This window comes from Domibacillus epiphyticus, assembly GCF_001975785.1.
GTDB lineage: Bacteria > Bacillota > Bacilli > Bacillales > Domibacillaceae > Domibacillus > Domibacillus epiphyticus.
Genome location: NZ_MSFI01000019.1, coordinates 114,276 through 171,946 on the forward strand (window position 1 = coordinate 114,276; position 57,671 = coordinate 171,946).

Genomic DNA, 57,671 nt, shown 5'->3' on the forward strand with positions numbered 1-57,671 from the left:
CAGAATATGCAAAAGCTATTTTTGATACGCGAAACACGACAATCAGTAATAAAGGATATAATAAATTATAAAATGGCAATAAAGGGGTTTTTAAAAAAGGCTTTTATTGGAAATGTATCTATTTTAATGTTAGGTACCTTTGTTTCACAATTGATACCCATTGCTAGTGCACCTATTTTAACTCGTTTATATACACCTGATGAATTTGGTGTGCTAGCACTTTTTTTATCTATAGGCTCTATTTTATCTGTATTTGCAAATTTTAAATTTGATGCTGCTATAATGTCTGCAAAAAATAAAAAAGAAGAATATCTTTTGAAACACCTTAGTTTAGTAACTACGTTGTTATTTTCAATCCTTCTTCTTTTGGTTACCATTTTGTTTCATGAAAGTATCGTAAATTTAGTTAAACTAGAAGATTTAAATTATTATATTTTCATTTTACCATTATTTGTATTGTTTGTAGGTTTATTTCAATTGTATACCTATACTGCAAATAAAGAAGGTAAATATAAATCCATTGCCTATAGTAAAATAAATAAAAACCTTAGCATGACGTTAATTCAACTTATCTTTGGTTTTTTTGCAAAAGGCTCATTTGGATTAATAATAGGTACTCTTAGTGGTTTTCTATTAGGTTTATTGAATATTGTACCTAGAAAAAGAGTTCTTGAAAATAAACATAAGTATGATTTTGATACTTACAAAGAAACAATAAAAGCATATAAAGAATTCCCTTTACTTTCAACAGGTAGTGCATTTATTGACAAACTTTCCGTGGAAATGCCGACTATTTTTCTTAGTAATTTTTATACTTCATTACAGGTGGGGTATTTTGATTTGATAAGAAGAACAATCGCCGGTCCACTATCAATTATTTCATACTCTATTTCTCAAGTTTATTTTAAGAAAGTTGTTGAATACAGAGATAGTAACCAGTCACCATTTAATTTAACTATAAAAATATTAATTGGATTGACCGCTACATCAAGCGTTGTTGCTACACTGTTCTTTTTTCAGGCTGAAAATATTTTTGCTTTTGTTTTTGGAGAAGAGTGGAGAACTGCAGGTCAATATGCAAAAATCTTAGTGTTTTCATTCTTGATTAGGTTTATTGTATCACCATTAAGCGTTGTTTTTTTAATACCCGGGAATGTCAAATACGGTACTATTTGGCAAATAATCTATTTTCTAGCTACATTATCAGTATGTTTATTTTATTTACCTAAAGGAATGGATATTTTTATAATAGCTTTTACTATTAATGAGGTCATACTATATCTAGCTTATCTAATAATGATATTTTATGCTCTAAGGAAATGATATGTTATTAATCACTTTACAATATTGTTAAGGGATTAGTGTTAAATAGGGAAAGATATGGGGGATAGGGAATGTGCGGGTTAGTAGGTTTTGTAGCTTTAAAAAATGAATACAATGTCGAAAATTTAAACAAAATGCTTTCTTTAATAAAACATAGAGGACCGGATTTTCAGAATACTTATAATGAAAAAAATGTCTTTCTAGGACATGCCAGACTATCGATTTTAGATTTATCTCATTTGGGTAATCAACCTATGAAATATAAAGGATATAATATTATTTTCAATGGTGAAATTTATAATTATCTTGAAATTAGAAATCAATTAGTTGAAAAAGGTCATCGGTTCAATTCAAATACAGACACCGAAGTTATATTACACGCATACGAAGAATGGGGGAGGAAATGTCTCTCGTTTTTTAGAGGAATGTGGTCATTTGTAATTTATGATTCGGAAAAAAATGAAATCTTTGGGTCTAGGGATCGCTTTGGTATTAAACCATTTTATTTTATAAATAATAATAACATATTCGCTTTTTCCTCAGAAATAAAGCCATTGTTATCATTACCAAAGATAAAGAGCAATGTGAATTTCTCTACATTATCGTCTTATTTAATGATCAATATAATTAATTCCGATAATGAAACATTTTTTGGAGATATCTACCAGTTGGAGCCGGGTAATTATTTTATATATGATCTCAATTCCAAGACTATGGATATTATTAAATACTATGACTTATTAAAAGAAAGTAATAAGCACGACAGAGTGTCGTATGAGGAATTCCAAGACACTTTAGATAGATCTTTTCAATTACATGTTAGAAGTGATGTCCCAATAGGAACATGTTTATCAGGAGGGCTAGATTCTTCAATTGTTACAGCTTCATCAACAAAATTGGTCAATAAATATCCGATAAGAGCAGTTACTGCCCAATCTGAATCCTCTAAAAACGATGAGTCTCAATTCGCTAAGATGGTTGTGGATTATCTTGGAATAGAAGGAAATAAAATAAAACCGACTTATAAAAATTTCGAAGAGGATATAGAGAAGTGTCTGTATATTCAAGAAGAGCCGGTTGGGGGCCCATCGGTGTTTATGCAATATAGTGTAATGCAAAAAGCTAAAGATTTAAATTTAAAGGTAATGTTAGATGGTCAGGGAGGAGATGAGGCATTTCTAGGCTATGAGCGATACTATGCGTTCTATTTAAGTGGCTTGATAAAAAAGGGTCATGTCCTAAGGAGTTTAAAAGAATATTCGTTGATGACCAGAAATTCTAAATTAGATTCTATTGCATTATTAAAATACTATTTGTATTTTAATAACTTGAATGTGAGAAAAAAACACCTATCATCACGTCATACAGATCTTAGACAAGAATATGTGGTAAAAGGTTTAAATAAGTTAGACGATTTGGGTTACAGTAGTAACAATTTGGAATCGATGCAAATAACTGAGTTAACAAAAACAAATTTGCCTAACCTTTTGAAGAATGAAGATAGGAACTCCATGGCTGCTTCCATTGAAGCTAGAGTACCCTTCGTTGATCACAAACTAATAGAACTAGCTTTAAAACTTCCAACAGAATCTAAAATTCAAAATGGATATACGAAATATAGCTTGCGCAAATATATTGATAGGAAGTTACCAGATGATATTGTTTGGAGAAAAAACAAAATAGGTTTTGAAGCACCGAGTGATTTGTGGCTAAAAGCACATAGTAAAATTATCGAAGACGAAATTAATAACTCTAAAGTTCTTAAGGAAATGTATAGTACACTTCCAAACTTAGAAACATTATCTCTAAAAGAGTTGTGGAAACTCTATAACATATCAATATGGGAAAAGCAGTATATACGTTAAATTTGCACTAATACGGAATGGGATTTTTTATACTATATAAGGGGTTACAGAATTTGTGAAATATTTTAAATGGATAATAAGCGGTGAATTTTTATTCGCATTGTTTTTGTCTGCTGGAACTTTTAAAACGGTTATTCCTATTCACTTTATTGATATTACCTTGTTATTACTGTTAATTACGGTTTTAATTGCTATTAAAAGGATAATAACAAAAAACTTTAAGTTTTATAAAGTTTCTATTGTTCCGATTTTCGTTTTCGTGTTTCTTGTGATGATTGCAGTATGTAGTATGTATTATAGTCCAAGTGGTTTATATGCAATAGATAAGATATTAAGACTTTCAGTTATAACTAGTTGGTGTTTTATAGGCCCCTTTTTTTTATTTAAAAATAATGATTCTATAAAAAAATTTCTCTTAGCTTTAATTTTGTTAGCATTGGTTATGGCATTTGATATAATCACGGGGCCAACCACCAGTGGAGATTTTAAAGGTTCTTTAGGATCATCCTATCTCGTTCTAGCACAAATAAACACTATGGGATTATTAATACTCTTAGGTATTTTTATTTTCTCTAAAAAGGAAAAAGTCATAAAAATCTTACTTATTACTTTGATGGTCATCGTTACTATACCTATAATCCAATCAGGAGCAAGAGGACCTGTATTAATTCTTTTTGTAATTATGACTATCTTGTTTTTTTCTATGTTTAAGTTTAGAAAACAAGAAGTTTTAATTAGTAAAAAAATAGTGCCAATGGTTTTAATTTTAACAATTTTTTTATTTTCAGTATTATACCTTATACAACAAGGTTATGCGGAAACGCTATTATATAGACTTGAGGTCATTGTTAATCAAGACGGAGGGGGGGAATCTGTAAACGGGAGAACAGATAGAATATCAGTGGCTATAACGATGGCTAAGGAAAGCTTTTTACTAGGGAAAGGCATAGGAAGTTTTCCTATTTATTATAACGGACTTGATATTGATGATTATCCACATAACACTTACCTAGAATTTTTATCAGAACTAGGGATGATAGGACTAATACTGTTTATAATTATAAATATAATATCGGTTCGAAATGGGTACAAAGATTATAAAAAAAATGGTTTAAATAATATCAATGCCCCGATATTTTTAGTATCTATTTTTTGGTTTTTTAACTCCAACATTTCAGGGAGCATAAATGGAGACAAATTCTTTTTTGCTTTTTTGGCGATATTGATTTTATTGCCGGTATTAAGTTCAATTAAGAGGCCTAAAACTGAAAGCATTTTAAAAGATGAAAATATTATAAATAGTTAACTAATCTACTCTAGTAGAGTGAATTTGAAAACTAATTGAAAGGATAAAACATGAAAATATGTCATTTAACGTCAGTTCATTCCCATACAGATACAAGAATCTTTCTTAAAGAATGCCGTTCACTGAAAAAAGCGGGATATGAAGTGCATTTTGTGGTTCCTGGTGTACAAGATACTATAATTGACGGCGTTCAAATACATGGATTAAGAAAAGAAAAAGGCAGTCGTTTGAAAAGAATGACAAAAACGGTTAACCAAGTATTAAAAATAGGACTAGAAATAGATGCTGATGTATATCATTTTCATGATCCGGAACTTATTCCCGTTGGTCTGAAATTGAAAAAACAAGGTAAGAAGGTCATTTATGATGTACATGAAGATGTCCCAAAACAAATAATGACAAAGAATTGGCTGCCTAAGAATCTTCGTAAAGTAATTTCAAAGACTTTCGAACAATACGAAAATCGAGCTGTGAAAAAATTTGATAAAATTATCACAGCTACGCCATATATTCGTGATCGATTTTTAAAGCTTGGGTGCGCTGTACAAGATGTCAACAATTATCCATTGTTAGAAGAACTAAAAATTGAAGACGGCAAATGGGCTGAGAAAGAAAATGTTGTATGTTATGTTGGAGGAATTTCTGTTACTCGTGGAATTAATGAAATGACAATGGCTCTCACATATACAGAAAATATTTCTCTGTTATTAGCAGGGAAGTTTACGTACAACACAGAAAAAGAGGCAGTAAAAAGTCTAGATGGCTGGTCAAAAGTGAAAGAGCTTGGCTTTTTAAATCGTGAACAAGTAAAAGATATATATAGAAAATCGAAAGCTGGCATGGTGGTGCTGCATCCAACACTTAATTATGTAGATGCTCTGCCTGTAAAGATGTTTGAGTATATGGCAGCTGGTATTCCGGTCATAGCTTCTAATTTTCCTTTATGGAAAAGTATTATTGAAGAAAATGACTCTGGTGTATGTGTCGATCCATTAAAACCAAAAGAAATTGGACATGCCATAAATTTTCTCATGGAAAACCCTAAGGAAGCTGAACGTATGGGCAAAAATGGTCGTATTGCAGTTGAAACTAAGTTTAACTGGGAATCGGAAAGTCAGAAATTAATCGATGTTTATGAAAACCTTTTACAGAATTAATATAGTTAAGGAGTTCAATATGAAAATTCAAATGCTCGACCTATCAGAACAATATTTATCAATGAAAGATGAGGTAATCGCAAAGCTTGATGAAGTTATGTCTTCTTCTCAGTTTATTTTAGGAAGCAATGTGAAACAGCTTGAATCAGATGTTGCAAAGTACAGCAATGTCGCTCATGGAATTGGTGTGGGAAATGGCAGTGACGCAATACATATTGCATTGCAGGCAGCAGGAGTAGAAACTGGTGATGAAGTAATCACAACGGCGTTTACATTCTTTGCAACTGGTGGAGCTATTGCACGCGCGGGTGCAACACCTGTATATGTTGACATTGATCCAGTAACATTTAATATCAATCCTTCTAAAATTGAAGAGGCGATTACCGAGAAGACAAAAGCGATTATCTCGGTCCATTTATATGGTCAAATGGCGGATATGGAAGCCATCAAATCAATTGCTGACAAACATAATCTTGTTGTGATAGAAGATGCGGCTCAAGCAATTGGTGCAAAACAAAAAGGTAAAAGTGTTGGTGAACTCGGAACGGCTGCTACATACAGCTTTTTCCCGACGAAAAACTTAGGTGCCTATGGTGATGGTGGAATGATCGTAACGGATGATTCGGATCTCGCCGAGAAAGCGAGCGTTATACGCGTTCACGGAAGTAAGCCGAAATACTATCACCATGTACTAGGATATAACAGCCGCCTGGATGAACTGCAAGCTGCGATCTTGAATGTAAAGTTCCCACATCTGGATAAATGGTCTAATTCAAGACGTGAGCGTGCTGCGTACTACACAGAAAAGCTGAATGAAAAATTGGGTGATGTGATTCAAACCCCGGTAGAAAAAGAAGGAAATCACCATGTGTTCCACCAGTATACGCTGCGTGTGCCAGACCGTGATGAGCTGCAAAACTATTTAAAAGTACAGGGTGTTGCGACAATGGTGTATTATCCAATGCCGCTTCATGTACAGCCTGTGTTTAAAGAGTTAGGATACAAAGAAGGCGATTTGCCGGAAACAGAGAAAGCGGCTGAAGAAGCGATCTCACTGCCAATGTATCCTGAATTGAAGAGGAAGGATCAGGATTTTGTTATAGAGAAAATAGTCGAATTCTATAGCAATTAATAAAAAACCGTCTGAATTAGCAGGCGGTTTTAAGGAGGTATGGTCGTGGAGAAGGGACAAAATGTTGTAATAGGTCCAAATGTAATTTTTGGTAAAGATATAACAATGGGTAATAATGTAGTTATTTATGATGGAACAATAATCGGCAGCAATGTTATTATTCAAGACAATGTTGTTATTGGAAAACAGCCAACTCGTGCCAAAGCATCAATTTTGCCGGAAACAAAACATTTACCGCCGACAGTAATTGGAAATGGCGTCACAATCGGAACATCGGCCATTATTTACGCGAATGCAAAGATTGCAGATGAAGTTTTTGTGGCGGATCTTGCAACGATTCGAGAACGGGTTACAATCGGAGAGCGAACTATAGTAGGACGCGGTGTGGCAGTTGAAAATGACTGTTCAGTAGGAAAACGATGTAAACTAGAGACAAATTGCTATATTACTGCTTATTCCGAAATTGGCGATCATGTTTTTATTGCACCATACGTAGTAACAACAAATGATAACTACATGGCTAGAAGCAAAGAACGTTATGATAAGTTTAAAGGTGTCACGATTAAAGATGGCGGCAGAGTGGGAGCAAATTCGACAATTTTGCCAGGGAAAGTAATTCATGAGGATGGAACAGTGGCAGCAGCAAGCGTTGTGACTAGGGACGTGCAAAAAGAAGAACTTGTTGTTGGTTCACCAGCGAAAAAACTAAGAGATGTTCCTGAAAATCAATTATTGAGAAATCAGGAGTGAAGTTTAACAGTGAATATTTGGATTTTTAACCATTATGCGATTGGACCGGGGTCAAGTGGTGGAACCCGACATTACGATTTGTCAAAACAATTAATAGCTAGAGGCCACAAAGTAACGATTTTTGCATCTTCGTTTAACCATTTTACACGTGAAGAAACAATTTTCAGTAATAAGGATGGGAACTACGTACTTGAATCAATAAATGGTGTGGATTTCATGTGGATCCGTACACCCGGCTATTCTAATTCTCTTCAAAGAGTTACTAATATACTTAGCTATACTATTAAAAGCTATAGCAAAGCAATTAAGTATGCGAAAATTGATAAACCTGATCTCATAATTGGTTCTAGTGTACACCCTTTAGCCGCACTTGTGGGCTATTATGTATCTAGAAATGAGAAATGTTTATTTTATTTTGAAGAAAGGGATTTGTGGCCGCAAACATTCGTGGATTTTGGAAAGATTTCTGAAAAAAATCCATTTGCAAAATTGCTGTATTTACTAGAGAAATTCTTTTATAAAAAAGCAAATCGAATTATTGTATTGTTTGACAAAGCGAAACAGTACGTTGTATCAAAAGGGATTGATAAATCAAAAATAATTTATTTACCTAATGGTGTCGATTTGTCAAATTATGAACAGAAAAAAGAGTTAGAGGAAATAGATTTAATGTTTGATGGTTTGGAAAATAAATTTGTTGTAATTTATCTAGGTTCACACGGACTTGCGAATCATTTAGATCCAGTTATTGATTTGTTTGAGAACTTAAACGGTTGCTCTGATATTCACTTGTTAATGGTTGGAAATGGAAATGAAAAAGACAGATTGAAACAGATAGTTAAGAAAAAACAATTATCTAATATCACATTCAAAGACGCTATTACTAAAAACAAAGTACCATCATTGTTAGCAAAAGCGGATTTAAGTATTATATCAATGCTAGATTCTCCCCTTTATAAATGGGGATTCAGTATGAATAAAATATATGATTATATGGCTGCAGGTCTTCCTATTTTAATGATCGCAACCCCTTCAATAGCAGGAGATTTTGGAGAAATTAGAGGGGTTACTGTGTCGCGAAATTTAAATGAGATTAAATCAAAAATTGAACATTATATGACACACGACATAAAAAAGCAAGAAGACAGTGAGAGTTTAAAAGAATATGTAAATGATCATTATTCATGGGAAAAGTTGGCGTTAGTTTTAGATGAATTTATAAAAAAGGACGCGGAGCAATTTAATTTTATATAGATATCGTATAAAAGAAAAAAGAATTTCGGCTCCCTATCTCTAAGGGATTGCTCGAGTATAGGAAGAGAGAATATGAAATGAAGCGTTTTTTTGATATTGTTTGTTCGCTTAGCGGTCTAATTATACTATCACCGGTTATTCTTGTGAGTGCTATACTGATCCGCTTCAAGCTTGGTTCACCGATCGTCTTTAAACAGCAGCGACCAGGCTTGCATGGAAAACCATTCTTTGTCTATAAGTTTCGAACAATGACGGATGAGAGGGATTCGAGTGGGGCGATGCTGCCAGACGCAGTGCGGTTAACGAAATTTGGACAGCTACTCCGGAAGTTAAGTCTGGATGAGCTGCCTCAGCTTTTTAACGTTCTAAAAGGGGATATCAGTGTAATCGGACCTCGTCCGCTTTTAATGGAGTACTTGGATCTTTATACACCAGAGCAAGCTCGTCGCCATGAAGTACGGCCAGGCATCACAGGATGGGCGCAGGTGAATGGACGCAATGCGATTTCGTGGGAAGAGAAATTTAAGCTGGATGTATGGTACGTTGATAACCGCTCTTTCTGGCTGGATATGAAGATTTTGTTCATGACCGTGCAGAAGGTGTTCCGTTCTGAGGGGATTAGTCAGACGGGGCATGTGACGATGGAAAAGTTTACGGGTACGAAAGGCGCTGAAAAGAAATGAAGCCGATTGTGGTGATTGGTGAAGGCGGTCACAGTAAAGCAGTACAAGATGTTATTTTAGCAGAGGGTCGTCATGAAGTGATTGCCATATTGGACGATAAAAATGTTGATGTATTCGAACGGGAGGGCGTTTTATTCGGACCAATCAGCTATGCAGAAAAGCTGACTGCAAAGACAGATGCAGCTTTTGTAGTGGCAATTGGGAATAATCATATCCGTGAGAAAATTGCGATGATGCTGCTTGAATTTGGGGCAGCGTTCGAAGCAGTTGTTCATCCTTTTTCCTCAGTTAGTCCTTCTGCCTGTATTGGTGAAGGGACGGTAATAATGGCGGGTAGTGTAATTAATGCAGATGCTGTGATTGGGAAGCATGTGATTATTAATTCAAGTTCTGTTGTGGAGCATGATAATCACATTGGCGATTTTGCTCATATATCGCCGGGTGCAGTATTGACGGGGAATGTACAGGTTGGGAAAGGCGCACATATTGGTGCATCCGCGACCGTGGTTCCCGGTCAGGCGATTGGAGATTGGTCTATTGTAGGAGCAGGTGCAGTTGTAATTGAAGAAGTTCCAGATGGTGTTACGGTTGTTGGAGTGCCTGCTAGATTGATAGGAAAAAAGGCGTAGAGAGAGGATCTTTGAGATTTTGTCTACGTCTTTTTTTGTTAGGTGTATAATAACTATATATACATAAGTCAGAGAGCAGAGGAGTGTCATAATGTCACAGCATCCGAGGATTTTCTTGTCTTCTCCTCATATGAGTGGGAAGGAACAACAATATATACATGATGCGTTTGAAACGAATTGGATAGCGCCTTTGGGTCCAAATGTGGATTCGTTTGAGCAAGAGCTCGCAGCATATACAGGTGTTCGCGATGCAGCGGCTGTGAGTTCAGGAACTGCAGCGATTCATCTGGCATTGCGTTTACTGGATGTTCGGGCAGGCGATACGGTATTTTGTTCGAGTTTGACGTTTATTGCAAGTGCAAATCCGATCCTATACCAGGGGGCTGAGCCTGTATTTATAGACTCTGAGCCAGAGACATGGAATATGTCACCGTATGCTTTGGAACGGGCTTTATCTGAAGCTGAGGTGATGCCGAAAGCGGTCATTGTAGTGAATTTGTATGGTCAGAGTGCAAAGATGGATGAGATTGTGGCGATTTGTGACCGCTATGGTGTGCCGGTCGTGGAGGATGCGGCTGAATCATTAGGAGCGGAGTACAAAGGCAAAAAGAGCGGTTCATTCGGGAAATTCGCGGTGTTCTCGTTTAATGGAAATAAGATTATTACGACTTCCGGAGGCGGAATGCTTGTGTCAAATGACGAGGAAGCATTGCGTAAGGCACGGTTTTTGGCAACCCAGGCGCGTGACCCAGCACAGCATTATCAGCATAGCGAATTAGGACATAATTACCGGATGAGCAACATTTTAGCCGGTGTTGGCCTTGCGCAATTGGAAGTGCTGGATGAGCGGGTAGCCGCAAGACGTGCTGTTTTTGATCGATACGTAGAAGCATTTGGTCACGTAGATGGAATTGATTTTATGCCGGAGATTGACGGAACATTACATAACCGCTGGCTGACAACATTAACGCTGGACCGTGAGAAAGTGGGATTTACGCCATTAGAATTAATTGATAGACTGGCAGAGGAAAATATTGAAGCCCGCCCTGTATGGAAGCCATTACACTTGCAGCCGCTGTTTGAAGGAGCGAAGTATTATGCGCATACGGATAACCGAAGTGTATCTAATGAACTGTTTGAGAATGGGATTTGCCTTCCTTCAGGATCGAATATGACGATAGAGCAGCAAGATCGTGTAATTCATTTTATTAATGGAATGTTAAAGGAGTAGATTCTTTTGCCAGCTAGTGCATACTAGCTGGCTTCTTTTGTATGCATTTTTTCTTATGTAATCTTATTTGTTAGTAACCTGATGTTTATCCAAATACGCAAACGGGTAATTAAAGTGAAGGCATGTCGAAATTTGTCTATCATTAATTATCAGAAAAGTTAAATTACAGATATATTTTCGACACATTTAAATTTAAGTAGATAGTCAGTCAATCTCTAAATCTAACAGATTCTTTGAGTAAGAAACCTTCTCCATCAAAGAATCTGTTTAGATATACATTAATCATTTGGAGGGGTATTGTGCATGGGAAATAATTCATCGGCTTATCGGAAGTTTGTTAGTACAGGTGTGACGACGGCGCTTGTGACGACGGCCGTGGCACCAGGGTTTGCGGCAACATTTACGGATGTGGCAGACAATTATAAGGAATCTGTCAATTATTTAGTGAATGAAAAAATCACATTAGGAAAGACGAGCACGAAATTCGGTACGCATGAGTCGATTAAGCGAGTGGATGCGGCAGTGATGCTGGCAAAGGCATTGAAGCTTGAAATAGCCAATGTACCTGATTCGGGCTTTACAGATGTACCGGAGCGGGCAAAAGCGTATGTAGATGCACTAAAGGCAGCTGGTATTGTGAATGGGAAATCAGCAAATTCATTCGCACCTCATCAAAACATTACACGTGGAGAAGTTGCCCTGCTCCTTGCGAATGCTTACGAACTGAAGGGGAACAGGCAGGACGTGGCGTTTACGGATGTTGCCTCACGGTATATGGACGCAGTGGCGGGGCTCGTCACTAATGGCATTACAACAGGGAAAACGGCAAGATCCTATGGCACGGACAATTTGCTGAAACGGGGCGAATTTGCTGTTTTTCTGCATAAATTAAGAACAATGAAGCCGGCATTGCTGATCGGTACGCCAATTGTTGCGGCGAAGTCGGACGGTACGGCGACGGTGACGGCAAGTGTGCAGGGTGCTGACGGTGCGGATGCAAAAGTGGAAATTATATCTGGCGGTACAGTCGTTGCGACGAAAACAGTAAAAGTTGTTGATACGAAAGTGACAGCTGACTTTACGGGTCTTAATCTTTCAGCAGGCTCGCACACAGCGAGAGTCACAGTAAATGGAAAGAGCGCCGAGACAGCCTTTACACTGGATAAGGTGACGATTACAAATATCAATGCATCGACCATAAATGGCACGACAACGGTGACGGCGCAAGTCGCGAACGCTCCAGCGAATGCCGACGCAAAAGTCGACATTTTTGCAAGCGGCAATACATCAACGCCTGCTGCTTCCAAAACAGTGAAAGTCGTTGATGGAAAAATAACTGCTGATTTTTCCGGTTTAGCCTCAGGAACCTATACGATTGAAATTTCAGTTGGAGACGTGAAAAACGGATGGGCCTATACGATAGAGCCATCCTCTCCTGGAGGTGGAGCTGGTGGTGGCGGAGGTGGAACTGCGGACACTGTAAACAATGCAGCGTTTATGGCAGCCACGTACGTTGCGAGTGCAGATACATTAACAATCACCGGTTTGACGGATGTGGAGGTAGACTCTTCCTTTGATCTAACGAAATTAACGTACAGTGATGGTGAAGCAACACCTGCAGCTGCTTCATTATCATCTGGCTATACAAACGCAACGGCAATCACAGGTCTTAGTACGCCAGGGACTTATTTTTATAATAACAGCACACTGACGATTCGGTTAAGCTCGCCAGATGCGTCAACAATTGAAGCACTGCCGGGATTTAGTGTGGCGGGCATTGCTAACGATCAACTAACGGCTGCATCGGGTTGGAATGTGGACGCCGCGGGAAATCTCTCCCCAGCCGATAGCGAAACAGTGAATGTAACGCCAGCTGATGCCGCTGCTTTAAATACAGCTGGAACCTATACTGGAATTTATGAGGTATCAAGTAATGCCACATATGGTCCTGGAACAACAGGCGATACAGCAACATTAAATGGCTCTCTGTTTGTCAATACAGAAGCTACTTTGCGAAACCTTGTTGTAAACGGAACGATATTCGTCAATCCAGGGGCGAACGGCATCGTAACATTGAACAATGTGAGAGCCGATAACGTTGTCATTTTATCTGGAACAACGAATTAATAGAAAGCAAACGATTCGGTATGATCTATATGTTTTTTAGAAAAACCCGGTGAGAAAGGTGGTTCTCACCGGGTTTTTTCGTTAACAAGATGGATTCAATACACCAATTCTTCGTCCACAAACTTTCCCTCAATTGTTTAACTGCGGATTGCTAAAATTACGCTCAAGCAAGTTCTTAATGGGATCTTCCTTCCGTCATCTGGCATCGCTCCGGTAAAGGCGGCCACTAGTGCGCTTTCTTTGTCAGATAATATGACAACTTTATGGAAAAGAGTGTTGTATTGCTATATTAATTGATTATGAAAGGGAGGAATGGAAGATGAAAATGTCGTGGAAGAAGATGTCGGGCGTTCTTGCAAGTGTAACGGTGGGGGCAGCGATCTTGTCTGCACCTGTCCAAGCTGAAAAAATAGCAGTTTTTCCAGATGTTAAAGGAGGATTATCATCAGAGGTTGAAGCTGCTTTTAATCTTGGTTTAGTTAGCGGGTATCCGGATGGAAAGTTTAAGCCGGCACAAGCGATAACTAGAGCAGAGTTTGCAAAATTGTTAGTTTCTACATACGAATTAGCGGCAAAAGAAGAATTGCCGGCAAATACAGCTGCAGCATTTAAAGATGTTTCAGCGAATCAGGTTTTAGGCAAGTATATCCTTAAAGCGGCTGAACAAGGCTGGATTAATGGTTTTGAAGATGGCACCTTCCGCCCAAATGAGCCTGTCAATCGAGAGCAGGCCGCAAAAATGCTGGCGGAAGCAGCAGATTTAGAGGAAATCTCAGAATCATATACAGATGTCGAGGATGACGGTTTTTTTGCTGGGTACATAGGAGCAGCACAAGGTGCCAGCCTGATGAATGGTCATACGAATGACATCTTCAAACCAAAGGCTGAGATTACGCGAGAACAATCTGCCGCAACGATTATTCGCTTATTTCGTTACTTAGAAGAAGAGTTATTTAAGGTCTTTGAGATTGAGGAGGCCACGATTTTAGAACTGCAAAAGGCAATGGAGAAAGGTGAATTAACATCAGAGGAGCTAGTGACATTCTATCTGGATCGTATTGAAAAGTTTGACGATCAAGGACCAAGTCTTCAATCAATGCTAGCGATTAATGAAGATGCGATTGAACTTGCAAAGGAGCTTGATCAGGAGCGTCAGTCAGGTGAACTGCGTGGAGCACTTCATGGTATACCAGTGATCGTCAAAGATAACTATGATACGTTTGATATGCCGACGACCGGCGGATCTCTTTCACTTGAAGGCTCGATGGCGCCTGATGATGCGTTTCAAGTTGCAAAGCTGCGCGAAGAGGGCGCGATTATTTTAGGAAAGTCAAATCTTCATGAATTTGCCTTTGGTTTTAATACGTTTAGCTCATTAGGCGGACAGACATTAAATCCATATGATGTAACACGCTATCCAGGTGGATCAAGCGGAGGGACTGGCGCCGCTGTTGCTGCTAACTTTGCGGCAGCTGGGCTTGGAACAGATACAGGCGGTTCAATTCGTGTTCCGTCTTCTTTTAACAGTTTAGTAGGGATTCGTCCAACAATGGGGCTTGCTAGCCGCGACGGCATTATTCCGCTCGCGTTGACACAAGACACTGGTGGTCCAATGACTCGTACAGTAGAGGATGCGGCGATTATGATGGATGCGATTGCTGGATATGACGCAGCTGATCCAGTAACAGCAAGCGGCAACGGTAAAATTCCTGAAAGCTATTCAGACTCTTTAGACGCGAATGGATTAGAAGGAGCGCGAATTGGCATTGTCAGAGAGCTTTTCGGTGAAGATGAGCAAGTGAATAAGGCGATGGAGCAAGCGATTGTCGATCTTGAGAAACTCGGAGCGGAAGTGGTCGAGGTGACTATTCCAAGGCTTGATGAAATCCTGGCATACCCAAGTCTAAGTAATTATGAATTCAAGTTTCAATTTAATGAATACCTAGCTTCTTTAGGACCGAATGCACCGGTTAAGTCGTTAACAGAAGTGATTGAAAGCGGTCAATATCACCCTGGCATTGAAGAGAGGCTGCTCCAAAGAAATGCACGAGAAACACTTGAAGATGAAGAATACAAAAAGATTATTGAAAATCGCACACAATTAGCGACTGGAAGTGTGATGGAAGTATTTGAGAAAGAGAATTTCGATGCGCTCATGTACCCGACTTCAACAAAATTGCCGGCGGTTATTGGTGAAACGCAGGACACTGGACTGAATAACAAATTAAGTCCGTTCTTAGGATACCCTGCAATCTCAGTGCCTGCTGGATTTAGTGATAATGACCTTCCGATTGGAATGGAATTACTTGGAGAAGAATTTAATGAAGAAACATTAATCAAACTGGCATACGCTTATCAAGAAGGCACTGAGCATCGCATTGCACCAGATTTTAAATAATAACTATGGTCAGTCCCCCACTCCCCATAGTTATGTGGTGAAGCCAGAGAGTCTTATAGGCTCTCTGTTTTTTTAACAGATGTTTTGACCGGAACAGAACGTTGAATCTAACAATAGGCCTAAAGAAGAAGAAAGATGCCTGTTTTCAAAAGGCCGGAATGTAATTGGATCGGCGCGATAAATAAACAAAGGGGCTGCCCAGCAAGTAGTATCACTTGCAGGACAGCCCCTGTTTGTTACTGGTAGATGAATGCCTATTCGGCACCATCCGCGTGAATCCGGACGCCGGCCCCTCGTCGATTAGGGCGTCCGGAAACTGGTTTATGAGCCAGGCTGCTTATTTTATGTCGCCGAATTGTTCTCTTAGCTGCTTAATGGCGGATTGCTGCCACTTTCGGACGGCGGCGGGTGTGACGTTTTCACGGCGTGCGATGTCTGGATTGCTGAGACCTTGTAGAATCGACAAATCAAACCACCGTTTTGCCCGCCCGGTTAAGTGATCGGCTGCTGCATTTGTGAGTGCGGTTGTTTCAGGCGCAGGACCGGGATCAATGCCTTCAAATAGGACAGGTTCGCCTGTCAAGACCGTTTTGTCACTGAAAGCGGCGTCTTTCGTCAGGGCGTTCATGACGCGCCCTTTAATATACGCGTACGCAAAAGGCGGAAATTCTCCTTTTGAACTGTCGAATTTTGTGTATGCTTCCCATAGGGCGATCAAGCCTACCTGATGATAGTCTTCCTTGTTTTTGTAGATATGCAGCTTGTTCAAGATGCGGTGAATCATAGGATTGTATTGCTGCGCGATTTGTTCAAATTGCATTGTTGACATCCAATCTGACTAGCGCGACAGCCGGGTATTCCCGGGTTACTACGAATATATAAGATGAAGGATATTAATGTAAATAGATTGAATATTATATACTTATTACCATATTTGTTAAAAATATTTTATTTTTATCTATTCACAAGGTTATGAATCTCTTATTTGATATAATGATAAAAGTCATTTTCATTTCGCTCATTTGTTAACGCTTCCATTTGTGAAAAAAGAGAGGATTGTTAAGTAAATGTAAAATTTTTGTTTTTATGGATGTATTCATCGAATTGTGCTGTTGAAAGGCTGCCTGCCCATAGTGGAAAAAAGGCGGCTTTTTTTAATGGAGTGACACAAAATGACTCTGAAGTTGTTTGAAAGCGCCGTCGAATGGCTATATGTAAATTACTATCGTACAACTTCTAAGGAGGCGTTAAATATGGGAGAAAGAGCACTGCCGTATGCTTCTTATGTTGAACAGCGGGGTATGGCTATTCGTCCTTCACAGTCTGTTCAGGACATTTACGGAAAGGATTTTGTTTACAACCCTAAGCTGTATGCGCGTGATTATCAGCATTTTGCGGATGACTGGTTAAGTTTAGAAGCGCTGACCGGAAGAGAATTGAGCGTCCTCGGGAATATGCCCATCGTCTGCCATGAAGCGGCTGTGACGGAAGCAGCTTTAGATCTTTTCCAAAAAGCGGGGCTCCAAGTGCCGTCAGTTCGTTATACGTATCGGAATGACCTCGAATACATTCAGTTGCTTCATAAACTGCGGAAACAAAATAAAAAGATCATTTTTCAATATCCGCATCCGGTGGAAGAAGTTCCGAGCGACCAGTATTGGGTTGAGCCGGATGTTCTCGCGTATGTAAGTGATAAACGAAATATTCCGGAGCTTGTCCCTCCCGAAAATGTGCCCGATCGCAAAATGATGAGTCTTGATCAAATTTTGAAAGAAAAACCGGCACTGCCAATTATCTTAAAAACAGGAGACGGGCGTCCCACTTCAGGCGGGTGCGGGGTGCTGCTCATTGAAAAAGAGGAGCAGCTGTATGAGATCGGCGAGAGCTTTGGTGATTTATCGAACATCATCGTTGAAGAGTATATCCCTTATGACCAAAATTTCGGGTTTCATTATGTAGCGGATAAAACAGGGGAGATCCGCTTTCTAGGGAAGTCTGAACAGATCATCAATGAAGATAGCTGCTTCCGGGGAAGCTGGATCAGCAAAGACGAAGACAACATGTCTCATATTATTGAAGCGGGTTACCGTGTCATGAAAAAAATCGCCGAGAAAGGATATGTCGGCATGGCGGGGTTTGATGTGTTGATTCGCGGCGACCGGTTTTATTTCATTGATTTAAATATTCGGTTTAACGCGTCCACAAGCGGCCTTATGCTGTATGACGATCTTCAGAAAAAGGAAGGCAAAGAAATTGTCCGTCTTTGTAACCTTGAATGGCAGGATGACTTTCAAGACCTTGTCCCTATTTTGGAGAAATACGTCATGGATCGACAATTTGTGCCGTTAAGTGTATTGGATGCGGGCTATTTTGAAGGGGAAAATCGGGCATCAAAAGTGATTGGCCTTGTCACAGGGCATTCCAGAGAAGAGGTAACTGGGGTGCTTGATGAGATGGACAGGGACGGCCTCTGTCACAGAGAGTAAGTTTTCGTAAATAATGAAAATAGCAGAGAGTTAATAAAACTCTCTTTTTTTGTGTTATTTTATGGAAATTTACGTAAAAATATTTTTATATTTAATGAAATAACTATTAAACTTACTTTAAATCGCCCGATATATAGAATGTAAGGTAAATGTTCCTATTTTTTGGACAACCAACATAATGAAAAGGCAAATCTATAGAAATGTAGAGACGCAAAACTATAGGGGCTACGCCTTCCAGGTATGCCAGCCAGTTATCGAAGGGAGAAAAATAGTGAAAAAGATTTTATCTGCATTTTTAGCGGGTAGTTTAGTTATTTCAGCAGTTCCTTTTGTTGTATCAGCAGCGCCTGTTGAAGAGCAAAAGGTAATTGTTGTGTTTGAAGATAAAGTAGATAAATCAGCTGTTCGGGACGCCGAAGGAGAAATTAATCATACATTTAAACACGTGCCAGTCGCATCGGCCACCGTTCCAGCGGATGAAATAAAAGAGTTGAAGAATGATCCAAGTGTCAAGCGGGTTGAAAAAGACATTGTTGTCCGGACATCGGCACAAACACTGGATTGGGGAATACAAGCAACAAATACACCGGCGGCCTGGAATGCGGGGCTAACGGGAAAAGGGATTAAGGTAGCAGTTGTAGATACTGGCGTTGCCCCGCATGACGACCTGGTTCTTGCAGGCGGAAAATCGTTCGTCGACTATACCGCTTCTTATAACGATGACAATGGCCACGGCACACATGTAGCGGGAATCATCGGTGCAGAGGACAATAGTTTTGGCACAAAAGGTGTTGCGCCTGATGCCGACATTTATGCCGTTAAAGCGCTCAATAAAGATGGTTCAGGCAACTTATCCAGCATTCTAGCCGGAATCGACTGGGCGATAACTAACAAAATGGATATTGTCAATTTAAGCTTAGGTACAGAAACCCATTCTGAGATATTCAAATCAATGGTGGATAAAGCGTATGCTAACGGCGTTCTTGTCGTGGCAGCAGCGGGAAATGATGGCACAGCAGATGGAAGCGGAGATACAGTTGATTTTCCGGCGCGTTATGATTCTGCGATCGCTGTAGCTGCCACAGATTCTTCAAATAAGCGTGCGGCATTTTCTTCGACTGGAAATATGGTGGAAATCGCGGCGCCTGGCGTATCGATCGTTGCTCCATATTTAAACAACGGCTACGCGAGATCGAGCGGTACATCCATGGCCGCTCCTTATGTGGCAGGGCAGCTGGCGCTTTTGAAACAGGCGAATCCAGCGATGACAAATGCAGCACTTCGTTCAAAATTAACAGAAACAAGTAAGGATTTAGGAACAGCGGGAAGAGATCCGTTTTATGGTTTCGGTTTAACGCAGGCTCCTGCCGGCAGCTCAAAACCAAATCCGGCTCCTGCCCCGGCAACGGCTCCAAGCCCGGTTACAGGTTTACTGACAAGCACGCCAAGCGTCTCAGCTTTGCCTGGAGAGACGAAAGCGTTAAGTATTGTCTCTACGCATAAAGACGGTCAAAAAATAGATCGTACGAAAGAAGCAGTGTGGAAATCTGAAAATAATGGAATCGCAGCAGTTACCGGCGGCCAGGTGACAGTAAAGCAATCCGGCAGAACAAATATAGTGGCAACTTATGCTGGCAAAACAGTGAAGATCACCATTGATTCAACGATTCGCGGCCTTGCAGCGAGCACGAACAAAATATCCGGTAAACCGGCTGACCAAGCAACGGTGAAATTGACCGCTGTGTTGGCGAACGGACAAAAAGTTGATGTGAGCAATCAAGCATTATGGAGATCAGACAACACGAAAGTTGCGGCCGTTACAAATGGAGTCGTGACCATCAATCAGTTCGGCAGCACAAACATTTCCGCCACTTTTGGCGGCAGAACGGTTCGAGTAGCGGTTGATGCCAATATTCGCAGCCTGACAGCAAGTACAAGCAGAGTCTCCGGCATTCCTGCAGATAAATCAACCGTCAATTTGACTGCCGTATTAGCGAATGGTCAAAAAATGGATGTGAGCAGTCAGGCGGTATGGAAATCCGATAACACGAGAGTGGCGACCGTCACAAATGGGGTCGTAACAATCAATCAACTCGGCAGCACAAACATTTCCGCTGCTTTTGGCGGCAGAACGGTTCGGGTAGCAGTTAATGCTACTATTCGCAGCCTGACAGCGAGCACAAGCAGAGTTTCCGGCAAACCTGCGGATAAAGCAACAGTAAAAATGACGGCTGTCTTGGCGGATGGCAGAAAAATAGATGTAAGCAATCAAGCAGTATGGAAATCAGATAATACGAAAGTTGCGTCCGTCACAAGTGGAGTCGTGACAATCAATCAATTCGGCAGCACAAATATTTCTGCATCTTTTGGCGGCAGAACCGTTAGAGTACCGGTTGATGCAAGCATTCGGACTCTGTCGGCAAGCACAAGCAAAGTGTCCGGCAGACCTGGCAATAAAGTGAACTTGACATTAACAGCGACACTTCCGAATGGACAGAGAATCAATGTCACATCGGGAGCAGAGTGGAAAACGGAGAATGGCCGGGTCGCCACTGTCGCAAACGGACTCGTGACATTGAATCAACACGGCAGAACGAACATTGTCGCGGCGGTTGGCGGAAAGACGGTAAAAGTCTTTACAGAAAGCAAAAGATAATTGGTGAAATCATCTCAATATAAAAACAGAACATCTTCACCAATGTTCTGTTCTGATTTAAAGGACGCGGTTAGCCGCGTCCTTTATTATTTATCAATTCGGTACGACAATCATTTCTGTTGATGAAAAACGGTTAAAGTCTTCACTGAAATAATCGATTGAAAAGGAACTGATGATGGATGGAAGGCCGGATTCTGCACCATTTTAGCCGGAATATATCAATCATAGCCGGAAAATACACCACTTTAGCCGGATTATTTTAATGAAAGCCGGAAAAAACACTTATTAGGCCGAATTATCAGAATTCCGGCCTAAAGATTAAGAAATCCGGCTCAAATTCAGATAATCCGGCCGTCGAAATAAAAAAACCGGAGAGTCCTTAAATAGGCTCGCCGGATTTTTTCGTTTGTTGCATATTTTACTCACCGCATTTCGCTCAAGCCGATCATGGATACACCAAGCATGATGAAGCAGACGCCGGCGATTTTCCAGATGGTAATGGATTCACCAAAAATGAAAAAGGAGCCGATGACGGCGATAATGTATGCGGATGATTGGAGCGGATACGCAACACTTAATGGCACTTTTGTCAAAATGAATAGCCAGAGCACCGTCGCAAGTCCGTACATAGCAAGGCCGGTAAAGATGTATGGGGTAAAAAATAGTTTTACAATGGAGAAAACGGATGTGAAAGCATCTGAATGCTTTTCCATGCCGGCTTTCCATAAAAATTGTCCGCTTACTAATATAAGTGTGTTTAACACGACGAGCCCAAGTTGAAAAAGGGTCATGAATGGTCTTCCTCTTTTCTTTGTTCCTGCACTTCTTTTTGTAAAAAAGCCACTTCCTGTATGAGTGTTTTAATCCGCTGTTCCTGCCGGGATAACAGCTGTGTATGGTAAATGAGCAATGTTAAGACGACGAGAAAGGCGAGTAAAAAAATGAGCGATGGCAGGTAGGCAACACCGATCCAGTTTGCGAATTGATTTAAAAAAGGAAGTGCGATTGCCATCAGAACACCAATGGTTGAAAATGACAGCCACATAAAAGCATATTTATCGGTTAATTTGTTCTTCGACGTCAGAAAGACAACATGGATGAAAAACGAGAAAGCTGCAATGATGACGATGAATTGTATGTGATCCATGCGGCGAAAATCCTTTCTTTATAAATAGGAGCGAATAAGCGCAAAGAATGTTACTTTAAACATGTAGTAGATTGATTTTAGGGCGGTAATAGACGATTCACCACCCTGACGCGCATTCATCTCTACTTTTGTTTCTTCAACTGTATAGCCTTTGCGCGCTAGTTTTGCAATGACTTCTACTTCAGGGTAATCAACGGGGTAATCTTGTGCAAACCATTCGATGACGCGGCGGTTCACGATGCGGTATCCGGAAGTCGGGTCCGTTATATTCACGCGGGCAATAAGACGGAGTAAATAATTAAAGTATAAGATCCCGAATCTCCTTGATAAACTCCCTTTATAATTTGTTTTTTCAAAAAAGCGCGAACCGATTAGCATATCGACATTTCTGCTTTTCATTTCGGAGACGAGATGATAAAGGTCGTCCGGATTATGCTGTCCATCTGCATCTAATTGAATGGCATAGTCGTAGCCATTTCGCTGTGCATAGCGGTACCCGGTCTGAACGGCACCTCCAATGCCAAGATTCACGGGCAGAGAGATATGCGGAATATGATGCTGTTGTAATATGTGAGCGGTTTGATCTGTAGAACCGTCATTAATGACAATATAATCGTAATCATCAAACGTTTTCAGCTGATTTACAGTATGAATGATGGCCTGTTCTTCATTGAAAGCGGGAATAATGATGAGAATGTTTGACTTCATGGAGGAAACTCCCTTTTTCTTTCGTTTTACTTATTATAAAGAATACAAAGTTAGAAGTCATGTTAAATTTAATGCTATGAATGTGTCAATATTCGTTTATAATTGACAATAACTACTGGAGGAAGAATATAACATGAAAGAAATGTTGAAAAAGCAAAATTGGTGGCTGTGGGCGCCTATCGGAATCGGATTGGCCGTCCGGCTTCTTTTTTTGTATGTCTATGGACCTGAATTCACGCTTGACAGTGATGATAGAGGGTATCTCAAAAGTGCGCGTTTTTTACTGGAGGAAGGCCGCTTGATATACGTTCATGAAGATGAACCGACTGTACATATCATGCCTGGCCTGCCATTTTTACTTGCGTCTGTCTTTTTTATTTTCGGATCAGGTGCGGGTGGTCTTTTTGTCGCAAAAATCGTGATGATTTTTTTCGGCTGTCTTGTAATTGCCGGTGTCTATAAGCTTGGTGAAATACTATTTTCAAAGGCAGCAGGCAGTGCAGCCGCGTTGCTCACGGCGCTTTACATTCCGCAAATTGTGACAGACAACCTCACATTGACAGAAGCACCCTTTACAGCCGCATTTATCTGGTTTATTTATTTTTCGATTAAGCTCGCCCATACGCATCGCCAGGCAGATTTCTACTGGGTAATCGGGTTATATTTATTTATGCTCATGTTCAGGCCGACGATTGCCCTCGTGCCTTTCCTTTTGCTCGGGTATTTTGTCTTAACAAAGTATCCGCTGCGCAAGGCGCTTAAGCAATTTATTGTGGCGTTTATATTGCTGCTTGTTGTTCTTGGACCGTGGTGGATTCGTAATTATATGGCGTTTGATGAATTTATTCCGCTTTCAGGAGGTGCGGGAAATCCAATGCTGCTTGGAACCTACCAAGGACACGGGCACAAATATGGACCGCCGGCTGATGACATTATTCTTGAATTGGAAGAAGCGCATCCGGAAGCGACCCGCTATGTGCAAAATCAATATCAAATGGAGGCCGCGAAAGAAAGAATTTCCGTAATGTGGAACCATAATCGAGATTGGTTTATCGACACGTACACATGGATCAAGCTCCGAATTCAATGGGAAGCGCCGTTTTACTGGTTTGAAGCCTTTCATATTTCCAGCGAGATGATGCGTATCATGTATCTTGTCCTGTTCTGGACTGGCCTTGTTTCTTTCATCGGAGTATTCGCCTATAAATACGCTTTGTGGAAAGAAGGATTGCTGTTAAGCTCATTCTTTATTTACTTTTCTGTCTTAAACAACATCTTTTTTGCGTACCCGCGCTACAATCAGCCGCTTCTCCCGCTCCTGTTCTTAACAATGGGGGGATTGGTCTACGTGTTGCAAAAAAGAAAACGGCGCAGGCAAAATGTATGATGTAATAGAAGAAGATAAAACCGCGAATTGGAAGGAGTGAAAGACTTGAAGATCATTCGAAAAACATTAACGTTGATGATTGCCTCTTTTCTTATCATGACATCTGAAGCATCTGCGTCATTTACAGATGTGCCAGCCCCGTATAAAGCACCGGTTGATTATATGGTGGATAATGGGTTTTCCGGTGGAATCAGTTCCACTCAGTTTGGTGTTCAGCTGTCGATCAAGCGTGTCGACGCGGCGGTGATGCTGGCAAAAGCACTGAAACTTAACGTGCAAACCGCCCCCGAGTCGGGATTCACAGATGTCCCTGCCCGGGCGCAAAAGGAAGTGAACGCGATGAAAGAAGCGGGCATTATATCCGGAAAGACGGCCGCTTCTTTCGGTGCGAATCAAACGTTAACGCGCGGAGAAATGGCGCTCATTCTTGTGCGTGCATACAAGTTAAGCGGAACGGCCCAACATCGGTTTACAGACGTGCCGGGTCGATATAGACAAGCGGTGGAAGCTCTGCTTGCGAACGAAGTCACGTATGGAAAGACGCCGACATCATTTGGAACCGCCGAGGCTATTAAGCGCGGGGAATTTGCTCTTTTGCTTTATCGAATCGCAATGGCTCAGCCTGGACCGGAAGACGAACTGATTCCTGAAGTCATAGGTATTAATTGAAAAAAGCTGCCTCGGCAGCTTTTTTTGTTGTATTTTTTACGGCAAGACTAAAAGAAGATGATTGTTCCATTCTTGGATAATGTCGATATATGTCGAACGGAAGTGGTGGTTGATAGGTCCTGTTAATTATAGAATGAATCTATGTGTCCAGGTAGAAATGCACATACGAAATGAAAGACAGGAGAACTTATGATGAAACGACTCTTATTGCTGCCGGTGCTCGTATTCGCCCTGACAGGCTGTGGCCTTGATGCGTCAATGGAAGACCAAATGCCGCAGAATCAGGAAGCAGCGGATACACGGACATATACGCCGGCCCCGGTGCTTGTGAAAGAAAGTGAAGCGTACCAATACATAAACAATAAAGGCGAAGTTGCCATAGAGGGTCCGTTTCAGGAGGCGGATTATTTTTCAGAGGGTCTTGCCCGTGTATCCACTGAAGAGGGTTCCTATATGATAAACGAAAAGGGGAAAAAACAGTTCGATTTAAAATATGAATTAGCCGAGCCGTTTTCGGATGAGAGGGGTTTGATTGAGGTAACCGCGGGAAATGATCAGGGATTTCCCCGTTATGGCTACATAAATAAAAAAGGCAGCATAACGATTAACCCCATTTACTACACGGCGACTTCTTTTTCAGAAAATAAAGCATTCGGCTTATTCGCAAATAATGCGGAGAATGAAGACGGATGGACCGTTCATTTGTTAAACAAATCGGGTGAGACAAAAGAAATAGAAGGACTTCGTGTCGGAAACACAACCTATATGCTTCCATATAGTGAAGGAAGAGCGGTCATTATGCCAAATCAGTATGCCCATGCCTATCTATTGGATGAAAAAGGACAAATTATTTCCCGGGGTATATATAACGAAATTTCTTCCTTTCATAATGGTCTAGCGCCTGCTATGAAGGAGACGGATAATGGCGAACAAAAATGGGGGTACATTGACCGTGATGGAAATGAAGTAATCCCATTTGAATATACGGAAGCCAGTGAATTCGGTGAAAATGCGGCATTTGTTCAACAGGACGGCCTCTGGGGCATTATTGACAGGAAAGGAAAGTGGATTCAAGCGCCTGTTTATGATGACGCTTATGCATTTTCAGAAGGACTTGGCGCTGTGAATACAGGGGGGTTATGGGGATTTGTCGATGAAAAGGGGAATATGGCTATTCCGGCACAGTTTGCGGATGCCGGACTTTTTCAATCAGGTCTTGCACAAGTGTTCGTTGGAGAAACAAATGCCGCTTATATTAATTCAAAAGGGGAGTATGTCATCGAACCGGATGGTTACGCGGCACTTCGGCTTGAAGAAGCTGGAACGGATGATAAAACGCAGCATGCCGTTAGTGAAGAAGAAGCTGTTCAACGAATCCGCACATTGCTCGCGATTGAGAATCAAGACGAATATTTTGTTGAAATCGATCACCTGGATGAAGGCAGTAATTATGTTATTCATGCATATGGCTTGACGATTTTGGATGAAGAGACGGGTGAAGGTCATTCATTTACACTCGGATATTACGTCGTCAATCCTTCTACGGGTGAAGTGAGGGATTTTTTTACAGGAGAAACGATTTCAGAATACAAACCTGATTATTCAACGGAAACAGAGGGGTATATCTTGTTTAATGGCGGCGATTTTACGGCCGAGTTTCCAGAGGAATATGATGCGTATCCTTCTTATTCATACAACGATGAAAGCTTCCGGATGCTGACGGTAGATCCTGGAGAGAATATTCACTTTTTTGTCTATTCTGGATCAGAAGATGATACACCGGATGATTTTATAGTGAATGAATCGTTTGAAACGTTAACGGAGAAGGAAAAAGATTACGGCGACGTTGGACAGGTGATTCGGTATCGAATTGATGCAGATGATGGCAGCTATATTAAAACATTTGAACAGACGTTATACAAAGACGGTTCACAAATTATTGTCGGTCTCATGTTTGATTCATGGGATACGTACAATCAATATAAATCGCAGTATTTAGACTTTAAAAAATCTGTGAAAAAAAGATGATAGTGGAGGGTACAACATGAAGTGTCAAGCATGTGGAAATGAACAGGAAAGCGGGAAGTTTTGCGGCAGCTGCGGTTCGCCAATGGAAGCAACTATAGAAAAGACAGCACCTGTGAGTGAACCGGTACATCGTGAAGAACCAAATGTACATGTGGAAAAAGTAAAAGACCGTTCAAAACAATACTGGGGTTATTTTTTGCAGTATCTTAAGAGACCATCCGCTGTGTTCGGGCGCGGAGAATCGGAGTTTGTGAACGGGCTGATTTCGATAGGGGTGCTAGCCCTTTTCGTCAGTTTAACAATGTATGCAATGACTCGAAGCATTACGAGCGATTTTTTTGGAAGTGATTTTTATTCGGGACCGGGGTTTTTCTCTATCTTGTTTAGCGGCATTATTTTTACCATCCTGTTTTCTGTCTGCGCGGTTCTTGTCTTGTTTCTAATCAGCCGCTTTTTTGGACCGGGATATTCCTTTAAAGAAATGACGGGTGTTTATGGTGTTCATCTTATTCCATCCATTGTATTGATGGCAGTTTCACTGTTGCTTGTTTTATTGAAAGCGTACGTATACAGCGGTTTGTTTATGAGTTTATCGCTTACAGTCGCATTGCTTTTAATGCCGCTTTATTTAATAAGTGCCCTGTTAACGAAAAAATCAGCCGCACTTGATCCGCTTTACGGCTATTTTATTTATATTGTTTTATCACTTATTTTATTTTCGCTCATTGTCGGCGTTCTTGCTGATTCCACAATGGGTGAATATTTAGACGATCTTCCTGGATTCTATTACTAAAAGAATTGGGAATAAAAATAAAAAAATATCTCCTTCAAGGTTGAAGGAGGTATTTTTTTATTTGATTATTTTTTTCGGTGCAAACTGATTGCTCTCGGATCGATAATACGCTCATCCAGCTCGCCCCATGACTTGATGAAGTCGTCACCTGTCAAAGGTGTAGATAGCGGATGGTGTAGATGATATCTCCCTATTCTTCAAGATAGAGCACCGCATAAATAAAATTATCATATTCCTAATGCTTTGAGCCGGCTTCACCGTATTCTTGAATGAATGTTTCTCCCTCAACCAGTGAATCAATCTCTGTATTCGGTGTGGATAACTGTACTTTTTTCAGCATAGTGGGAACATGCAGATTGCAAGGCCGGATTCCGCGCGATTGGGCCGGATTTTGTGTTAGTTGGGCCGGATTCAGAAGCGGAAGGCCGAATTGTATGTTAGTTGGGCCGGATTATCAGTTGAACGGCCGGATTCCGAATAATCCGGCCAATTTCACCAATAATCCGGCCATTGTCAGCGAAAATCCGGCCATCCAAAAGGAACGAGATATGTAAAAAGCGAAAAACGGCTAGTTTCAGTACAGAAACTCCGACTATGCAAGTATCAAACAGTCCAGCTGCGGCCGGACTGTTTTTTGGGATCTTCATAATCGCTGTTTTGCTTCGTATTCTGCTTGTACTGTATTGTAAAAGTGAGCGAACGTGACGCTAATGTACGGAGCCACCCATAAAAGGGCAATGCCGAATGTGATTATGCAAAGCAGGAACCATCCGATAAATGTCAAACAAAGGACGAATGCTTCCCCTTTATGTCCGTCCATCAATTTGCGCGATTCTGTGATCGCCTGAAGCGAGGATAATTCGGGACGATCGCGTAAAATGTAAAAGGTCATCATGTAAGAAAAGGATTTAATAATGCCGGGAACAAGTAATAGAAGAGACCATAAGAGTACAAAAAAACATTGTAAAAAAGAGGCGACAATCGACTTGATGAAAATCTTCTGATAAGGCTCGAATAAATGGCAGAATCCGATTCGTTTTCCACGTGATAAATCGATCCATGCCCACGTAAGACCAATCGTTATAGGAATGAGGAGCAGAGAAATAAGCATGCTGATGATATCTCTTGTTGTAAATTCTGCCGGGTTTGTGCTGAAGTTGATTAAGTAGTCGGGAAGTAAAAAAAGGACAGTTGAGACAATGAACAACAAGACAGCAATCAGCCAGCTGCCTTTCAAAGATTCACGGGCCTTTGCTCTTAATTGACTGTACATGATGAATACCAACTCCTTTCCTTTACTTTTATACGCTGGAATTTAGAAAATGTTCCTGTCTCACATAGAAAAATGTTTCCGGCCGGGCCCTGACTATTTTTATGATATATAAAGAGTCCCTTGCAGCCAGGTAAACCTGCAAGGGCTTCGTTTCTATTTATTGATATACGTCTTTTTCAGTCAAATACCCGTCCTTGATGACCGTGTCGCGTACGTTTTCTTTCGTTACCGCAACCGGTTCAAGCAACAAGGAGGGGACGTCTATTTTTCCGTTGTGGACAGATTGGTCTGCAGCAACGTCTTCCCCAGAACCCACTTTGACGGCCATGTCCGCTGCTTGTTCAGCAAGGAGCGTGATCGGCTTGTATACCGTCATCGTTTGTGTACCTTTTACAACGCGTCGGACCCCTTCAAGCTCGGCATCCTGTCCAGAGACTGGTATTCTGCCGGCCAGACCAACGGATGAAAGCGAGTTAATCACGCCGCCGGCTGTCCCATCATTTGCTGCGATGACAGCATCCACGTTGTTTCCGTTTTTCGCGAGTGCTGTTTTCATATTTTGTTCGGCGGTTATCGGATCCCAGCCGTCTGTATATTGATCGTGAATCAATTTCACCGAGCCTTTATCAATGAGCGGCTTCAGTACATTCATGGCTCCTTGTCGAAACAGAACCGCGTTGTTATCGGACTCGGCACCGCCTATATACGCAAAATTCCCATTTGACGCCTGTTTCACCACTTCGGACGCCTGCAATTCGCCTACTTTCACGTTATCAAACGAAATGTAGTAGTCAACTTCTGAGTTTGTAATTAAGCGGTCATACGAAATGACTTTTACACCTGCTTTATGCGCCATATCAACAATCGCAGCAGAAAATGCTGCATCATGCGGCACAACAACAAGAACATCCACACCTTCTTCAATAAGAAGTTCCGCCTGCTTTAACTGAACATCGTCATTTCCATTCGCAGCAAGCGTCTTAACGTGAGCACCCTTGCTTTCTGCCGCTTCTTCAAATAGTTCCTTATCCTTATACCAGCGCTCATCCTTCAATGTATCAAGAACAAACCCGACATACACTTGATCTTCGGCCGTAAGCCGCACGTCTTCCGCGCTTGTTTTTGGTTTCTCTTCTTGAGCAGAACAAGCTGCAAGCCCTGTGAAAAGGACGAGTGCCAGCCCGCATTTTAACAGATAGTTCAATGGAAACACTCCTAACGTTACAGCTTAAATTTTTGTATCATGGCATTCATTTGCTCAACCATTCCGGTCAATTTCTTCGCGCTCTGTGAAATGGTATCGACCGATTGGGCTTGTTCAAGTACCGTTGCGGAAATTTCTTCAGAACCGGCTGCGGACTCCTCGGAAATGGCAGCAATTTGTTCGACTGACTCGTTAATTTCCTTGCTTGAACGTTCAATCGTATCAAAAACGGACGAAATGTCATTTACCTTGTCCGCCATTTCTTCAACGCGTTCTTTAATGGAGGCAAAGTTTTGACCGGTCAGCTCCATATTTTCCGAGCCTTTGCTGACTTCGGTGTAGCCGTTGTTCAATTCCCCGGAGATTTCTGCTGTTTCCGTTTTAATGCTAAACACGATGTCGGTAATGTTTCCGACTGAACGCGCGACTTCTTCGGAAAGCTTCTTCACTTCCGCTGCGACAACGGCGAATCCTTTTCCGGCATCACCGGCGCGTGCCGATTCAATCGATGCGTTGAGCGCCAGCAAATTCGTCTGGTCCGCGATCGATTTAATGACACCCACGATGTCGGTAATCGAATGCGTTTTTGCTTCCAGGCTTTTTATTTTCGAAAGGGAGGCGTCCATTACCGTATGAATTCGGTTCATTTGCGCCATTGATTCTGTCATTTGACTATGGCCGCTAATGGACGCTTCGAGCACTTGATCGGAAAAGAGAACGAGCTCTTTGCTGTGGCCGCCTGCTTTGACGATATCCGTACTGAATTCTTTCGTGTTTTGTGAGATGGCCGCGGCATTGTCAGCTTGGGAAGAAGCTCCTTGTGCCATATCTTCAATTGTCGATGACACTTGCTCGCTCCCAATTTTCACTTCTTCAGATGAAGAAAAAAGCATCGCACTTTGATGATCGACTTCAGCTGAAAGAGATGATACTTCAGAAATCATTGTCCGTAAACTTTGACTCATATGGTTAATAGACGTCGAAAGCTGGCCAATTTCGTCTTTTCCTTCATAATCTAGCAGCTCGGTGTTTAAGTGGCCGCTTGCAATCTCTTCACTTTTCAAAACAATTTTTTTCAAGTTCTTACTAATCGGACGGCTGATGACAATCAGTAATACAAACGAAATAAGGATGGCGATGGCGGTTGATGCTACTAATATGACCATCGTCTTTTTAAGATCAGACTGAACCGAATCGATCGCCTGTTTACTTGAACCAATTGCTGATTCCTTTAGCTGCTCGCCAAGCTGAACCGTTTCGTTTTTTAACTCGCCGGCAGATTGCTGAAGCTTTTGAAACTCGTTTTTGTTAATGTTTTGTACGTTTGGCACAACTGTGCTGAAAAAGTACTGATCGAGTTCGTCATTATTTTCAATCATTTTGTTGAAAATAGGGAGCTGTTCTTCCGTTAAATGGGGTTTCATTTTCTTTGCTGTCTCGACAAATTCTTTACTTGCCTCGAGATAGTTCGTCAACATCCCTTCGTCCGAAAGCAAAATATATTCAGGAATAAGCAAGTATTTTTCATCATACGATGTGACGAGGTCACCCGCATAAATCGATACATCATTTTTTGTTTTCGTCTCTTCCATTTGATTGCTGGAATTCGTTAAATAATGATACGTAATAAAGATTGACATTAGGAATGTGACTGCCATTACGATGAAAATAACAGAGTACTTCAATCCAATTCGTATATTTCTCCATTGTAAACTGTTCAAAAAATCCCTCCGAATAACCATTTTGCTGCGAGACTATTGTACCATATAGCGGAACATGTAACATCCTTATTTTCCATTAACTGTGTCGAAATAACCTTGACCACTGTAAAAAACTGTCGTATATTGTAATCTGCTAATCTGTTTACAAAGGAGAATAATTTTGGAAAATCGAAATTTAGTATATTCGAAAGAAACGATTTATTTTATTCTATGCTGTCTCGTCAGCATCGGACTGTATATAGTAGCTGCTGTCTCTATTATTGCTCTTCCTTTTATTATTGCGATTATTCTGCTGTCTTTATTTCTCCACGCGGTATCGATCGGCTCGATTCGCGGAAATGGCGTGCGGGTAAGTGAACGTCAGTTTCCAGACGTGTACGAACGAATTCAGGCACTGTCTGCTGATATGGGTCTCCGCCGCGTACCGGATGTATTCATTTTGCAGTCAGAAGGGGCGCTTAATGCTTTTGCGACGCGTTTCTTCGGACGCAATGTCGTCGTGCTTTACTCAGAAGTGTTTGAACTTGCAAGGCAGCAAGGGGAGAAAGAACTGGAGTTTATTATCGCGCATGAATTGGCCCATGTGAAACGCCGTCATGTATGGAAAAACTGGCTGACACTTCCATCAATGTGGATTCCATTTCTCGGTGAGGCATATTCACGTGCAGCGGAATATACATGTGACCGCCATGCGGCATACTACATCAACAACGGTCAGGCAGCAAAAAATGCGCTGACGATTCTTGGCATCGGGAAAGTGCTGTATAGAGAAGTGAACGAAGACGCATATTTACACCAAATTCAGCAGGAGTCGAATCCATTTGTCTGGCTCAGTGAGAAGTGGTCCACGCATCCTGTCCTGCCAAAGCGTATTCAGCATATCGGACACTTTATGAAAATGGCTGATACGCCGACGTATCGAGCAGACAAAGGGAAAATCATTGGCGGCGTTGTCGCGCTGTTTCTTGCAGTGGGTCTTATATATGGGGGAATTGCAGCCGGGTTCACGTTTGTGTTGGCGAAAATGGAATCATCCGGTCTTTTTGCCGGGCTGATGCCGGATGACTATATGCTTCAAGAAGATGCGGTTGGTGACGAATTAACGAACGTAACAGATTTAATGGATGCTGCTTCATCCGGTGATACAGATACAGTCGCCCAGATGATTGAGAGCGGTGCAGAAATTGATGAACTGGATAGCGAAGGGGATTCGGCACTTCATTATGCGCTTTACAGTGAACAGACTGAAACGGCAGAACAGCTGCTGGAAGCGGGTGCTGATCCGAATGTGGAAAATATATCTGGAAATACGCCGCTCTGGATCGCATATGATTACGGCAATACCGAGATGGCAAAATTGCTCATGGATTATGGTGCGGATCCAGACAAGGAAAGTACGTATGGGGATACATTAAGATCTACCGCAGAACTCGATGAAAATGAAACATTTTTAACAATTTTTGATCAATAATCTTACTCACCCTGCTTATTGAGGCAGGGTGTTTTTTTATTGTTAGAAACCCCCCATGTATCATTCGAAATACATTTACGTATTTACATGAATCGTATATATTGTAAAAGTAATGAATAGAAGGTATTAGGAGGAAGGTTATGAAAAACGTTTTAGCATTGATTGCGGGTTTCCTGTTATTTTTCAGCGTTATGCCGGCTTTGCAGGCGGAAGCGAGTGATACGGGACAACAGGTCGTCAGCTTAAAGGAAAAAACCTCGAAATTAAACGTACGTGAAAAGCCAAGTCCGAGAGCAAAAATTGTCGGTTCACTTAAAAACGGGGCAGTCGTGTATGTTTACAATACGGAACCAGGCGGCTGGTCTAAAATTAAGTACAACAATAAAGCGGGATATGTGGCATCTGGGTATCTTGTTGAGAAAGGTGCCGCGAATATAACCGATGGAAAAAAGGCAACTGTCACCGCTTCTCCAAGTTTGAACGTAAGGGCGAATCCGAGTCCAAAAGCGAAAATAATGGGTTCGCTTAAAAAAGGGACTGTTATATATGTAAATGGGACAAGACCGGGCGGCTGGTCGGAAATCCGTTATAAAGGAAAAGCAGCATATGTAGCGACAAGCTATTTAAAATTTACAGACAGACTAACAATCGAAGAAGCTGAACAGCTTATTATTAAAGATAACGGACACCCCGATACAGAAGTGAAATTTATCTACTATGAAAGTGAGAGAGACGTGTACCGTGCAAAAGTAGGGTACAAAAATGACGAATATGGTTACTGGTTTGTCATAGTAGATCCGGACAGCGGAAACATTAAAGTTGATTAATAAGCAGAAACATGAAAAAAAGCTCTTCACGTAAGTGAAAGCTTTTTTATCGTGTCATAAACATTTGCGTAAAATAGGAGCCATAGCTGCCGCCATCCACATAACCGATCCCAATTTCGGCGAAGTCCGGGTTTAAAATATTATTGCGGTGACCAGTGCTGTTCATCCAGGCGTTCATGACCGCAACAGCGGAATCCTGTCCGCCAGCGATATTTTCTCCTGCCGCCATGTAGTCAAGTCCGAAATCGTTCATCATGTTAAACGGGGATCCATAAACAGGCGATTGATGATCAAAGTAGTTTTGATCCCGCATGTCTTTTGATTTTACACGGGCGACGAATGAGAGGTCATTTGCAAGCTTGAGCGGGTTAACACCGGCCTCCATTCGCTCCTGGTTGACAAGGAGGAAAATTTGCTGTTCTATCGAGTTTGGCGCAAAGTTCGGATCGATCTCATAGGATATCTCCGCAGGATCTCCCGGTGTTGGTTCAGGCTGGGTTTCCGGATTAGCGTTTGTATATCGGTATTTATCAATATTCGACATAAAAATGGCCATTTGTCCGCGTGTGACCGTACCATAAGGATCGTATCGGTTGTTACCGGTACCTGTTGTGATGCGAGTGGCAGCAAGAGCATGAATGTATGGTGCGGCTTTCATTCCGTCATGTACATCCGAAAACGGCGCATCAATCGTTCCTTGCAGGTTGAACGCTCTTACTAAAATAATGGCCATCTCTGCACGGGTTAATGACCGGTCTGGATGAAATCGATCACTGGCGGAAAAAACGCCTTTGTTTGTGAGTTCAGCAATATACGGATAAGCTGCTTGACCCGGTGAAATATCTTTAAAAGTAGTTGTTAGGGAAGCATCTGGTGAAATGTGCAGCATGCGGGCGACAAAGATAGCGCTCTGTGCTCTTGTGACCGGTTTATACTGTCTGAACGTTCCGTCAGGAAATCCGGCAATCATTTCTTTTTCCTTCATTTCTTCAATTGCGGTATATGCTTTTTCTCCCGGATGAGTATCAGAAAAAGAAGCGGCATTTGCCGGTGCGTTGAACATGAAGGGAATGCAAAGGAAAAGCAATATTGACGAAAAAAGGCGATTTTTGTTTTTCATTGACAAGTCCCTTTCCATTATTTTTCTTTTACTATATCATAGGAATGCTTTCAATATATGAATATTTAAAAAAATAATATATAAATTTAAGAGAGAAGAGGTGATTGTCTATGCCAGCATTATTAATTGATGCGGATGGATGTCCGGTTGTCGATATTGCATGTGACACAGCCAGAACATTCGGGATGCCCGTTTTATTAATTTGTGATACAGCTCATGAAATGTCGCGTCCCGGCGCGGAAACGATCATTGTATCGAAAGGAATGGATGCAGTCGACTTTGTCCTTGTGAACCGGGTTCAAAAAGGAGACGTTGTCGTTACGCAAGATTATGGACTGGCAGCGATGGTTCTGGCGAAACAGGGATATGCCATCGACCAAAATGGCCGGCAGTATACACATGACAACATTGATCAGCTGCTGCTGAGCCGTCATACAGCAAAAAAAATTCGTCAAGCGGGAGGCCGTTTAAAAGGACCAAAGAAGAGAAGAAAAGAAGACGATCTGCAATTTGCTGAAAGCTTGACTCAATTGCTTTCCGCCATTCTCAAATAAATAATCTGTCTTCTACATACAATCTCGACAGCATTCGACAAATGCCTTTTCTGATTTATGGCATAATAAACGTTGAAAATTACCTGCATAATTAGAAAAATACGATGGAACAGGTAAATAAAAAGCGAGTCTAGAAACATCTTAATGAGAGAGGGGAATTTTTGACGATGACTTGTGATAAATGTGGGCACGTGTCTCCAAACGGCAGCCGTTTCTGCATAAAATGCGGAGCACCGCTGCATGCTCCGCGTGAAAAAGTGGGGCAGGAAAAACCTGTTCGAAAAGGTCTTTGGGTTGGAGTGGCTGTTTTGGTTGTTTTACTGGCTGTTCATTTTTTCCTGCAGCAAAAATACTCACCGGAAGCTCAAATTGAGCAATTTGAAAAGACTGTTCTTGCGAAAGACAAGGCGCAGCTAAAATCATTTTTGAAAGAAAAAATGCCTGACGTACCGAGGACAGACGACATTATTAATGAGTACTTTGCTTATCTTGATGAACAGGTTGATAAGGATGCGATGTTCTCTTCACTCCGGGCAAATCAGGAAGTAACAGATCGATTCGGAAATAAAGTGGCTGAAATGGTGCCTGTAAAGAAAACATTAGGCTTGTACGGCGGGTATGACTTGAAGCTGAATGCTGTTAACGTGATTGTTGAACCGGTCTATGGAGAGCAGACAGTTTCAATGTCAGGGAAAAAGCTGACATTGAAAGAGGAGGAAAAACCTGCTTCCATCGGCACATTTTTACCTGGTTCGTATGATGCGGAGATCGTTGTGGGGGATGTAAAAGAAACGATTACGATTGATTTAGCTGGTGCTGAATCAAACGAGATGTTGATTCAACCCGAAGTGACCATTCCAGAAGAAGAAGAACCGGAAGTTGATTTCTCTATTGATGAAAAAGCAGATACAGTTGAAGAAGCCGTTCCGACAGAAGCGGACGCTGAAGCTTTTTTACGTGAATATGTACAAACCTATGTCGATGTCGTTAATACAGGTAATACAAATCTTTTTGACTATCGAAACGTAGTAGATGCAAGCGGCAAGAGCTATAACGAGATTAAAAGAGACGCCAGAAGCATTCACGACAAAGGAATACGAGAAGAATTTGTCAGCTTGTGGGCAGAAAAATTCTTCCATAACAGCGGTAATTATTACCGTGTTAACGCGCGGGTAACGTATGTTATTGGGAAAGCAAATGGATCTTGGGAGGAGAAGGAATTTACAGAATACTATCTTCTAACCTGGCAGGATAACCAGTTTTACATGCATACAATTTATGATGCAGAGCCTCAATAAAACGAAAAAACCTTCTATTATTTAGGGGGTTTTTTTACTTAATTCAAAAAATTATGTTTTAAGGTTCTTGCATCACTAAGACATTCCTATCATACAGCGTGAGTGAAAAGTACGAATAAAAATATCTAATTACTATATTTCGTTTGAAAACCCACTCATTTTTTCATGATAAAAATGAATCAAAACAAGAATAATATGATTCTAGCAGACATATATATAGAATGTGGGACTGGTGTTGTGCGGGATATTTTCCATAAAAAATGTAAGCGTATTAGAATATAAAGAGGTGATAGGTAAAAGGGTTGGGGTACAAAATGTTTTTGTCCAGGATGAATAAAAGATAAAGATGCAAAAACAGATCTATGGCAATTCGCTAAGATGGCTGTACTGCTCGATAGGGAGGATTTTTCTTGGAAGAGGATCAAGCACCGGATATGGAATGGATTGCCTTACTGAATGAAGCGAAGGATTTACAGCTTTCTCTTCAAGAAGTTCGTGAATTTATAAAAAAGAACAGCAACCGGGTCCACAAGACAGAATGAACAAGCAGCGGATGTAAAATACCGCTGCTTTATTTTTTCGTTTTTTGCCATTTTTGAAACTCGAGAAACTCTTTAAACTGTTCTTTGCTAATTCCTGAATTCATCGCTTCCTTCGCCAGTTCGAGCCATTCTGAATCGATCGTTTCGCTGGGAGAAGGTTCTTGAGTAATCAATGATTCTACAGAAACATCAAGTACGGAAGCTATTTTATGTAAAAATTGAATGGATGGATTTAACTGTATTCCGCGTTCGACGGAAGAAATATATGATTTTGCCACTCCGGCACGTGAGGCCAGCTCAGTTACGGATAATCCCTTCCCCACTCGCAGTTCTCGAATACGTTCACCAATTGCCATTTTCATCACCCTTATTCCATTCTATCATTTAAATAGTATCAAACAATTCGTGGAAATCATACCAAAGATGACAAAATAGCCGAATATAACTAAAAGTTCTTAATGGGAGTGCAGGAAGGTTTTCATGAAAGTCGTTTTGTATGTCAATGTATGGTATTCTTTATATAAAATAGCTTAAGGAGCTTTTCATTATGGGAAGACGGGAACATCATAAAAAAAAGCGTGGCAAAAGAAAATTTTTTGTTGGCTGTTTCTTCATTATCCTCCTGATTGGTGCAGGGATTGCATTTATGGCGTACCAGGCGGTGCAGAATGCGCTGGATGGAGAAAGTTTTCAGTCAGATAAACGAACAGATGAATTATCGCTCAAGGATAAAGAAGGGTTTACCGTTTTATTGCTCGGTGTGGATGAACGTGAAGGTGATACTGGACGTTCGGATACAATGCTGTTCATGTCCGTGAACGGTGAAGAGAACACGGCGAAAATGTTGAGCATTCCGCGTGATACAAGAGTGACGATTGCGGGCAAAGACACGAAGGATAAAATAAATCATGCGTACGCATTTGGCGGTGTCACAATGGCGGCCGAAACCGTTGAAGACTTTCTTGACGTACCGGTTGATTATTATGTAGAAATGAACATGGAGGGGCTTGAGGAAATTGTGGATGCAGTAGGCGGTGTAGAAGTGGACAATGCCTTTGCTTTTTCATACGAAGGAGATGATTTTCCGCAAGGCCGTATTACACTAAGCGGATCAGAAGCATTGAACTACACGCGAATGCGAAAAGAAGATCCGAATGGTGATTTCGGCAGACAGGCCCGCCAGAGACAAGTCATAGAAGGCATTCTTGACAAAGGAACCAGTCCGGACATGATTTTTAAGTTTAACGATGTCATGAAAGCAGTCGGCAATAACGTAAAAACAAACTTATCGCTAACGGACATGAGAGCGATCCAAAAAAATTACGCTTCCGCCCGCAATAATATAGAGACGGTGACGATTGACGGAAGCAACGAGAGACTGGACGGCATTTACTATTATGTAGTGAGCAATGAGGAAGTATCCCGTGTATCAAATGTATTTAAAGACCATTTACAGTTAAAATAAGGAATCGGGCAGAAAAGCCGGTTCCTTTTTCGTGCAAAAGGAGAGTACAAAGATGATGATAAAAGGACAAAATGTGCGCGGAAGTGTGCTGGATGACGAAACGAGATGTGCGCATTATCACAAAGAGATCGACCGCATCGCCATTAAATTTTATTGCTGTCAAACGTATTACCCATGTCATAGCTGTCATGAGGAAGACGGTTGTGGAAGTGCCAAAGTGTGGCCAAAAGAGAGGTTTGATGAGAAAGCGGTGCTGTGCGGCGGCTGCGGACATGAGTTGACCGTTCAAGAATATTTAGACTGCCAGTCAAAGTGCCCGAACTGCAGTACGTCATTTAATCCAGGCTGCAGTCTGCATAAGCACTTTTACTTTGAAACATAAAAACAGATGTTGTTTTAGCACCACGCAACATATTGCCGTGGTGCTATTTATTTTGTTGGCGGTATAAGGGATTTTTTTAAAACTATCACAATGTTCTTTATTAAGAACAAGAAAGGTGATATCCTTTAAGAACCAAAATGTTTACTAAGGGGAGATAAGAGTGTCAGTAAGAAAAAAACTGGTTCTAATACAATTTTCTCGTGCATTCGTTCCTTTAATCGTGATGCTATTTCATACAACAGAGAGTATGTACAGTTACTTTAAATACAATTTTTTAGGTCTTTCATTTCTGCCAATATCAGGCGGTGTCAATTATTTTTTTGCTTTAACAGGTTTTATGATGTATTACATATACCGGGAAAGCATTGGGAAAGCGAATCAATTAACGTATTTTTTGCTTAATCGTTTTATTCGAATTTATCCGCTTTATTGGATTCTGACGATCGCGTTTTTAACTGTATATCTTCTGTTCCCAAATCAATTTTGGTCAGGAGTTGACACAAATATTGAAGCTTACATCTCTTCAATCCTGCTTTTGCCCAACTCAAGTGAAACGGACCCTTTTCTTATTGTCGCATGGTCATTAGTACACACTGTCTTTTTTTATTTTATCTTTTCACTTTTATTTTTCTTCAAAATAAATATCTCAAAATGGATCCTGTCTATTTGGGGTGTTCTTTCAATTGTATTTTACACGGGATTAATTGATATAGATCATTATATCATCCGTTTTTTATTTAACTTTTATAATATTATTTTCTTAACGGGGATTGTTTGCGCCCATTTTATTACTTGTCACCGGATAAATTTCAAATGGTCGATCACTCTTTCTGTCATTGGCTTTTTAGGTTTTCCTTTCACTTGGTTAAATTATTTTTATGAATTTATCCATATCGACTTCGATTTTAGCACTGGTTTATCATCCGCTTTGCTTATTTTAGGGTTGGCGTCCATCGATCTTCAAAAAGATATAAAAATACCAAAGGTTTTCAACTATTTAGGAAATGCGGCTTTTTCTATTTATTTATCTCATAACGTAGTTTTAGATATTTCCACCGAGTTATATAGTAGATTAACGATTTACGATGAATTAGGAGGGTGGTTGACAATGACGATTCTTATGATTTTAATGTTGATTATTGGCTGTTTTACCCATTCGTTTATTGAAAAACCACTTATTAAAAGAATGAAAAAGATTGTCTTTAAGAGAAATATGGATATGCCTAAAATGGTTCCAAAAGAAAATAAATCCAGCATCAATATCTCGTGATAACATTTTTGTTATCTGTAGTAGTCACCTAAAAACCCTCTCTTTTAATGAGATATTCCCATGTGTTAGTAAGAAAAAGAAAGAACCCCAATGTCTACAAAATGAAATTTGGCGGGGGGGTTCTTTCTTTGATTTGTTCCTTTCCCTGAGTTTTTGCAGCTATATCTTTTTGCGTCATCAAGATAATACAATATAAAGTCCAAAATAAATTTAAGGGAAAAAAATACACATAAAATAGCGGGATATTGTTCTTTATTAAGAATAAATAGGGATATTTTCCTATTATAAAGGAACAGTGGTTATGTTATACTCCATTTATTGTTTCTTTTAAAGAACAAAGGCGGATATAATTGTCCCTATCGTTCTATCGGTACATACTGATTTATCATAATCCTCTACTAGTTCTTTCACTTGATAATAAATGAGGAAGGTGATGAAACAAGGGGATGGGAGTTGCTAGATTTTTTGATTCACTTATCGACAGGAAAGGAATTTTTTTTGGCTAAAATGTTCTTTATAAAGAACAAATTTCATTAGAACATTGTTAGGAAATCCATTACATTTCGTTACTGGAGGATAAATAAATGAGAAAAAAGTCGAGGAATACCAAAAATAGCTTCATCCTTATCCTTGTTATTTCTATCCTTTTTCCCTTCTTCTTCAATACACCGGAAAGCAGAGCGGAAAAAAACGGTTATTCAAATGTATTGGTGATTTATACATCAAGCGATGGTGAAATAGATGAACATCAGCGAATATTCGACATGTTAATCAGCCATTTTACGACAGACGTGAAGTTCATAAGCAGCAATGAAGTAGAGAAAAAGGACTTAAGCGGCGTTACCCACTTATTCTATTACGGACAGTTTCCGGATCGGCTTCCGAGCACCTTTCACACTTTATTAAATGATTATACTGGATCCATTCTAGCAATTGGGCACAATACGAAACAGCTTGGTACACACTTTGACTTTATTGATCAAAAGAACGAATTCGAAATTAATCAAATGGCGTTTACGGACAAAAAGGAAAAAAGGTTGAATACTTCTTATGGCAAAGCGATAAATATTGAAGTTGATAAAGGAACTGAGATATTGGTCGAGGGAACGCGTGCCGATGATTCAGCTTCTTATCCCATTCTAGTAAAAAATCAAAATCATTATTATTACGCCGTTGACAGAATGGCTATACGGGAAACAATTTTTCTCGGTGAAGCACTTCATCAGATGTTCGGAAAGAAACATATGGATGCTTCCCGTCCTGGGTATATCCGGATCGAAGATGTTCACCCGATGGTCAATCCGGAGCCTCTTAAAGAGATTGCTGGTATCTTAAAAGAAAAAAATATACCGTATATGATCGCGGTCATTCCGGTTTACACCAATCCAGAAACGGGAGAAGAACATTTCTTTTCTGATTCCCCGGAGCTGCTGAAAGTATTGAAGCAGATGCAGGAGGACGGGGGGAGTGTCATTCTGCATGGCTATACGCATCAGCATAAATTGAATGAAACCGGGGAAGGGTTTGAATTTTGGGATGTAGAAAAAAATACGCCCATTTACGCACCTGCCAGTAAAGAATTCGTGTTAAAACATGAAAGAGATTTTGAAACACGGGAGAAGTATGAAGAATATATGAAAGAATTAGAAAATTTCGAAAATGAATACATCCATAAAAAAGTAAAGAGAGGCATTCAAGAACTAGTCAATTATGGCTTGTATCCACTTGCTTTTGAAGCACCTCATTATACGATGTCTCAAAATGGATACAAGGTGTTATCGGAGTCCTTTTCCACCTATGTTGGCCAACTGCAGCTGAGCGATTCAGATTGGAAGATCATGGACAGTACACCGTATATTACGTCCCCTTCTTTTTTGAAAGGAATGCAGCTTTTACCTGAAACAATGGGGTTTGTGGAAGAAGGTAACCCCAATGCTCTTCAGGAAATACAGCAAAAGTCAGAAATGATTCAAATAACTGATAATGGAGTAGCAGGAGCTTTTTACCACCCATATCTTGGCGCAGACGGATTGAAAGATGTGTTAAAGGTAATGGAGAAGATTCCTAATTTATCATGGATTGATTTAAAAGAAATGGATGTTTGGGTTAAAACGGAAAATGTGGACATATACACGAAAAATGGCGAAGTTATAACAGATGTCAAACAAGGAGCACTGCTTTTATCGTCAATTGATTTTCCATTATATCATCTTAAGGAATTCATCGATATGGTCATTTGGGGAATAGCCATTCTTGGAGGATTGGCAGTGATTTCGTTTATTATGTTTACCGTGCATCTTCACAGCAGAAAAGCAAAAATGGAAGGATGATGGTTCTTGGCGAATTTTCTTTTGTACACTTCACTATTCATCATTTGGATGATGCTGTTTTACCACGCATTTCTCATGATCGGCGGTTATCTGCATTCGTTGAAATATCGTGAATATGAGAAAAAACTGGCAACGCCTGTTGAAGACTTTCCAAAAGTAAGCATTCTGATTCCGGCCCATAATGAAGAAGTCGTTATTGAAGATACGATTCAGTCAATGATTCAATTAAACTATCCAAAAGATAAACTAGAAGTCATTATTATTAATGACAATTCGAGTGACAATACAGGCTCCATTATTGACCGATTTGCACAAAAATATGCATTTATTCGGGCAGTCCACACAAAGCCGCCTCACACGGGAAAAGGAAAATCAGCGGCTTTAAATCACGGGCTGAACTATTCCAGTGGAGACATTATCGTCGTCTATGATGCGGATAACACACCGGAACCGGATGCCATCCACTATTTGGCGTTAGGACTGAAGCATGATTCAAAAGCTGGGGCCATTGTCGGTAAATTCCGTGTCGTAAATGCCAATAAAAATATACTCACCCGGTTCATCAATATTGAAACATTAACGTTTCAATGGCTGGCTCAGGCAGGACGCTGGTTCTGGTTTAAAATGTCAACTATCCCTGGGACAAATTTCGCCATCAGGCGTTCCATTCTTGAGCAGCTTGGGGGATGGGATGAAAAAGCTCTTTCAGAAGATACGGAGTTAAGTATCAGGGTCTATAATGCGGGCTACTATATTCGTTTTTTCCCGGCAGCCATTACATGGGAGCAGGAGCCTGAAAACCTGAAGGTGTGGCTCCGCCAAAGGACAAGATGGGCGAGGGGAAATCTCTATGTCATTTTTAAATATTTGTTTCGCATGCACAAATTAAAAAATAAAAAAGTGTTGGTCGACATCTATTATTTCTTATTTACGTATGTTCTGTTTTTTGGAGGCATTCTCCTTTCGCACTCAATTTTTGCTGTCAATTTAGTGCGGGATCTAGAGCTTTCGATTGGTGTCGTTTCCTATGTTTTATTAGTAGTCGGATTTCTGCTTTTCGTAACAGAAGTATGCCTGGCATTAAGCATGGAAAACGATCAATTAACATTTAGAAATTTTCTGTCAGTCCTGTTCATGTATTTCACCTACTCTCAAATGTGGCTCTTTCTTGTAATGTATTCTTCTTTTTTGGAAGGGAAGAGAATGTTGTTCCGGCAGGAAGCTAAGTGGTATAAAACGCAGCGCTTTAAACAACCGACAAAAGAAAATCATTCCGCTTAACAAAATTAATCTGAATATTCAGTATTTATGGGAGCTGTAATAAACATGACATTTTTCGAACCGGTTTACATCGAAACACGCATCGATATTAGCCAAACTCTCAGGCGCAGCCAGAACTAAGCCGTAGGAAGGAGAAAGGAGTGAGGAAAAAAATGCTTCTTATCAGTACTGCTTTTTTCATCGCCAGTTTCGGGATGTTCTATCTTTTTCTTAAAGAAGAATCCGTGAAGCGTTTTGCTGTTGAAGGGTTTATCGAAAAGTGGCTAAAGAACAATAATGGAACGATTGCGACGTATATTCAGGATGGGGAGCTGGAAGATGACGATTTAGTAAAAGGGAGAGAAGCTTTATCAGAAACGTTAGGATTATGGATGGAGTATTCTCTTTTAAAAGAAGATCAAGCACTCTTTGAAGATGCGTATACACAATTAAAGCGTTATTTTTTAGATCAAAATGGATTTGTTTATTGGAAGTTGACGGAAAGCGGAAAAAAAGAGGTTTCTACGAATGCACTGGTGGATGATTTGCGAATTAGCCGGGCTCTTTTTCAAGCAGGGGAAAAGTGGAAGGATGACCGTTATGATCAAACAGCAAAAAAGATAAGCAAGTATATTGTAAAACACAATTTATATGAAATGAGTTTAACCGATTTCTATGATAAAAAGATTGGGGATGGCAGCAAGGTCATTACGCTGTCTTATATTGAACCAGATTCATTAAAACAGATGGAAAAACAAGGTGTCATGGATAAAAAATTGATGAATAGCATGTTCGGTATTTTGAAAAATGCGCCAGTTAGCGGCGCGTTTTTCCCGAAGTCGTATAACGTGGAAAAAAAGGAATATCAGTACGATCAAAACGTTAACCTGGTGGATCAATCCCTTGTGGCTTATTACCGAGAAAAAAACGGCTATTCGACTAAAGCCTTTAATCAATTTGTTAAGAGGGAAATTAAAAAGCACGGTGTCATATATGGGCAGTATGATAGAACGACGGGACAGCCGATTGTCGAATACGAGTCTCCTGCCATCTATGCATGGATCATTTTGTATTGTTTAGAACTGAATGATAAAGAGCTGGCCAAAATAATGTTTGAAGAGATGGCCAAATTTCAGACAAAGGACTCAGAGTATTATGGCGGCTATTCAATATATAAAGAGGATACCCATATATTTGATAACCTAGTTCCTTTACTTGCGGAAAGAGAGATGTATAACAGAAAGATCATTCAATAAGGCTGCGTACCTATATTGGCAAGAAAATTAGCTGTTTGCCGCGAAACTCAGCTCGCGGCAGCAGCCATTTTTCGTTTATACACCATTTTTGACAGAGATACACTCACTTCATACAGTAAAATAAGCGGAATGATGACAAGGACATCCGATAAAAAGTCAGGCGGTGTAATTAAAATCGATACGACGATCAACGCAAAGTATGCGAACTTGCGCATTTTTTGCAAATTGTATGGATTCAGGATGCCAAGGTTAGTTAAAAACATCATGACTACCGGCATTTCAAACAACACTCCGAATGGAAGCGTCATGTGGAGCAAAAATTTAAAATATTTTTCAGTCGTAAAAAACGTCGCAAACATATCTCCGGAGAGTGACATTAAAAATGACAGTACGATTGGGAAAAGCACAAAATAGCCGAATGACAAACCGGCAAGAAATAAGAAAAAAAGAGCCGGAATGTACGTAAGTGTCACTTTTCGTTCAGCCGGTGAAAGTGCCGGCTTAATGAAGAGCCAGAGCTGATGCGCGGCCACTGGAATCACAGCGGCACCTGCAACGACGGCAGCGATGATGACATAAACCATAATAATGTCGCCAGGGCCGAGCAGTGCGAGTTTAAAAGGCAGATCTTTCACGATGTAATGGTATATATCCTGTACAAATGTGAAGGAAATAATGAAAAAAAGCATAAAGGCTGCAACAGTAATAATAAGCCGTTTTCTCATTTCTTCAAAATGTTCGAGTGCCTTCATATTTTGATCTTCCACTTGAATACCTCCCTAAAAAACGACTGACTCAGAAAACAATGCTTCTGAGTCAGCCTTCCCTTTACTATTCGTCCGTCCCCTGCATATGTCTATTAAGCAAGTGTTTTTTCTTTTTCTTTTTTCTTTGGTTTTTCTTCTTCGTCATCCGACACAAGATCACGCGTCGATTTTTTAAATTCTTTTAACGTCGATCCGAATGCGCGGCCGATTTCCGGCAGTTTTGAAGGACCGAAAATGATCAATGCAATAACGAGAATTAAAATTAAGCCCGGTACACCAATGTTTTGCAGCATGAAAAGTCCTCCTTAATATTTAAAACCTGTAATCGCAACGACAGAGGGACGCGGCTGGTTGTCGCCTTTGCGGTGCGGCCACATGCTTGTCGGATTATTCTTGTCTTCTGTTTCCTCGCCTGGATGCTGTACAGCGAGGAATAGAGTAGTTTCATCATCTGTAAAACAAGGACCTGTCAGTTCCGCCTCAACTGGTGCGGATGCGAATTGGTACGCTTCGCCCATTGCATCGCCGCTTGTTGGAATAACGAATACGCCGTTATTTTTGAACGTTGAGAAAATGCCTTTGTTGACTGAGCTGGATGAAATGTCCGTTACGGTCCATAGATTCGCATCGCTGTCGAACGTTAAATTGTCCGGTGCGCTGAAGCCGCTTTGACGGCCGCCGCAAGCGAAAATTTCAAAATCGAATGTGAGTGAACCGAGATCATCGTTATCTTCAAGGAAGCGTGTAATGTGTCCATGCATATTGCCGTGCTTCGCATTGTTTGTATGCGCAATAAATACAGACTTGTCAAACGGGCTGATTTCTACATCTTCCGGACGGTCTGTCGGTGTGGCACCCAGTAAAACGGCAGCATCGTGTGCGTTTACAAGGACATCTGCCTGTGTCTGGAATTTAGCGAGCAATTCTTTATTGTCTTTCGCTGCTGCACGAACTGCTTCGATCGTCAGTGCGACCCATGTTCCTTTTGCCATATTCGCCGCGTACAATGTACCTTCTTCAAGCAGCTCTGAGTTCGCTTGTTTGCGGGATTTTACATATTTGTTTTTACTGATGAATTTATACACACAGGCATCTGTTTTATCGTCGCCCATATACACCGCAATGCGCCCGTCGTTCGTTAAGCCCATCGCTGAGTTTTCATGATGGAAACGTCCGAGTGCTGTATGCTTGCGTGGCGCAAAATTGCTATCAAATGGATCCACTTCTACGATCCAGCCGTAATGTGTTTGATTTAAAGAAGCAGCAGCTGACGTGGATTCATAGTTTTCTTCTGCAGACAAGACCGTATTCCAGAGCGTTTTTCCACCGGAGCAGTTTGCGAACGTACCCTGGACAATGTCGACATTGCCTACAGCCTTTGCCCCGCGTGCCGGACCTGTCAAACGGAATGGTGTAAGGCCTGTAATGCGGCGTGCATAACGAGAATTTGTATCCATTTTCCAAACACCTTCATCGTCCTGGTAAATTTCAATAATGGATCCACCTTGATTGTAAAGAAGCTTTTGAATTTGAGCCGCTGAATATTTACCATTTGTTTTTGGCCCTGTTACCCATAGATCACTTGTATACTCATGATTCACCCATAAAAGTCCACGCTGATTTGAGTTGTTAATTGGGAAAAACATGGTGAAATCATTATTGTAGCCAAATGTATCGCCGGCTTTATTAATGACATCGCCATATGATGCAACAACATCATATTTATAGCCTCTTGGCAAAACAAGGTCATCTTTATCAGATGGTTTAATCGGTTTAAAATTTAATCCAGATACTTTTTTCTTAATGCCAAATAAGTGTGAAGCCGCTTTAGTTCCTTGTGCCTGCGTCTTTGGAGCGAATGAACCGAGCCCTGCAGAGGCAACCGTTAAAGCAGTTACACCTGTTCCAACATACGTTAAAAATTTTCTTCTGTTTAAATCTTGAGACATGACTAGACCCACCCTTTATGTATTTTATTAAACGCCCAATAGCTATATTAGAAAATGTTTGTAAAGGTTCTATACGATAATTGTTTGAATATTGTTAAAAAAAGTTTAAGTTATGAAAATATTTGAAACTTTCTTTACGATTGGTCGTACTATTTGGTGAAGAGAGGTGGTCGGGTGAAAGTTTTTATCGGTTCGATTCTTGTTATATTGCTTATCGGAGCTGGTATATGGCTCATGCTGTCGCCTTCGTTTAAAAAGGTCGGGGAGACAGCAAGTAAAGTGAAAGATAATTTAAAGGAGGGTCATCATGATGGAAACCGTGAAGAAGAAAAATAAAGGAATGAACAAAAAGATGCTTGGCGGTTCGCTTGTGGCACTTGCTCTTATTATTTGTATTGCTCTTTTCTCCATGTTTATAGAAAAAATTCCAAACGGTTATGTAGGGGTTGTGTACAGTCCGAACGGCGGGGTGCAGGATGAGACACTTGGCCAAGGGTGGCATCTTGTCGGCCTCTTCGACAAAGTAACAGTTTACCCAGTGCGAATGCAGACGGTTAATTATAAAGATATTCAAGTCGCGACGTCAGATGGAAAAAGCGTAACCGTTGATTTTGCTTATAATTACAGCATTCAACCGGATAAAGTCGTCGATGTGTTTAATAAATTCGGTCCGGTTGAAGTGGAGCAAATTGAAGAATCCTATTTGCGTACACGTCTGTGGGATGCAGGACGAAAAGGAATAGCGAAATACTCGGTAATTGATACATACGGCGAAAAATCATCCGAAGCCGCCGTTGATGTACAAACCCTTTTTTCTGAAGACATTAAAGAGCTGGGTTTCGTTGTAGATAATATGACGCTCGGTGTACCGAAGCCGGATAAATCAACCCAGGCTGCCATTAATAAACGGGTGGAGGCTGCACAGGAGCTTGAGCGAAAACAAATTGAATTGAAGATAGCAGAAGCGGAAGCGCAGAAAAAGAAAATCGAGGCCCAGGGAATCGCTGATTACAATCAGATTATAAAGGAATCGATTTCACCGGAAGTCATTCAAAACAAGTGGATCGAAAAATGGGATGGTGTAATGCCTAAGGCGACGGGGTCCAATCAGTTGATTCAAATACCAATTGAAGATGCCCCTGCTGCAAATACGAATCAGTAATCTATAAGCAATAAGCCCTTTGCCACCGGCAAGAGGGCTTTTCTATTTCCACGGGTGAAAAATGCTGTTTTTCTGCTAAATGTTTAGATGTTGTTTAATAGAACTAATTTATTGGAACGGGATGATTCTAAGATTATGTTAAAATAGAAAAAAAAGGATAAAGGAATGTGTTCGGATGCTTCAATTGAAGAATATACGCAAAAGTGAGGAGAATAAAGTACTGCTGCCCCCGTTCAGTTTATCTGTATCTGACGGAGAAGTGGCAGCGATTCAATGCAACCATGAATTTCGTAATGAGTTAATGGCCATTTTAAGCGGTTTGTCTATTGTATCGGAGGGAGCATTATATATAAATGAAACGAAAATCGCACCAGGACAAAAAAAGATGTTTCAACAAATTGGGTACGTTTACATGCAGGATGAGCTATATACTCGGCTGTCCGTAATCGAATATTTACGCTTTTTTCAGCAGCTGCATGATGGCAAAGTAAATCTTAACGAATTGACCGATTCGTTTGGACTGATGAAGAAGAAGAACGTACGAATTGAAAAACTATCATATTCAGAAAAAGTGCGGGTTCTGACGGCAAAAGCGCTCGTCCATGATCCGGACTTACTTATACTTGAGGAACCATTTCAATCTATCGATCTTGAAAGCAAATATATCATTCAACGTGCTGTAGAATCATTTGCCTCTCGCGGGAATGTAGTACTAGTTTTGGCAAGTTACCTGGAAAATGCCATGGCGCTTACTGACCAAATTTATGTTTTAAATGAGAGCGGATTAAAACAAAGGGAGATTCAGTTAGAAAATGAGATGGAAATGGAAGAGGAAGCAATAGAGCGGAAAGAAGACTCTGTCATGTTTCCAAATGCCATTCAAATGAAGATTCCATCAAAACTTGAGGATAAGTTAGTGCTGTTTCATCCAGATGAGATTGATTATGTGGAGAGCGTGGAAGGTTCTGCGCAGCTTTATGTGCAGGGTGAGTTTTTTCCTTGTTCGCTTAGTCTTAGTGACTTAGAGGACAAACTGCGACCTTATGGATTTTTCCGATGCCACCGCTCGTTTATTGTGCATTTGCCGAAGGTCAGGGAAGTGGTGACATGGACGCGCAACAGTTACAGTCTCATCCTGACGAATTCAGAAAAAAGTTCGATCCCTCTTTCGAAAGGAAAGCTTTCGGAGTTAAAAGAGAAACTGGACATTTAATTGCTCCATTCAGCTGAAAAAATGCTCCATTCGTGGGGAATATGATGCTTTTCACCTTGATATTGCTGCTTTTCTTTTAAGGTGGGGATATAGTGGAGACACGATCAGCGAAGGGAGCAAATGAATATGGAAAACGTAATTGAAGTACGGAATTTAGTTCATCAATTTGGCGTAAAAAGTGTCTTGAAAGGTCTCGATTTTGATGTGAAGCGTGGTGAGACATTTGGATTTTTAGGACCGAGCGGGTCGGGGAAAACGACGACGATTAAAGTTTTAACATCTCAGCTTATTGGATCAAGTGGAGAAGTGCGCGTTTTCGGACAGGCGAAAGCGGATTTGAAACGAATCGGTATTTTAACAGATAACAGTGGTCTGTATGAAAGACTGACCATCTATGATAACCTGGCACTGTTTTGCGATTTGTATGGGACGGACCGGGCGCGGATTTTAGATGTTCTAGAAGAAGTGAATTTGGCAGGAGAAGAGAAGACAGTTGTGAAAAAACTGTCAAAAGGGATGAAGCAGCGGGTGACGCTTGCCCGGGCGATACTGCATAAGCCGGATTTGTTGTTTTTAGATGAGCCGACATCGGCACTTGATCCGGTGAATCGGACACGTATTCACACGGTGTGCGCCGGTTAAGTGCAGACGGCACTACGATTTTCTTAACAACACATGATATGCAGGAAGCCGAAGAGCTGTGCAGCCGGATTGCATTTTTGAATGACGGCGAAATAAAAGCGATGAATTCACCACAGGCTCTCCGTCTTTACTATTCAGATGAATCGATTTCACTTCATTTAAAAGGGGACAAAACAGTTGTAGTGGAACGTGACGAAGCCGGTGCGGAGCAAATTCAAGCGTACATTGCCAGCGGGGAATTAGTGGCGATTCATTCAAATGAGCCGACACTGGGAGACATCTTTGTGCAATTAACAGGGAGGGATTTAGTATGAATCTATCAATGAAGCGTGTCGGAGCGATTTTTATAAAAGACTGGAAAGATTTAAAGCGAAATTCATACGTTTTGTTTACGATTTTTATGCCGGTTGTGTTTGCGGCGTTTATAGGCCAGGTGGGGATGGAAAACTCAAGCCAGTTCTTGCTCCCGGTAAATATGGCGCTCATCATGAGTGCTGCATTTGTGCAGGCATCGATGGTGGCGGAAGAGAAAGAGAAGAATACACTGCGTGGATTATTACTGTCACCGGCTTCGACACTTGAGATTTTTATAGGGAAAAGCGTGTTGACGGGCGTTGTGACAATCATTGTTATCCTCTTGTCTATTTTGTTGAGCGAAGTTCAATTAAAAGGAATTGCACCGCTTTCTATTGGGATTTTCTTTTCACTTATTGCCTTTATTTCCATCGGAACAATGATTGGTCTTCTTTCGCGAAATGTTATAGAGACCGGGATTGTCGGAATGCCGGTTCTCGTTCTTTTTCTGGGAAGCAGTATGTTGACGCAAATAATTGAGAACAAAACGGTGAAAAACGTGTTATCGTTTTTGCCGAATGAACAGCTTTCAGTCATGTCGATTAAGTTGTATGAAGGAGCGGCATTTCATCATGTTTTTGAAAATATCGCGGTTATTGCTGCCTGGGCGGCCGCCACTGTTGTGTTGACATTTCTTTTATATAAGAAAAGCATGGCCGATAAGTGATGTGAAAACGCATGGCATCCGCCAGGCTTTTCCTTTTTATAGAACTATATCCTTGATTTCCTAAAAATGCAGGTGGTTTTTCATTCTTTTTATGGTAAAATTAACTAAGATTGTAGCTTTATGTACGTACAAAAAATTTCAGGGAGATACGGGATATGAAAAAAGCAGCCATGTCAATAATCGCCGTGCTTTTTGTTTTTGGTCTGTTTCAACCGGTACAGGCAGCGGGAGAAACGGGGTTTTATGACAAAGTGAAGGTAACGCATGCAGATGGCGGCACCGATCAGCCGTTTGTGAAAAATGAAAAATTAATAATTGAACTTGGCTGGTCATACAAAGGGAGTCCGCCGGATGCATTTACATTGCCGGATGTATTTAAAGTGAGCGAAGATATTCAAAAAACGTTAACAACGAAAGACGGAACAAATGCTGGTGCAGTAAAGGTAGATAAGAAAACACGCACCGTAAACGTCTCATTAAGTCATACAGATTCATTGGAAGCGGGCACGTCGGGATCGATATTTATCCCTGTCCTTTTTAATGAAACGAAAGTGAAAGCCGCGGGATCATACGGTGCTGCGTTTACCATTGGACAGGCACCACCTGTTGACGTAAAAGTGACGGTGGTGAATGCAGCTGGAACAGGCTCGATGAAAATAGCAGCCATTGATGCATCGACGAAAGCGAAAATGACCGGTTCGGTATTTACTGTTGTGAACGAAGAAGGAAAAGTCGTTGCTTCACTGACAACGAACAGTGCCGGTGAAGCAATTGCGTCAAATTTGGCATATGGGACATATACGGTTACTCAGACGGCTGCGCCAACAGGCTATGCAGTTCCGGTTGACCCATGGAAAATCGATATAAATGCAGCCGTTGTGACGAAAGAAGTCGGGCATACAAAATTGACCGGTTTAACGGGATCCCTCGCCATTACAGTTGTTGAAAAAGGAACAACGACACCGATCAAAGGGGTGGAGTTTGAGTTGAAATCGGACAATGGCCTTTTTGTAAAGACGGTAGTGACGGATGCGAAAGGGAAAGCAGTATTAACGGGTCTTGAATATGGAAAATACACACTAACACAAACGAAAACAGCAGAAGAGTACTTGGTGCCTAATGAAACGTGGGATATTGCCATCGGACGGCAGACTGCTGTTGAGAAAAAAGTTGAAAATCAATTAATCAATGAATACGGCACACTCTCAATCAAGAAAACGGATGAAAAGTCAGGTGCTGATCTTAAAGGAGCAGAGCTTTCTCTCTATCACTATGCAGGCGACCAGAAACTTGTTGCGAAAGTAGTGACGGATGGTAAAGGCATAGCGGTATTTAAAAATTTGGTGCCGGGGAGATATATAATCGAAGAAACGAAAGCACCTGACGGTTATACTCGTTCAAATGAAAAGACTGTCGTGACAATTCAAAGTGGTGAAACAGTGAATCTCGCTTTGAAAAATACAAAATCCTCTCCAGCTGGAACAACGCCCAAAACAAAATCAGGTACATTGCCAAGAACAGGCGATGAATCATCGATGCTGTATATGTTTGGCGGCATGATTTTCGCAGCAGGGGGATTTCTGCTCATGAAAAAAAGGAAGAGTGCGTAATACGCAGGTAATATGCTAAGAAAAGTGATAGCGGTTATTTGTATGATTGCAGCTGCCATAATGATTGCGGCACCATTTTTAAAATATGAGCTGCTTGAAGCGAGCACTGAAAAATATGCAGCGGTGCGCCTGTCGCCGGAAGAAATTAAAGAAAACAGTGAGAAACCAGCACAATTTGAAATGGAAGCCATTCAGCCGCCCTCTGTATTGGATACAGTGATGAATGATAATGAAGTGGAAACGTCTGCGATAGTCGGGCAAATTGACATTCCATCTGTTAATCTCAGTCTTCCAATTTTAAAAGGAACAACAAACGAAAATTTGCTCGTTGGGGCGACGACGATGAGGGAAGATCAGTGGATGGGCCTCGGAAACTATGCGCTTGCCGGGCATCATATGAAAAAGGATACGCTTTTGTTCAGTCCGATATTGCGTGTGGAAAAAGGTGCATTCATTACAGTAACGGATTTAACGTATACATACACATATGAAGTGACCAAATTAGACGTTGTTCATGAATCCCGGACCGATATTCTTGAAAATACGGTTGAACCGGTTATTACTCTAGTTACTTGTTATAAATCAGATGAACCGGAAAAGCGGTTTATCGTGCATGGTGTGCTGAAAAAAACAGAAGAATTCAATAGGAAATAGGACCTGCCTGCCAGGTCCTGTTTTTTAATTTTGCGTCATCTGAAATGTTCGTGTTTGTTTGCGCTCAGCCCTGCATTTTTTTAAGCGTTAGTATAATCTGTGTACTCCGGTGAGGTGCTTTTTAAACCAGGATCAATGATTCGTTGGACATTGACATGTTTTAGTACGAATCTGTGCCGCCGATGTGTTCCGAATCGGGTTAGGGAAAAAGTAAAATTTTTCTGGATTTTTTCATAAGATAACTGTATTATTTATACTAATACAGTTAGTACGGTTTGCGCAGAAAGGAAGCGGAACAATGTTTACAATTGATACGAGAAGCCGGGTGCCGATTTATGAGCAGCTGACTGAGAAGCTAAAAGAACTCATTGTGCGGGAAGTCATGAAAGAAGATGAACAGCTGCCGTCGGTCAGGTCTTTGGCGCAGGATTTAACAATAAATCCGAATACCATTCAAAAGGCGTATCGGGAGTTGGAGAGAGAAGGATACATTTACTCTATACCAGGCAAGGGAAGCTTTGTTTCACCGGTTAAAAACGAAATAAACAGGGAGCGAATGGAGATGTTGAAAAAAGAGCTCGAACGCATTGTTGGGGAAATTTTGTTTTTAGGTGTACCGAAAGATGAAGTCATTAAATTGATTGAAACGATGGAGGAACCGGAAAGGAGCGGTGACGATGATTAAAGCGGAAAATGTATCAAAGCGATTCGGCCGCTATGAGGCGGTGAAAGGGGTTCATGTTCATGTGAAGAAAGGATCCATTTATGGACTGCTCGGTTCAAATGGTGCCGGAAAAACGACACTGTTGAAGATATTATCAGGTATTATTCAGGCTGACCAAGGGGTGCCGGAAATCGAAGGCGAATCCATCTTTGAAATGCCCGATGTAAAAAAACGGGTATTATTCATACCTGATCATCCATATTTTTTTCACCAGACGTCGCTATTGCAAATGGCCTCATTTTACGAAGCGGTATATGACCAGTGGAATTCGGAGCGGTTTCGTCAATTATATGAACATTTTGCGCTTGATCCAAATGCAAAATTAAGCCGGATGTCTAAAGGGATGCAGCGGCAGGCCGCCTTTATTTTAACGCTGTCGGCAATGCCGGATGTGCTTATTTTGGATGAGCCGTTTGATGGGCTTGATCCAGTCGTGCGTCAGCAGGTGAAAAACTTGATTATTCAAGATGTGAGCAGCAGGGAGATGACAGTGATAGTATCTTCACACAACTTGCGGGAAATGGAAGATTTTTGTGATGCGGTTGGTGTCATGCATAAAGGAAGTGTTTTATATGAACGTGAACTGGAAGAGTTGAAGACAGACATCAGCAAGCTGCAGGTGGCATTTAAAAAATTGCCGGATGAGTCGTTTCTTGCCGGGATGGATGTAATCCACCACGAGAAACGAGGCCGGGTTCTGACGTGCATCGTACGCGGAACAGAAGGTGATATTGACCGCTATGTCCGTTCCTATGAGCCAGCTATTTATGATGTGCTGCCGCTTACACTGGAAGAGATTTTCACGTATGAAATGGGGAGTGTTGGCTATGAAATCCGGAATCTTATCGTTTAATAAAGGGCTGTTCATGCAGCATACACGCTCCATTTTGTGGATTTGTGTGTTCTTTCTTTTATCGCAGATTTTGTTGCTGCCATTAGGGATTTTGATAAAGCTGCTAGATGGGCAGATCCTTCAATATTTATTCGAAGAGGAACCGCGGAATATCTTATTCACGATCTCTTATTCTATTCAATATTTATCGTACATTGTTTTTCCTGTTCTATCGGGAATAATCCTGACAAGTTATATAACAAAAAAAGGTTCTTCTGATTTTGTTCACAGTTTGCCGTTTAAACGGTCGACGCTCCTATATCATGTATATTTAGCAGGAACGGCAGCACTTGTATTGCCGATTTTTATCAATGTGGTTATTTTGCTTATTATACGTCCATTCGTGAAACCGATCACGTATTCAGCTTTCCAATTGTTCGAGTGGGCAGGTGTATCACTCTTTGTCGTCTTATTTATGTTTTTTGTGACGGTTATGATTGGTTTATTTATTGGCCCTCCGCTGCTAAAGGGAATTATGGTATATGGGATTCTCATGCTGCCGGCAGGATTATTGATGATGACATTGGCAAATGCACGTTATTTTATTGATGGACTAGCTGCTGAAACCTACACGTCGAAAATTATGGCAGACGGGTTCTTTTTATTCCGGGCTGGCGGATATGAAACACGTCCGTTCAGTGGAATGGAATGGGGTGCTTACCTTGCCATTGCGGCAGTTGTTGTGGCTGTTTCGTTTTATGTGTACAAAGTGCGTCCGGCAGAAGCTGGTGACGAAACGATTGTCTTTCCATTCTTTCGCTGGGCATTTATTTTCGTATTCACATACGTTTCGATGCTGATCGGCGGGGAGTATTTTGGTCAATTTTTAAGCGGATCAACGGCGTGGATGATTGCGGGTTACGTGATCGGTGCCTTAGCAGGATATACATTGCTGCAAATGATCGTTCAGAGATCTTTACGTCTTATATGGCCGTTGAAAGGATTTGCGGTATATGTACTGTTGCTTTTGTTGATGCTTATTCCTGGAACGTTCATTGCCACTTCATATGAAAAAGCGATACCTGAAGCAAATGAGATTGAAAAAGTGTACATTGGTGAAACTGCGGAGCCATTTGAGAACGTTTTTAATGGGGAGGGTTCAGCTAAATTTAAAAAGGTGGATGCCGGGTTTATGAAAGGAGCCAATTCCATTGCAGAGGTGCGGGACATTCATTCCAAGTTAATAGATAGAGGCAAGGAAAAGGATTACGATAGCCACACAGTCACGATTACGTACGAGCTTAAAGATGGAAATCGCATCCAGCGCCAATACAATGTCCCATTTGAAGAGCTAGTAAAGATTACAGAACCGATTAGGAAAAATGTAGAGTTTAT

The 57,671-nt window shown here is 40.9% G+C and carries 51 protein-coding genes, 1 pseudogene and 1 riboswitch (2 of these 53 cut by a window edge); of the genes and pseudogenes, 40 read left to right on the plus strand and 12 right to left on the minus strand.

What is annotated here, in order from left to right; genetic code table 11:
- The 13 genes from BTO28_RS11340 to BTO28_RS11400 form a co-directional block, all read left to right on the plus strand.
- Window positions 1-71, plus strand: partial view of a nucleotide sugar dehydrogenase gene (locus tag BTO28_RS11340; RefSeq protein WP_076766499.1) — the end only. The gene continues 1,249 nt to the left of window position 1, outside the view; only the last 71 of its 1,320 coding nucleotides appear in the window; the start codon falls outside the window, past its left edge; it ends in the stop codon at window positions 69-71.
- Between the two features lies 1 nt (window position 72).
- Window positions 73-1,323: a lipopolysaccharide biosynthesis protein gene (locus BTO28_RS11345; protein ID WP_076766311.1), complete on the plus strand. Its 1,251-nt coding sequence runs from the start codon at window positions 73-75 to the stop codon at window positions 1,321-1,323.
- Window positions 1,324-1,394: 71 nt separating this feature from the next.
- The gene (gene asnB / locus BTO28_RS11350) at window positions 1,395-3,188 is read left to right on the plus strand and encodes an asparagine synthase (glutamine-hydrolyzing) (protein WP_076766313.1); all 1,794 of its coding nucleotides are present in this window, start codon (window positions 1,395-1,397) and stop codon (window positions 3,186-3,188) included.
- Between the two features lie 55 nt (window positions 3,189-3,243).
- On the plus strand, window positions 3,244-4,494 hold the full coding sequence (locus tag BTO28_RS11355; protein WP_076766315.1) for an O-antigen ligase family protein: 1,251 nt from the start codon (window positions 3,244-3,246) through the stop codon (window positions 4,492-4,494).
- Window positions 4,495-4,544: 50 nt separating this feature from the next.
- Window positions 4,545-5,651: a glycosyltransferase family 4 protein gene (locus tag BTO28_RS11360; RefSeq protein WP_076766317.1), complete on the plus strand. Its 1,107-nt coding sequence runs from the start codon at window positions 4,545-4,547 to the stop codon at window positions 5,649-5,651.
- A gap of 19 nt (window positions 5,652-5,670) precedes the next feature.
- Entirely contained in the window at window positions 5,671-6,783 is a 1,113-nt protein-coding gene (locus tag BTO28_RS11365) for a DegT/DnrJ/EryC1/StrS family aminotransferase (RefSeq protein ID WP_076766319.1), read from the plus strand.
- Window positions 6,784-6,822: 39 nt separating this feature from the next.
- On the plus strand, window positions 6,823-7,533 hold the full coding sequence (locus BTO28_RS11370) for an N-acetyltransferase (RefSeq protein WP_076766321.1): 711 nt from the start codon (window positions 6,823-6,825) through the stop codon (window positions 7,531-7,533).
- 9 nt (window positions 7,534-7,542) lie between these two features.
- Window positions 7,543-8,787 carry a glycosyltransferase family 4 protein gene (locus BTO28_RS11375; protein ID WP_076766323.1) on the plus strand — a complete coding sequence of 415 codons (1,245 nt, stop codon included), beginning with the start codon at window positions 7,543-7,545 and terminating at the stop codon, window positions 8,785-8,787.
- A gap of 77 nt (window positions 8,788-8,864) precedes the next feature.
- On the plus strand, window positions 8,865-9,470 hold the full coding sequence (locus BTO28_RS11380) for a sugar transferase (RefSeq protein ID WP_076766325.1): 606 nt from the start codon (window positions 8,865-8,867) through the stop codon (window positions 9,468-9,470).
- Window positions 9,467-10,099 (plus strand): acetyltransferase, encoded by a 633-nt coding sequence (locus BTO28_RS11385; protein WP_076766327.1) that lies wholly within the window; start codon window positions 9,467-9,469, stop codon window positions 10,097-10,099. Before BTO28_RS11380 ends, BTO28_RS11385 begins: the two co-directional genes overlap by 4 nt.
- 91 nt (window positions 10,100-10,190) lie before the next feature.
- A complete protein-coding gene (locus tag BTO28_RS11390) occupies window positions 10,191-11,330 on the plus strand; it encodes a DegT/DnrJ/EryC1/StrS family aminotransferase (RefSeq protein WP_076766329.1) in 1,140 nt (379 codons plus the stop codon).
- Between the two features lie 303 nt (window positions 11,331-11,633).
- A complete protein-coding gene (locus tag BTO28_RS11395; RefSeq protein ID WP_076766331.1) occupies window positions 11,634-13,457 on the plus strand; it encodes an S-layer homology domain-containing protein in 1,824 nt (607 codons plus the stop codon).
- Window positions 13,458-13,776: 319 nt separating this feature from the next.
- The gene (locus BTO28_RS11400) at window positions 13,777-15,855 is read left to right on the plus strand and encodes an amidase family protein (protein WP_076766333.1); all 2,079 of its coding nucleotides are present in this window, start codon (window positions 13,777-13,779) and stop codon (window positions 15,853-15,855) included.
- A gap of 337 nt (window positions 15,856-16,192) precedes the next feature.
- Here the strand turns inward: BTO28_RS11400 and BTO28_RS11405 are convergent, their stop codons facing one another.
- Window positions 16,193-16,675, minus strand: a complete 483-nt coding sequence (locus BTO28_RS11405; RefSeq protein WP_076766335.1) for a sigma-70 family RNA polymerase sigma factor — start codon at window positions 16,673-16,675, stop codon at window positions 16,193-16,195.
- A 352-nt stretch (window positions 16,676-17,027) separates the two neighbouring features.
- Between BTO28_RS11405 and BTO28_RS11410 the strand changes: the two genes are divergently transcribed.
- Together BTO28_RS11410 and BTO28_RS11415 are read left to right on the plus strand one after the other, a co-directional pair.
- Window positions 17,028-18,341, plus strand: coding sequence for an ATP-grasp domain-containing protein (locus BTO28_RS11410; RefSeq protein WP_083711516.1), 1,314 nt, complete (start codon window positions 17,028-17,030; stop codon window positions 18,339-18,341).
- Window positions 18,342-18,516: 175 nt separating this feature from the next.
- A riboswitch (cyclic di-GMP riboswitch) is annotated at window positions 18,517-18,600 on the plus strand.
- 12 nt (window positions 18,601-18,612) lie between these two features.
- A complete protein-coding gene (locus tag BTO28_RS11415; protein ID WP_076766340.1) occupies window positions 18,613-20,997 on the plus strand; it encodes a S8 family peptidase in 2,385 nt (794 codons plus the stop codon).
- 422 nt (window positions 20,998-21,419) lie between these two features.
- Here BTO28_RS11415 and BTO28_RS11420 read toward each other — a convergent pair whose 3' ends face one another.
- The 3 genes from BTO28_RS11420 to BTO28_RS11430 are packed head-to-tail and all read right to left on the minus strand — an operon-like array spanning window position 21,420 to window position 22,852.
- Window positions 21,420-21,788, minus strand: coding sequence for an EamA family transporter (locus BTO28_RS11420; protein ID WP_076766343.1), 369 nt, complete (start codon window positions 21,786-21,788; stop codon window positions 21,420-21,422).
- A complete protein-coding gene (locus BTO28_RS11425; RefSeq protein ID WP_076766345.1) occupies window positions 21,785-22,144 on the minus strand; it encodes a DUF2304 domain-containing protein in 360 nt (119 codons plus the stop codon). The genes BTO28_RS11420 and BTO28_RS11425 overlap by 4 nt, the downstream gene beginning before the upstream one ends.
- A gap of 18 nt (window positions 22,145-22,162) precedes the next feature.
- Window positions 22,163-22,852 carry a glycosyltransferase family 2 protein gene (locus tag BTO28_RS11430; RefSeq protein ID WP_076766347.1) on the minus strand — a complete coding sequence of 230 codons (690 nt, stop codon included), beginning with the start codon at window positions 22,850-22,852 and terminating at the stop codon, window positions 22,163-22,165.
- Between the two features lie 133 nt (window positions 22,853-22,985).
- Here BTO28_RS11430 and BTO28_RS11435 point away from each other — a divergent pair, with 133 nt between their 5' ends.
- From BTO28_RS11435 to BTO28_RS11450, 4 genes are all read left to right on the plus strand, one after another.
- The gene (locus tag BTO28_RS11435) at window positions 22,986-24,239 is read left to right on the plus strand and encodes an ArnT family glycosyltransferase (protein WP_076766348.1); all 1,254 of its coding nucleotides are present in this window, start codon (window positions 22,986-22,988) and stop codon (window positions 24,237-24,239) included.
- Window positions 24,240-24,284: 45 nt separating this feature from the next.
- On the plus strand, window positions 24,285-24,908 hold the full coding sequence (locus tag BTO28_RS11440; RefSeq protein WP_076766351.1) for an S-layer homology domain-containing protein: 624 nt from the start codon (window positions 24,285-24,287) through the stop codon (window positions 24,906-24,908).
- A 192-nt stretch (window positions 24,909-25,100) separates the two neighbouring features.
- Window positions 25,101-26,936: a WG repeat-containing protein gene (locus tag BTO28_RS11445; RefSeq protein WP_076766353.1), complete on the plus strand. Its 1,836-nt coding sequence runs from the start codon at window positions 25,101-25,103 to the stop codon at window positions 26,934-26,936.
- A 16-nt stretch (window positions 26,937-26,952) separates the two neighbouring features.
- Window positions 26,953-27,729, plus strand: coding sequence for a DUF6574 domain-containing protein (locus BTO28_RS11450; RefSeq protein ID WP_076766355.1), 777 nt, complete (start codon window positions 26,953-26,955; stop codon window positions 27,727-27,729).
- Window positions 27,730-28,372: 643 nt separating this feature from the next.
- On the opposite strand, the gene BTO28_RS11460 is transcribed toward BTO28_RS11450, so the two are convergent.
- From BTO28_RS11460 to BTO28_RS11470, 3 genes are all read right to left on the minus strand, one after another.
- Window positions 28,373-29,002: a DUF975 family protein gene (locus BTO28_RS11460; RefSeq protein WP_076766359.1), complete on the minus strand. Its 630-nt coding sequence runs from the start codon at window positions 29,000-29,002 to the stop codon at window positions 28,373-28,375.
- Window positions 29,003-29,159: 157 nt separating this feature from the next.
- On the minus strand, window positions 29,160-30,206 hold the full coding sequence (locus tag BTO28_RS11465) for a sugar ABC transporter substrate-binding protein (RefSeq protein WP_076766361.1): 1,047 nt from the start codon (window positions 30,204-30,206) through the stop codon (window positions 29,160-29,162).
- A gap of 17 nt (window positions 30,207-30,223) precedes the next feature.
- A complete protein-coding gene (locus BTO28_RS11470) occupies window positions 30,224-31,927 on the minus strand; it encodes a methyl-accepting chemotaxis protein (RefSeq protein ID WP_076766363.1) in 1,704 nt (567 codons plus the stop codon).
- Between the two features lie 160 nt (window positions 31,928-32,087).
- Between BTO28_RS11470 and BTO28_RS11475 the strand changes: the two genes are divergently transcribed.
- Window positions 32,088-33,398: a M48 family metallopeptidase gene (locus tag BTO28_RS11475; RefSeq protein WP_076766365.1), complete on the plus strand. Its 1,311-nt coding sequence runs from the start codon at window positions 32,088-32,090 to the stop codon at window positions 33,396-33,398.
- A 140-nt stretch (window positions 33,399-33,538) separates the two neighbouring features.
- Window positions 33,539-34,225 (plus strand): SH3 domain-containing protein, encoded by a 687-nt coding sequence (locus BTO28_RS11480; protein ID WP_076766367.1) that lies wholly within the window; start codon window positions 33,539-33,541, stop codon window positions 34,223-34,225.
- A 46-nt stretch (window positions 34,226-34,271) separates the two neighbouring features.
- Here the strand turns inward: BTO28_RS11480 and BTO28_RS11485 are convergent, their stop codons facing one another.
- The gene (locus tag BTO28_RS11485; protein ID WP_076766369.1) at window positions 34,272-35,345 is read right to left on the minus strand and encodes an S-layer homology domain-containing protein; all 1,074 of its coding nucleotides are present in this window, start codon (window positions 35,343-35,345) and stop codon (window positions 34,272-34,274) included.
- Window positions 35,346-35,455: 110 nt separating this feature from the next.
- Between BTO28_RS11485 and BTO28_RS11490 the strand changes: the two genes are divergently transcribed.
- The 3 genes from BTO28_RS11490 (at window position 35,456) to sinI (ending at window position 37,739) form a co-directional block, all read left to right on the plus strand.
- Complete coding sequence (locus BTO28_RS11490) at window positions 35,456-35,899, plus strand: YaiI/YqxD family protein (protein WP_076766371.1); 444 nt, start codon at window positions 35,456-35,458, stop codon at window positions 35,897-35,899.
- Window positions 35,900-36,066: 167 nt separating this feature from the next.
- The gene (locus BTO28_RS11495) at window positions 36,067-37,197 is read left to right on the plus strand and encodes a TcaA NTF2-like domain-containing protein (RefSeq protein WP_076766373.1); all 1,131 of its coding nucleotides are present in this window, start codon (window positions 36,067-36,069) and stop codon (window positions 37,195-37,197) included.
- Window positions 37,198-37,607: 410 nt separating this feature from the next.
- Window positions 37,608-37,739 (plus strand): DNA-binding anti-repressor SinI, encoded by a 132-nt coding sequence (sinI, locus tag BTO28_RS16980; protein WP_233129870.1) that lies wholly within the window; start codon window positions 37,608-37,610, stop codon window positions 37,737-37,739.
- Between the two features lie 29 nt (window positions 37,740-37,768).
- Here sinI and BTO28_RS11505 read toward each other — a convergent pair whose 3' ends face one another.
- Entirely contained in the window at window positions 37,769-38,095 is a 327-nt protein-coding gene (locus BTO28_RS11505) for a helix-turn-helix domain-containing protein (protein ID WP_076766375.1), read from the minus strand.
- Window positions 38,096-38,286: 191 nt separating this feature from the next.
- Here BTO28_RS11505 and BTO28_RS11510 point away from each other — a divergent pair, with 191 nt between their 5' ends.
- From BTO28_RS11510 to BTO28_RS11535, 6 genes are all read left to right on the plus strand, one after another.
- Window positions 38,287-39,204 (plus strand): LCP family glycopolymer transferase, encoded by a 918-nt coding sequence (locus tag BTO28_RS11510; protein WP_076766376.1) that lies wholly within the window; start codon window positions 38,287-38,289, stop codon window positions 39,202-39,204.
- Window positions 39,205-39,256: 52 nt separating this feature from the next.
- Window positions 39,257-39,586 carry a CHY zinc finger protein gene (locus tag BTO28_RS11515; protein ID WP_408606663.1) on the plus strand — a complete coding sequence of 110 codons (330 nt, stop codon included), beginning with the start codon at window positions 39,257-39,259 and terminating at the stop codon, window positions 39,584-39,586.
- Window positions 39,587-39,746: 160 nt separating this feature from the next.
- Window positions 39,747-40,856 (plus strand): acyltransferase family protein, encoded by a 1,110-nt coding sequence (locus tag BTO28_RS11520; RefSeq protein WP_076766379.1) that lies wholly within the window; start codon window positions 39,747-39,749, stop codon window positions 40,854-40,856.
- Between the two features lie 584 nt (window positions 40,857-41,440).
- Entirely contained in the window at window positions 41,441-43,186 is a 1,746-nt protein-coding gene (locus BTO28_RS11525; protein WP_076766382.1) for a DUF2334 domain-containing protein, read from the plus strand.
- A gap of 6 nt (window positions 43,187-43,192) precedes the next feature.
- Window positions 43,193-44,467 (plus strand): glycosyltransferase family 2 protein, encoded by a 1,275-nt coding sequence (locus BTO28_RS11530; protein WP_076766384.1) that lies wholly within the window; start codon window positions 43,193-43,195, stop codon window positions 44,465-44,467.
- Window positions 44,468-44,607: 140 nt separating this feature from the next.
- Complete coding sequence (locus tag BTO28_RS11535) at window positions 44,608-45,702, plus strand: glycosyl hydrolase family 8 (protein ID WP_144289480.1); 1,095 nt, start codon at window positions 44,608-44,610, stop codon at window positions 45,700-45,702.
- Window positions 45,703-45,749: 47 nt separating this feature from the next.
- Here the strand turns inward: BTO28_RS11535 and tatC are convergent, their stop codons facing one another.
- The 3 genes from tatC to BTO28_RS11550 form a co-directional block, all read right to left on the minus strand.
- Window positions 45,750-46,469 (minus strand): twin-arginine translocase subunit TatC, encoded by a 720-nt coding sequence (gene tatC / locus BTO28_RS11540; protein WP_076766389.1) that lies wholly within the window; start codon window positions 46,467-46,469, stop codon window positions 45,750-45,752.
- 92 nt (window positions 46,470-46,561) lie between these two features.
- Window positions 46,562-46,762, minus strand: a complete 201-nt coding sequence (locus BTO28_RS11545) for a twin-arginine translocase TatA/TatE family subunit (RefSeq protein WP_076766391.1) — start codon at window positions 46,760-46,762, stop codon at window positions 46,562-46,564.
- A gap of 12 nt (window positions 46,763-46,774) precedes the next feature.
- Window positions 46,775-48,418 carry a PhoX family protein gene (locus tag BTO28_RS11550; protein WP_076766393.1) on the minus strand — a complete coding sequence of 548 codons (1,644 nt, stop codon included), beginning with the start codon at window positions 48,416-48,418 and terminating at the stop codon, window positions 46,775-46,777.
- Between the two features lie 174 nt (window positions 48,419-48,592).
- Between BTO28_RS11550 and BTO28_RS17295 the strand changes: the two genes are divergently transcribed.
- The 10 genes and pseudogenes from BTO28_RS17295 to BTO28_RS11595 all read left to right on the plus strand — a co-directional run.
- A complete protein-coding gene (locus BTO28_RS17295; protein ID WP_198936764.1) occupies window positions 48,593-48,754 on the plus strand; it encodes a hypothetical protein in 162 nt (53 codons plus the stop codon).
- The gene (locus BTO28_RS11555; protein ID WP_076766395.1) at window positions 48,726-49,580 is read left to right on the plus strand and encodes a prohibitin family protein; all 855 of its coding nucleotides are present in this window, start codon (window positions 48,726-48,728) and stop codon (window positions 49,578-49,580) included. The genes BTO28_RS17295 and BTO28_RS11555 overlap by 29 nt, the downstream gene beginning before the upstream one ends.
- Before the next feature lie 184 nt (window positions 49,581-49,764).
- Window positions 49,765-50,793, plus strand: coding sequence for a response regulator transcription factor (locus BTO28_RS11560; protein ID WP_233129871.1), 1,029 nt, complete (start codon window positions 49,765-49,767; stop codon window positions 50,791-50,793).
- Between the two features lie 126 nt (window positions 50,794-50,919).
- Window positions 50,920-51,749, plus strand: a pseudogene (locus BTO28_RS11565) (ABC transporter ATP-binding protein).
- On the plus strand, window positions 51,746-52,456 hold the full coding sequence (locus tag BTO28_RS11570) for an ABC transporter permease (protein WP_076766399.1): 711 nt from the start codon (window positions 51,746-51,748) through the stop codon (window positions 52,454-52,456). The pseudogene BTO28_RS11565 and the gene BTO28_RS11570 overlap by 4 nt, the downstream one beginning before the upstream one ends.
- A gap of 155 nt (window positions 52,457-52,611) precedes the next feature.
- Window positions 52,612-54,066: a SpaA isopeptide-forming pilin-related protein gene (locus BTO28_RS11575; protein WP_076766401.1), complete on the plus strand. Its 1,455-nt coding sequence runs from the start codon at window positions 52,612-52,614 to the stop codon at window positions 54,064-54,066.
- A gap of 12 nt (window positions 54,067-54,078) precedes the next feature.
- Entirely contained in the window at window positions 54,079-54,720 is a 642-nt protein-coding gene (locus BTO28_RS11580) for a class A sortase (RefSeq protein ID WP_076766403.1), read from the plus strand.
- Window positions 54,721-55,018: 298 nt separating this feature from the next.
- On the plus strand, window positions 55,019-55,405 hold the full coding sequence (locus tag BTO28_RS11585; protein ID WP_076766405.1) for a GntR family transcriptional regulator: 387 nt from the start codon (window positions 55,019-55,021) through the stop codon (window positions 55,403-55,405).
- Window positions 55,398-56,297: an ABC transporter ATP-binding protein gene (locus BTO28_RS11590; protein WP_076766407.1), complete on the plus strand. Its 900-nt coding sequence runs from the start codon at window positions 55,398-55,400 to the stop codon at window positions 56,295-56,297. The genes BTO28_RS11585 and BTO28_RS11590 overlap by 8 nt, the downstream gene beginning before the upstream one ends.
- A protein-coding gene (locus BTO28_RS11595; protein ID WP_076766409.1) for a hypothetical protein crosses the window boundary here: on the plus strand, window positions 56,272-57,671 show its 5' portion. 583 nt of this gene lie beyond the right edge of the window; only the first 1,400 of its 1,983 coding nucleotides appear in the window; the start codon lies at window positions 56,272-56,274; its stop codon lies beyond the right edge, outside the window. The genes BTO28_RS11590 and BTO28_RS11595 overlap by 26 nt, the downstream gene beginning before the upstream one ends.

Coding starts and splice junctions, on each gene's coding strand:
- BTO28_RS11345 (WP_076766311.1), top strand. CDS start 73: ATGGCAATAAAGGGGTTTTTAAAAAAGGCTTTTATTGGAAATGTATCT.
- asnB (WP_076766313.1), top strand. CDS start 1,395: ATGTGCGGGTTAGTAGGTTTTGTAGCTTTAAAAAATGAATACAATGTC.
- BTO28_RS11360 (WP_076766317.1), top strand. CDS start 4,545: ATGAAAATATGTCATTTAACGTCAGTTCATTCCCATACAGATACAAGA.
- BTO28_RS11365 (WP_076766319.1), top strand. CDS start 5,671: ATGAAAATTCAAATGCTCGACCTATCAGAACAATATTTATCAATGAAA.
- BTO28_RS11370 (WP_076766321.1), top strand. CDS start 6,823: ATGGTCGTGGAGAAGGGACAAAATGTTGTAATAGGTCCAAATGTAATT.
- BTO28_RS11380 (WP_076766325.1), top strand. CDS start 8,865: ATGAAGCGTTTTTTTGATATTGTTTGTTCGCTTAGCGGTCTAATTATA.
- BTO28_RS11385 (WP_076766327.1), top strand. CDS start 9,467: ATGAAGCCGATTGTGGTGATTGGTGAAGGCGGTCACAGTAAAGCAGTA.
- BTO28_RS11390 (WP_076766329.1), top strand. CDS start 10,191: ATGTCACAGCATCCGAGGATTTTCTTGTCTTCTCCTCATATGAGTGGG.
- BTO28_RS11395 (WP_076766331.1), top strand. CDS start 11,634: ATGGGAAATAATTCATCGGCTTATCGGAAGTTTGTTAGTACAGGTGTG.
- BTO28_RS11400 (WP_076766333.1), top strand. CDS start 13,777: ATGAAAATGTCGTGGAAGAAGATGTCGGGCGTTCTTGCAAGTGTAACG.
- BTO28_RS11405 (WP_076766335.1), bottom strand. CDS start 16,675: ATGCAATTTGAACAAATCGCGCAGCAATACAATCCTATGATTCACCGC.
- BTO28_RS11410 (WP_083711516.1), top strand. CDS start 17,028: ATGACTCTGAAGTTGTTTGAAAGCGCCGTCGAATGGCTATATGTAAAT.
- BTO28_RS11420 (WP_076766343.1), bottom strand. CDS start 21,788: ATGACCCTTTTTCAACTTGGGCTCGTCGTGTTAAACACACTTATATTA.
- BTO28_RS11425 (WP_076766345.1), bottom strand. CDS start 22,144: ATGGATCACATACAATTCATCGTCATCATTGCAGCTTTCTCGTTTTTC.
- BTO28_RS11430 (WP_076766347.1), bottom strand. CDS start 22,852: ATGAAGTCAAACATTCTCATCATTATTCCCGCTTTCAATGAAGAACAG.
- BTO28_RS11435 (WP_076766348.1), top strand. CDS start 22,986: ATGAAAGAAATGTTGAAAAAGCAAAATTGGTGGCTGTGGGCGCCTATC.
- BTO28_RS11445 (WP_076766353.1), top strand. CDS start 25,101: ATGAAACGACTCTTATTGCTGCCGGTGCTCGTATTCGCCCTGACAGGC.
- BTO28_RS11450 (WP_076766355.1), top strand. CDS start 26,953: ATGAAGTGTCAAGCATGTGGAAATGAACAGGAAAGCGGGAAGTTTTGC.
- BTO28_RS11460 (WP_076766359.1), bottom strand. CDS start 29,002: ATGTACAGTCAATTAAGAGCAAAGGCCCGTGAATCTTTGAAAGGCAGC.
- BTO28_RS11480 (WP_076766367.1), top strand. CDS start 33,539: ATGAAAAACGTTTTAGCATTGATTGCGGGTTTCCTGTTATTTTTCAGC.
- BTO28_RS11485 (WP_076766369.1), bottom strand. CDS start 35,345: ATGAAAAACAAAAATCGCCTTTTTTCGTCAATATTGCTTTTCCTTTGC.
- BTO28_RS11490 (WP_076766371.1), top strand. CDS start 35,456: ATGCCAGCATTATTAATTGATGCGGATGGATGTCCGGTTGTCGATATT.
- BTO28_RS11495 (WP_076766373.1), top strand. CDS start 36,067: ATGACTTGTGATAAATGTGGGCACGTGTCTCCAAACGGCAGCCGTTTC.
- BTO28_RS11505 (WP_076766375.1), bottom strand. CDS start 38,095: ATGGCAATTGGTGAACGTATTCGAGAACTGCGAGTGGGGAAGGGATTA.
- BTO28_RS11510 (WP_076766376.1), top strand. CDS start 38,287: ATGGGAAGACGGGAACATCATAAAAAAAAGCGTGGCAAAAGAAAATTT.
- BTO28_RS11515 (WP_408606663.1), top strand. CDS start 39,257: ATGATGATAAAAGGACAAAATGTGCGCGGAAGTGTGCTGGATGACGAA.
- BTO28_RS11525 (WP_076766382.1), top strand. CDS start 41,441: ATGAGAAAAAAGTCGAGGAATACCAAAAATAGCTTCATCCTTATCCTT.
- BTO28_RS11545 (WP_076766391.1), bottom strand. CDS start 46,762: ATGCTGCAAAACATTGGTGTACCGGGCTTAATTTTAATTCTCGTTATT.
- BTO28_RS11550 (WP_076766393.1), bottom strand. CDS start 48,418: ATGTCTCAAGATTTAAACAGAAGAAAATTTTTAACGTATGTTGGAACA.
- BTO28_RS11555 (WP_076766395.1), top strand. CDS start 48,726: ATGATGGAAACCGTGAAGAAGAAAAATAAAGGAATGAACAAAAAGATG.
- BTO28_RS11570 (WP_076766399.1), top strand. CDS start 51,746: ATGAATCTATCAATGAAGCGTGTCGGAGCGATTTTTATAAAAGACTGG.
- BTO28_RS11575 (WP_076766401.1), top strand. CDS start 52,612: ATGAAAAAAGCAGCCATGTCAATAATCGCCGTGCTTTTTGTTTTTGGT.
- BTO28_RS11580 (WP_076766403.1), top strand. CDS start 54,079: ATGCTAAGAAAAGTGATAGCGGTTATTTGTATGATTGCAGCTGCCATA.
- BTO28_RS11585 (WP_076766405.1), top strand. CDS start 55,019: ATGTTTACAATTGATACGAGAAGCCGGGTGCCGATTTATGAGCAGCTG.
- BTO28_RS11590 (WP_076766407.1), top strand. CDS start 55,398: ATGATTAAAGCGGAAAATGTATCAAAGCGATTCGGCCGCTATGAGGCG.